General features: G+C 36.5%; 59 protein-coding genes, 1 pseudogene and 3 riboswitches (1 of these 63 running past the window's edge). Of the genes and pseudogenes, 40 read left to right on the plus strand and 20 right to left on the minus strand.

Features of this window, described 5'->3' with window-relative positions:
• The coding region (locus ACE38V_RS14740; RefSeq protein ID WP_375842512.1) for an IS3 family transposase at positions 1-81 on the plus strand (81 nt) is incomplete at its 5' end.
• 109 nt (positions 82-190) lie between these two features.
• Complete coding sequence (locus tag ACE38V_RS14745) at positions 191-592, plus strand: YugN-like family protein (protein ID WP_375842316.1); 402 nt, start codon at positions 191-193, stop codon at positions 590-592.
• A gap of 17 nt (positions 593-609) precedes the next feature.
• Here the strand turns inward: ACE38V_RS14745 and ACE38V_RS14750 are convergent, their stop codons facing one another.
• Complete coding sequence (locus tag ACE38V_RS14750) at positions 610-1,620, minus strand: potassium channel family protein (protein WP_375842318.1); 1,011 nt, start codon at positions 1,618-1,620, stop codon at positions 610-612.
• Positions 1,621-1,732: 112 nt separating this feature from the next.
• On the minus strand, positions 1,733-2,452 hold the full coding sequence (locus ACE38V_RS14755; protein WP_375842320.1) for a polysaccharide deacetylase family protein: 720 nt from the start codon (positions 2,450-2,452) through the stop codon (positions 1,733-1,735).
• Positions 2,453-2,707: 255 nt separating this feature from the next.
• Between ACE38V_RS14755 and ACE38V_RS14760 the strand changes: the two genes are divergently transcribed.
• The 5 genes from ACE38V_RS14760 (at position 2,708) to ACE38V_RS14780 (ending at position 7,614) form a co-directional block, all read left to right on the plus strand.
• Positions 2,708-3,073: a hypothetical protein gene (locus ACE38V_RS14760; RefSeq protein ID WP_375842322.1), complete on the plus strand. Its 366-nt coding sequence runs from the start codon at positions 2,708-2,710 to the stop codon at positions 3,071-3,073.
• A 136-nt stretch (positions 3,074-3,209) separates the two neighbouring features.
• Entirely contained in the window at positions 3,210-3,485 is a 276-nt protein-coding gene (locus tag ACE38V_RS14765) for a YqhV family protein (protein ID WP_375842323.1), read from the plus strand.
• A 177-nt stretch (positions 3,486-3,662) separates the two neighbouring features.
• Positions 3,663-4,520 (plus strand): iron uptake system protein EfeO, encoded by an 858-nt coding sequence (gene efeO / locus ACE38V_RS14770; RefSeq protein ID WP_375842324.1) that lies wholly within the window; start codon positions 3,663-3,665, stop codon positions 4,518-4,520.
• Positions 4,521-4,556: 36 nt separating this feature from the next.
• Complete coding sequence (efeB, locus tag ACE38V_RS14775; RefSeq protein WP_375842514.1) at positions 4,557-5,813, plus strand: iron uptake transporter deferrochelatase/peroxidase subunit; 1,257 nt, start codon at positions 4,557-4,559, stop codon at positions 5,811-5,813.
• The gene (locus tag ACE38V_RS14780) at positions 5,782-7,614 is read left to right on the plus strand and encodes an FTR1 family iron permease (RefSeq protein WP_375842326.1); all 1,833 of its coding nucleotides are present in this window, start codon (positions 5,782-5,784) and stop codon (positions 7,612-7,614) included. Before efeB ends, ACE38V_RS14780 begins: the two co-directional genes overlap by 32 nt.
• A gap of 160 nt (positions 7,615-7,774) precedes the next feature.
• Here ACE38V_RS14780 and ACE38V_RS14785 read toward each other — a convergent pair whose 3' ends face one another.
• The 3 genes from ACE38V_RS14785 to ACE38V_RS14795 all read right to left on the minus strand — a co-directional run bounded on the left by ACE38V_RS14785 (position 7,775) and on the right by ACE38V_RS14795 (position 9,239).
• Positions 7,775-8,308: a YceI family protein gene (locus tag ACE38V_RS14785; RefSeq protein WP_375842328.1), complete on the minus strand. Its 534-nt coding sequence runs from the start codon at positions 8,306-8,308 to the stop codon at positions 7,775-7,777.
• Positions 8,309-8,592: 284 nt separating this feature from the next.
• Positions 8,593-8,991 (minus strand): hypothetical protein, encoded by a 399-nt coding sequence (locus ACE38V_RS14790; RefSeq protein WP_375842330.1) that lies wholly within the window; start codon positions 8,989-8,991, stop codon positions 8,593-8,595.
• 101 nt (positions 8,992-9,092) lie between these two features.
• On the minus strand, positions 9,093-9,239 hold the full coding sequence (locus ACE38V_RS14795; protein WP_375842331.1) for a hypothetical protein: 147 nt from the start codon (positions 9,237-9,239) through the stop codon (positions 9,093-9,095).
• 124 nt (positions 9,240-9,363) lie between these two features.
• Positions 9,364-9,506, plus strand: a riboswitch (cyclic di-AMP (ydaO/yuaA leader).
• A gap of 160 nt (positions 9,507-9,666) precedes the next feature.
• Between ACE38V_RS14795 and ACE38V_RS14800 the strand changes: the two genes are divergently transcribed.
• Both ACE38V_RS14800 and ACE38V_RS14805 read left to right on the plus strand, forming a co-directional pair.
• Positions 9,667-11,493, plus strand: coding sequence for an APC family permease (locus tag ACE38V_RS14800; RefSeq protein ID WP_375842333.1), 1,827 nt, complete (start codon positions 9,667-9,669; stop codon positions 11,491-11,493).
• A 245-nt stretch (positions 11,494-11,738) separates the two neighbouring features.
• Complete coding sequence (locus ACE38V_RS14805) at positions 11,739-13,316, plus strand: sensor domain-containing diguanylate cyclase (RefSeq protein WP_375842335.1); 1,578 nt, start codon at positions 11,739-11,741, stop codon at positions 13,314-13,316.
• A 78-nt stretch (positions 13,317-13,394) separates the two neighbouring features.
• On the opposite strand, the gene ACE38V_RS14810 is transcribed toward ACE38V_RS14805, so the two are convergent.
• Complete coding sequence (locus tag ACE38V_RS14810; RefSeq protein WP_375842337.1) at positions 13,395-15,047, minus strand: FAD-binding dehydrogenase; 1,653 nt, start codon at positions 15,045-15,047, stop codon at positions 13,395-13,397.
• A gap of 297 nt (positions 15,048-15,344) precedes the next feature.
• Between ACE38V_RS14810 and ACE38V_RS14815 the strand changes: the two genes are divergently transcribed.
• From ACE38V_RS14815 to nagE, 3 genes are all read left to right on the plus strand, one after another.
• Positions 15,345-15,524, plus strand: coding sequence for a hypothetical protein (locus ACE38V_RS14815; protein WP_375842339.1), 180 nt, complete (start codon positions 15,345-15,347; stop codon positions 15,522-15,524).
• 683 nt (positions 15,525-16,207) lie between these two features.
• Positions 16,208-16,696 carry a PTS sugar transporter subunit IIA gene (locus ACE38V_RS14820; RefSeq protein ID WP_375842341.1) on the plus strand — a complete coding sequence of 163 codons (489 nt, stop codon included), beginning with the start codon at positions 16,208-16,210 and terminating at the stop codon, positions 16,694-16,696.
• A gap of 313 nt (positions 16,697-17,009) precedes the next feature.
• On the plus strand, positions 17,010-18,461 hold the full coding sequence (gene nagE, locus ACE38V_RS14825) for an N-acetylglucosamine-specific PTS transporter subunit IIBC (protein ID WP_375842343.1): 1,452 nt from the start codon (positions 17,010-17,012) through the stop codon (positions 18,459-18,461).
• Between the two features lie 59 nt (positions 18,462-18,520).
• On the opposite strand, the gene ACE38V_RS14830 is transcribed toward nagE, so the two are convergent.
• From ACE38V_RS14830 to ACE38V_RS14840, 3 genes are all read right to left on the minus strand, one after another.
• Complete coding sequence (locus tag ACE38V_RS14830; protein ID WP_375842345.1) at positions 18,521-19,396, minus strand: sulfite exporter TauE/SafE family protein; 876 nt, start codon at positions 19,394-19,396, stop codon at positions 18,521-18,523.
• A gap of 604 nt (positions 19,397-20,000) precedes the next feature.
• Entirely contained in the window at positions 20,001-21,371 is a 1,371-nt protein-coding gene (locus ACE38V_RS14835; RefSeq protein ID WP_375842347.1) for an aldehyde dehydrogenase, read from the minus strand.
• A gap of 147 nt (positions 21,372-21,518) precedes the next feature.
• Positions 21,519-22,616, minus strand: coding sequence for an SDR family oxidoreductase (locus tag ACE38V_RS14840; RefSeq protein ID WP_375842349.1), 1,098 nt, complete (start codon positions 22,614-22,616; stop codon positions 21,519-21,521).
• Positions 22,617-22,833: 217 nt separating this feature from the next.
• Between ACE38V_RS14840 and ACE38V_RS14845 the strand changes: the two genes are divergently transcribed.
• Positions 22,834-23,040 (plus strand): zinc ribbon domain-containing protein, encoded by a 207-nt coding sequence (locus ACE38V_RS14845; protein WP_375842351.1) that lies wholly within the window; start codon positions 22,834-22,836, stop codon positions 23,038-23,040.
• Positions 23,041-23,500: 460 nt separating this feature from the next.
• On the opposite strand, the gene ACE38V_RS14850 is transcribed toward ACE38V_RS14845, so the two are convergent.
• The 3 genes from ACE38V_RS14850 to ACE38V_RS14860 all read right to left on the minus strand — a co-directional run bounded on the left by ACE38V_RS14850 (position 23,501) and on the right by ACE38V_RS14860 (position 25,232).
• Entirely contained in the window at positions 23,501-23,671 is a 171-nt protein-coding gene (locus ACE38V_RS14850) for a Spo0E family sporulation regulatory protein-aspartic acid phosphatase (RefSeq protein WP_375842352.1), read from the minus strand.
• A gap of 317 nt (positions 23,672-23,988) precedes the next feature.
• Positions 23,989-24,294, minus strand: coding sequence for a hypothetical protein (locus ACE38V_RS14855; protein WP_375842354.1), 306 nt, complete (start codon positions 24,292-24,294; stop codon positions 23,989-23,991).
• Positions 24,295-24,374: 80 nt separating this feature from the next.
• On the minus strand, positions 24,375-25,232 hold the full coding sequence (locus ACE38V_RS14860; protein ID WP_375842355.1) for a helix-turn-helix transcriptional regulator: 858 nt from the start codon (positions 25,230-25,232) through the stop codon (positions 24,375-24,377).
• A gap of 108 nt (positions 25,233-25,340) precedes the next feature.
• Here ACE38V_RS14860 and fabF point away from each other — a divergent pair, with 108 nt between their 5' ends.
• The 15 genes from fabF (at position 25,341) to ACE38V_RS14935 (ending at position 40,298) form a co-directional block, all read left to right on the plus strand.
• Positions 25,341-26,576, plus strand: coding sequence for a beta-ketoacyl-ACP synthase II (fabF, locus tag ACE38V_RS14865; RefSeq protein ID WP_375842357.1), 1,236 nt, complete (start codon positions 25,341-25,343; stop codon positions 26,574-26,576).
• Between the two features lie 314 nt (positions 26,577-26,890).
• A riboswitch (TPP riboswitch) is annotated at positions 26,891-27,002 on the plus strand.
• Between the two features lie 105 nt (positions 27,003-27,107).
• The gene (gene thiM / locus ACE38V_RS14870; RefSeq protein ID WP_375842359.1) at positions 27,108-27,914 is read left to right on the plus strand and encodes a hydroxyethylthiazole kinase; all 807 of its coding nucleotides are present in this window, start codon (positions 27,108-27,110) and stop codon (positions 27,912-27,914) included.
• Positions 27,915-27,937: 23 nt separating this feature from the next.
• Complete coding sequence (thiD, locus tag ACE38V_RS14875; protein WP_375842360.1) at positions 27,938-28,768, plus strand: bifunctional hydroxymethylpyrimidine kinase/phosphomethylpyrimidine kinase; 831 nt, start codon at positions 27,938-27,940, stop codon at positions 28,766-28,768.
• Positions 28,755-29,414 (plus strand): thiamine phosphate synthase, encoded by a 660-nt coding sequence (thiE, locus tag ACE38V_RS14880; RefSeq protein ID WP_375842362.1) that lies wholly within the window; start codon positions 28,755-28,757, stop codon positions 29,412-29,414. Before thiD ends, thiE begins: the two co-directional genes overlap by 14 nt.
• Positions 29,415-29,437: 23 nt before the next feature.
• Positions 29,438-29,550: riboswitch (TPP riboswitch) on the plus strand.
• A gap of 77 nt (positions 29,551-29,627) precedes the next feature.
• Positions 29,628-30,137: an energy coupling factor transporter S component ThiW gene (gene thiW / locus ACE38V_RS14885; protein ID WP_375842364.1), complete on the plus strand. Its 510-nt coding sequence runs from the start codon at positions 29,628-29,630 to the stop codon at positions 30,135-30,137.
• 22 nt (positions 30,138-30,159) lie between these two features.
• Positions 30,160-31,245 (plus strand): LuxE/PaaK family acyltransferase, encoded by a 1,086-nt coding sequence (locus tag ACE38V_RS14890; protein ID WP_375842366.1) that lies wholly within the window; start codon positions 30,160-30,162, stop codon positions 31,243-31,245.
• On the plus strand, positions 31,242-32,690 hold the full coding sequence (locus ACE38V_RS14895) for an acyl-CoA reductase (RefSeq protein WP_375842368.1): 1,449 nt from the start codon (positions 31,242-31,244) through the stop codon (positions 32,688-32,690). The genes ACE38V_RS14890 and ACE38V_RS14895 overlap by 4 nt, the downstream gene beginning before the upstream one ends.
• A gap of 10 nt (positions 32,691-32,700) precedes the next feature.
• Positions 32,701-33,444 carry an ABC transporter ATP-binding protein gene (locus ACE38V_RS14900; protein ID WP_375842370.1) on the plus strand — a complete coding sequence of 248 codons (744 nt, stop codon included), beginning with the start codon at positions 32,701-32,703 and terminating at the stop codon, positions 33,442-33,444.
• On the plus strand, positions 33,441-34,199 hold the full coding sequence (locus tag ACE38V_RS14905; RefSeq protein ID WP_375842372.1) for an ABC transporter permease: 759 nt from the start codon (positions 33,441-33,443) through the stop codon (positions 34,197-34,199). The genes ACE38V_RS14900 and ACE38V_RS14905 overlap by 4 nt, the downstream gene beginning before the upstream one ends.
• Positions 34,200-34,211: 12 nt before the next feature.
• Positions 34,212-35,213, plus strand: coding sequence for an ABC transporter substrate-binding protein (locus tag ACE38V_RS14910; RefSeq protein WP_375842373.1), 1,002 nt, complete (start codon positions 34,212-34,214; stop codon positions 35,211-35,213).
• 12 nt (positions 35,214-35,225) lie between these two features.
• Positions 35,226-35,996 carry a 3-oxoacyl-ACP reductase gene (locus ACE38V_RS14915; RefSeq protein ID WP_375842375.1) on the plus strand — a complete coding sequence of 257 codons (771 nt, stop codon included), beginning with the start codon at positions 35,226-35,228 and terminating at the stop codon, positions 35,994-35,996.
• 372 nt (positions 35,997-36,368) lie between these two features.
• Entirely contained in the window at positions 36,369-37,481 is a 1,113-nt protein-coding gene (locus ACE38V_RS14920) for an HD-GYP domain-containing protein (RefSeq protein ID WP_375842377.1), read from the plus strand.
• 133 nt (positions 37,482-37,614) lie between these two features.
• Complete coding sequence (locus tag ACE38V_RS14925; protein ID WP_375842378.1) at positions 37,615-37,863, plus strand: hypothetical protein; 249 nt, start codon at positions 37,615-37,617, stop codon at positions 37,861-37,863.
• A 123-nt stretch (positions 37,864-37,986) separates the two neighbouring features.
• The gene (locus ACE38V_RS14930) at positions 37,987-38,634 is read left to right on the plus strand and encodes a pentapeptide repeat-containing protein (protein WP_375842379.1); all 648 of its coding nucleotides are present in this window, start codon (positions 37,987-37,989) and stop codon (positions 38,632-38,634) included.
• A gap of 809 nt (positions 38,635-39,443) precedes the next feature.
• On the plus strand, positions 39,444-40,298 hold the full coding sequence (locus ACE38V_RS14935) for a pentapeptide repeat-containing protein (protein ID WP_375842381.1): 855 nt from the start codon (positions 39,444-39,446) through the stop codon (positions 40,296-40,298).
• A gap of 264 nt (positions 40,299-40,562) precedes the next feature.
• Here the strand turns inward: ACE38V_RS14935 and ACE38V_RS14940 are convergent, their stop codons facing one another.
• Entirely contained in the window at positions 40,563-41,702 is a 1,140-nt protein-coding gene (locus ACE38V_RS14940) for a C40 family peptidase (protein ID WP_375842382.1), read from the minus strand.
• Positions 41,703-42,391: 689 nt separating this feature from the next.
• Here ACE38V_RS14940 and ACE38V_RS14945 point away from each other — a divergent pair.
• Positions 42,392-42,826 (plus strand): DUF5391 family protein, encoded by a 435-nt coding sequence (locus ACE38V_RS14945; RefSeq protein WP_375842384.1) that lies wholly within the window; start codon positions 42,392-42,394, stop codon positions 42,824-42,826.
• 597 nt (positions 42,827-43,423) lie between these two features.
• Here the strand turns inward: ACE38V_RS14945 and ACE38V_RS14950 are convergent.
• From ACE38V_RS14950 to ACE38V_RS14960, 3 genes are read right to left on the minus strand one after another with little or no spacing between them, the layout of a single operon-like run.
• Entirely contained in the window at positions 43,424-44,155 is a 732-nt protein-coding gene (locus ACE38V_RS14950) for an ABC transporter permease (protein ID WP_375842386.1), read from the minus strand.
• Complete coding sequence (locus ACE38V_RS14955; protein ID WP_375842387.1) at positions 44,152-44,886, minus strand: ABC transporter ATP-binding protein; 735 nt, start codon at positions 44,884-44,886, stop codon at positions 44,152-44,154. The genes ACE38V_RS14950 and ACE38V_RS14955 overlap by 4 nt, the downstream gene beginning before the upstream one ends.
• Positions 44,887-45,318, minus strand: coding sequence for a helix-turn-helix domain-containing protein (locus tag ACE38V_RS14960; protein ID WP_375842389.1), 432 nt, complete (start codon positions 45,316-45,318; stop codon positions 44,887-44,889).
• Between the two features lie 233 nt (positions 45,319-45,551).
• Here ACE38V_RS14960 and ACE38V_RS14965 point away from each other — a divergent pair, with 233 nt between their 5' ends.
• From ACE38V_RS14965 to ACE38V_RS14990, 6 genes are all read left to right on the plus strand, one after another.
• Positions 45,552-46,106: a MarR family winged helix-turn-helix transcriptional regulator gene (locus tag ACE38V_RS14965; protein ID WP_375842390.1), complete on the plus strand. Its 555-nt coding sequence runs from the start codon at positions 45,552-45,554 to the stop codon at positions 46,104-46,106.
• Between the two features lie 4 nt (positions 46,107-46,110).
• The gene (locus tag ACE38V_RS14970) at positions 46,111-47,082 is read left to right on the plus strand and encodes an alpha/beta fold hydrolase (RefSeq protein ID WP_375842392.1); all 972 of its coding nucleotides are present in this window, start codon (positions 46,111-46,113) and stop codon (positions 47,080-47,082) included.
• A 598-nt stretch (positions 47,083-47,680) separates the two neighbouring features.
• Positions 47,681-48,094: a YjdF family protein gene (locus ACE38V_RS14975; RefSeq protein ID WP_375842394.1), complete on the plus strand. Its 414-nt coding sequence runs from the start codon at positions 47,681-47,683 to the stop codon at positions 48,092-48,094.
• Between the two features lie 76 nt (positions 48,095-48,170).
• Positions 48,171-48,746, plus strand: coding sequence for a histidine phosphatase family protein (locus ACE38V_RS14980; RefSeq protein ID WP_375842516.1), 576 nt, complete (start codon positions 48,171-48,173; stop codon positions 48,744-48,746).
• Between the two features lie 322 nt (positions 48,747-49,068).
• Positions 49,069-49,533 carry a DUF456 domain-containing protein gene (locus ACE38V_RS14985; RefSeq protein WP_375842396.1) on the plus strand — a complete coding sequence of 155 codons (465 nt, stop codon included), beginning with the start codon at positions 49,069-49,071 and terminating at the stop codon, positions 49,531-49,533.
• Positions 49,534-49,826: 293 nt separating this feature from the next.
• On the plus strand, positions 49,827-50,486 hold the full coding sequence (locus tag ACE38V_RS14990; protein WP_375842518.1) for a hypothetical protein: 660 nt from the start codon (positions 49,827-49,829) through the stop codon (positions 50,484-50,486).
• A 57-nt stretch (positions 50,487-50,543) separates the two neighbouring features.
• Here the strand turns inward: ACE38V_RS14990 and ACE38V_RS14995 are convergent, their stop codons facing one another.
• Positions 50,544-51,086 carry a flavodoxin family protein gene (locus ACE38V_RS14995; RefSeq protein WP_375842397.1) on the minus strand — a complete coding sequence of 181 codons (543 nt, stop codon included), beginning with the start codon at positions 51,084-51,086 and terminating at the stop codon, positions 50,544-50,546.
• Positions 51,087-51,215: 129 nt separating this feature from the next.
• Here ACE38V_RS14995 and ACE38V_RS15000 point away from each other — a divergent pair, with 129 nt between their 5' ends.
• The 4 genes and pseudogenes from ACE38V_RS15000 (at position 51,216) to ACE38V_RS15015 (ending at position 54,136) form a co-directional block, all read left to right on the plus strand.
• Complete coding sequence (locus ACE38V_RS15000) at positions 51,216-52,109, plus strand: LysR family transcriptional regulator (protein ID WP_375842398.1); 894 nt, start codon at positions 51,216-51,218, stop codon at positions 52,107-52,109.
• Between the two features lie 14 nt (positions 52,110-52,123).
• Positions 52,124-52,873, plus strand: coding sequence for a YdcF family protein (locus ACE38V_RS15005; protein ID WP_375842399.1), 750 nt, complete (start codon positions 52,124-52,126; stop codon positions 52,871-52,873).
• 41 nt (positions 52,874-52,914) lie between these two features.
• Positions 52,915-53,538 carry an NUDIX hydrolase gene (locus tag ACE38V_RS15010; RefSeq protein WP_375842401.1) on the plus strand — a complete coding sequence of 208 codons (624 nt, stop codon included), beginning with the start codon at positions 52,915-52,917 and terminating at the stop codon, positions 53,536-53,538.
• 122 nt (positions 53,539-53,660) lie between these two features.
• Positions 53,661-54,136: pseudogene (locus ACE38V_RS15015) on the plus strand (GNAT family N-acetyltransferase).
• A gap of 359 nt (positions 54,137-54,495) precedes the next feature.
• On the opposite strand, the gene ACE38V_RS15020 reads toward ACE38V_RS15015, so the two are convergent.
• Positions 54,496-54,645: a hypothetical protein gene (locus tag ACE38V_RS15020; RefSeq protein WP_375842404.1), complete on the minus strand. Its 150-nt coding sequence runs from the start codon at positions 54,643-54,645 to the stop codon at positions 54,496-54,498.
• A gap of 106 nt (positions 54,646-54,751) precedes the next feature.
• On the opposite strand from ACE38V_RS15020, the gene ACE38V_RS15025 reads away from it, so the two are divergent.
• Positions 54,752-55,507, plus strand: coding sequence for a YqjF family protein (locus tag ACE38V_RS15025; RefSeq protein ID WP_375842406.1), 756 nt, complete (start codon positions 54,752-54,754; stop codon positions 55,505-55,507).
• Between the two features lie 139 nt (positions 55,508-55,646).
• Here ACE38V_RS15025 and ACE38V_RS15030 read toward each other — a convergent pair whose 3' ends face one another.
• On the minus strand, positions 55,647-56,189 hold the full coding sequence (locus ACE38V_RS15030; RefSeq protein ID WP_375842408.1) for a 4Fe-4S dicluster domain-containing protein: 543 nt from the start codon (positions 56,187-56,189) through the stop codon (positions 55,647-55,649).
• 49 nt (positions 56,190-56,238) lie between these two features.
• Positions 56,239-57,494, minus strand: the 3' portion of a protein-coding gene (locus ACE38V_RS15035; RefSeq protein WP_375842520.1) for a molybdopterin-dependent oxidoreductase. The gene runs 751 nt beyond the window's last position; only the last 1,256 of its 2,007 coding nucleotides appear in the window; its start codon lies beyond the right edge, outside the window; its stop codon occupies positions 56,239-56,241.

The raw sequence follows: 57,494 nt of genomic DNA on the forward strand, positions 1-57,494 counted from the left end.
ATACATTTTTATAATCATAATCGTTTACAAGGACGACTAAACGGCCTTAGTCCCCTAGAGTACAGGACTAAAGCCGCTTAGTGTGCTTTATTTATTTCCACTGTCTACTTGACAGGGGGCAGTTCATTATTTGGACTAACACTCTTTTTTTCGGAGAAACTAAGAGAAGGATGAGAAAGGAGTAGAATAAATGATTGAGATTCCTTCCAAAATTGAAGGGAAGCAATATGACTTATTTAAACTGGAACAGCTCTTGAAGCCTTTAGGTTATTCAATTGGGGGGAATTGGGATTATGATCATGGTTATTTTGATTACAAAATTGAAAATCAAAATGGCTATCAATTTTTCCGGTTACCATTTCAATCGATAGATGGACAATTGGATTCGCGAAATTGTACAGTTCAGTTATCTAGACCTTATTTGTTGACGCATCGATATGAGGATGGAAACGATGATGAAGCCACTTCAGGGAATACTTCTGCAACCTTTAATCAATTTGCTGAACCAAAAGTGAAAGATGCTGCAGTACCAGAAAAATATGTGGATATCGGCAAAGCTCTTGTGTTTGAGCTTGAATCTATTCTTGACTAATTACTTGAGTATTTTTTTTATACATGAAGAGCACTTGATTTTTTTCCAACAACTAGCAACTGGTCGCCTTCATTTACAACATAATTGTGGGGTGGATTAATGAGTGTTTCTTCCCCCTTTCTGATACCGATAAATAAGGTTCCTTCCTTTAGCAGCTGGGAACTTATGTCTAAAATTGTTTGTCCTTTATAAGAGTGACTAGAAAAAAGGGTCAGTTGGCTATCCTGTAATTGATTCAGTAAGAGCAGTAGCGAAGAATGACCAACCTCGGCTAAGGATAGGCAGTTTGACATCACATAGCTTGTTAGCACATTCGATTGAATAATTTCATCGGCACCGGCTCTTTTGGCATTTGCAACATAATCAGAGGTTAAGATTTCAACGATACAGATGACATCTGGATTCAAACCTTTAATGGCAATTAAGGTGAGGATGGTATTCATGTCTGCATGCTGTTCATCCTTATTTTGATCTGCCGTCAGGATGACTTTTTCTGCTGTAAAAATATTCGCCTTTATCAAAACATCATCTAAATGGGATAATCCTCTAATAAAATGAATTTGTTTATGGGGAATGGGATTGGTTTCCAAGGTTTGGTCAATTAATATCACGGAATGGGAATCAGATTTTAATAATGCATGAATCAGTTCCTTGGATCGCTCATTCCAGCCTACGATAATAAAATGCCCTTTTCCCTTATAGACCATCTTTCCATCCATATATTCATTCTGTTTCGAAACGGCAGTAGTGGACAGGGCAACAAAATAGGAAGAGAGGACACCTGCTCCCAAAAAAATTAAAATCATTCCTGCGAATTTGCCAATCATGGTCTGAGGAACAAAATCGCCATATCCAACAGTGGAAGCGGTAATAATCGCCCACCAAATTCCATCGAATATTGTTGGGAATACAGACGGTTCAAGGAAGGAAATAATTGTTCCAAATAAAATAACAATCATTATCACAAGAAATAATATTCGGAAAATTAAGGGCAATCGTAAAAAGCTTGTATAAAAATGGTGTGACATCATCTTTTCACCTCTAATTGAAATCCTTACCATTATGGACGAGAAAGGTGAAAAAAAAACTGAATCATCCTTCTTAAGGATCATTCAGTCTCGGATTTATTTTAGAAAAGCATCATAATCTCTTATCATTCCAGAAATTCATCTCAAAATGATGCTTTGGATCATAGGCTTTAAATGTGTATCCCTTTTTTCGAAGATAATCAATCATTTCCGGTAATTTTTGGACAGTCCCTTTTTTACAATGAAAGAGAATGACAATTGGACCTGATTTTCCTTTTAAACCTGATTTCACATTAGAAACAATTTTGGCTGGATTTTTGGTATCATACTTCCAATCCTCTGAATCGATATTCCAATCCCACATTTTAAAATGTTTTTTGACCAATTCATTTCGAAATGATTGTTTCATATATGGTTTGCTTCCATAAGGGACCCTTGTTAAATGGCTATCCAATTTCGTAATTTTCTTCAAGGTAAGCCTTGTCTTTTCCATTTCTTTTGCCACGTTTGCGGGATTTCCGTAATATAATTTCTTTGCATTATGGGTTACGCTATGTAATCCAAGAGAGTGCCCTTCTCTAAACATACGTTGGGTCGTTTTTGGGTAGTGACGGATCTGCGGTTCAATTAGGAAAAAAGTCGCTTTAATATTTTTCTTTTTTAGGATATCCAAAATCTTTTGTGACTCAAGATTGGGACCATCATCAAAGGTTAAGTATACGACTTTTTTGGAATTGGTGTAGGCTTTTGTATTAGCGTGTGAAAAACTAGCGAAAGGTAAACATAGAAGAATCATGATTGTTAATCCGAAAGCCGTTAGTCTCTTTGCCATTTTTTTCTCTCCCGTAATCTCTTATTCTGTTAATTTAAGTTTAATATAGCAAATGGGGGAAATAAACCTAATTCCTGAAACTTTTGTCATATAGTGATGAATAAGAAGTGGAACTAACTAAGCTATGAATAAATTAATTTCAGAAAATGCTAAAGCGAAAAGAAGGGTATGAAATTTGAAGGTTTTTTTCTTCAAATGTATGAATTCCTTAATTCCCTCCAATAATAGTTAATAAAAGGGAGGAGGTATCTCGATATGAGGGAAGAAATCTGTTTAATGAATGTTTCGCAAATCACGGATGCCAGGGCAAAGACCATTAAATCACTGAATTATTATCTCCAGGATGATCATGATAATTGTGTCAAAGCGCTTTGTGAGGCATTAGCCGGAATAAACCAATTTGAAGCATCAATGGGATTTGAATTTAATCATAGTGATATGTTTTTGATTATTGCGGATTTAAAGCATTCGATGCTTGAAGCACTCCAATACCTCTATAATAATGATTATCATCATTATGAAAAATTTATTACTGAATTTGTGGGGAAAGCGATTCAATATGAAGGGACATTACTCAAAAACGTGATAGGCAATTATAAGGATGATGAGTTTATTTCATAGATACTTTTATATGTAGGCTTACCCTATGTGGATGAGGGTAGGCCATTTTTGATTATAAGATTATTTTCTAAACTTGTCCTTCAATGCGGATTTCCTGCATATACTGTTGTAGAAATAACGGTTCTGGGGGAGTGTTATGTTTGCATTATTTGAAAAAGCTGTTTTAGGGATGGCTTCACTAAGAATCCTTTCGGGGAGTATCGAAATATTGGCTGCCATCATCATGCTTAAATTCAATACAGTTGAAAAAGCACTAATCGTGAATAGTTCATTAGCCCTTGTTGGTCCAATGATTCTAATTGCAACCACAACCATAGGTTTATTTGGCATCGCTGATAAAATTTCCTTTCTTAAAATGTTTTGGGTATTACTGGGGGTAGGCTTTATTTTATATGGGATTCGAAGTCAATAAAAAAGCCTTTTGCTTCTCGATTGGATTGAGAAGTTTTTTTTGTGTAATGAAGCAGATTGTTTGTTAATATTTGAATTTTTAAAATTTTTTTCAAAATAATCATTGAAAATGATTATCATTAGCGATATGATGGTAATTGAAAATTATTATCAATAAGATGTTGGCGGGGGATTACATATGAAAAAAGTTTTAGCCACAGCAATACTTACGATTAGTTCTAGTATTCTATTATTTGGGTGCTCGGATACGAGTGAAAAATCTTCAACAGATAGTGGCAATGATCAAGCATCTGCAAAAAAAGAAGCGATTCACTTAGATGAAGTAAGTAACGATTATCGTGAATACGCTTTATCTGAAGTAGATGAATTCGTGAAGGAAACTGAGAATTTTACCAATGCCATTAAAGATGGGAATCTTGATTTAGCAAAAAAATTGTATGCTCCAGCCCGTATGCATTATGAACGTTCGGAACCGATTGCTGAAGTATTTGGAGATTTGGATCCAAAGATTGACGCCCGTGAAGGGGATGTTCCAGAAAAGGAATGGACAGGATATCACCGAATTGAACAGGAATTGTGGGTGGATAAAACAACGAAAGGCTCTGTTAAGTATGCTGAGCAATTAATGAAGGATGCAACTTTACTTCGAGCAAAAGTGGAAACAGTTGAAGTTACACCAGATTTATTAATTACTGGCGCAGTTGATCTTTTAAATGAAGTATCTACATCAAAGGTAACAGGAGAAGAGGATCGATATTCTCATACGGATTTATATGATTTTGTGGCAAATGTCCAAGGAGCAGAAAAAATCTATCAATTATTAAAACCAGCGTTGAAGGAAAAGGACGAGCAATTATCAGCTGAAGTCCAAGCACAGTTTGATAAAGTCTTTCAATTATTGGATAAACAAAAGCAAGGCGATGGATATAAGCTTTATACAGATTTAACAAAGGATGAAGTGAAACAATTAAGTCAGGCAATTGATGCTTTAGCAGAACCACTTTCTCAAATTGGAATTGTAGTGGAGGAATCATAATTGAAAACGGAGTTCGATAACCATTCAGAACAATCGATGACCTATAAAACATATTCCAGAAGAGATATGTTAAAAATGGCTGGAGTTGGTGGAGTGGGTGTTATTCTTGGTGCATCAGGAATGGGCGGTATTCTTTCAGCTGCAGAGAATCATACATCTAAGATAAAAAATACGGGAATTGTTCCATTCTATGGAAAGTACCAGTCAGGAATTATAACGCCAGCACAAGATCATATCAATTGTGTTGCCATGGATATCACAACAAAGCAAAGGAGTGAGTTAGTTCAATTATTTCAGGATTGGACGAAAGCTTCAGCGTTTATGACGAAAGGAAAACCAGTTGGCGAGCTATCGACAAATGGGTTATTACCTCCTAAAGATACAGGAGAAGCAGCTGGATTAATCCCTTCTAACTTAACGATTACCTTTGGTGTAGGACCAAGCTTATTTATGAAAGAAGGGAAGGATCGTTTCGGTTTAAAGGGAAAGCAACCAAAAGAATTGGTGGATTTACCGAAGTTCCCACTTGATGCTTTAAAGGAAGAATGGACCGGCGGCGATTTATGTATCCAAGCCTGTGCAGATGATGCACAGATTGCTTTTCATGCCGTCAGAAATTTAGTGAGAATTGCGCGGGGAAAGGCCATTATTCGTTGGACACAGACAGGATTTCAGCGTTCCAAGCAGGCAGATCCCCAAAACTCAACACCCAGAAATCTTTTCGGATTTAAAGATGGAACCATCAATCCGAATTTGAACAATCAAAAGGAATTGGATCAGCATATTTGGATTCAACAGGGAGATGGCCCCGACTGGCTAGTTAACGGAAGTTATATGGTCATTAGAAGAATTCAAATGCATATTGAGGTTTGGGATCGTTCAACACTACAGGATCAAGAAGCTACCTTTGGCCGCTATCGAGATAGCGGAGCTTCACTTGGACAGGACAAAGAATTTGATCCCGTTGATTTACAGAAAAAGGACAAACAAGGAAATCATTATATTCCTGAAACAGCTCATGTTCGGCTTGCTCATGGCAATGGTAAAGAAATGATACTGCGAAGAGGCTACTCCTATGCTGATGGGCTGGATTTAACAACCGGCAGTTTTGATGCTGGACTTTTATTTATAGCCTTTCAAAGATCCCCAAGCAAGCAATTTATTCCGATTCAAGAGCGGCTTGCTAAAAATGATAAATTGAATGAATATACCGTACATCGCGGCAGTGCCATTTTTGCTTGCCTACCAGGAGCAAAATCGAATGGGTATATTGGAGAAGCCTTATTTGCTTAATAGTTTTTTGCTTGGAAAAGGGGAGATGAAATTGAATCCTTTAAAACGAAAATGGTTTGTTTTTGTTTTAATTCTTTTCATGTTATTGAATGGTTCCATGATATATGCTGCAAAGGTCAACGCAGAGGAGAACCATGATGAGTTATTTTTCTATATTGGGGATAGCTTGATGAAGGCGAAAGAGAGTGACTGGAGGACAGTGGAACAGAACCTTACTCTTTTTGAAAAAGAGTGGACTTCCATTAAAAAAACAGGAAAGTCAGCGACTTTTGTTGACAAACGATTAGATTCAGCCAAAAGCTCTTTAGCTGATAAGGATGTTAAAGCTGTGAATCAGGCGTTATCCTCTCTATCAACTGCTTTTGTTCAATATGATCAGGAGCAAAACCCAGTTGATAAGGAAAAGGAAAAAGAAAAGGTGAAATTACTTTTACCTAATTTAAAAGATTTGAAGAGTACGATTGAAAAAGAAAATTATGATAAGGCGATTACTTTGTATCGCCGGTTTAATAGCAAGTGGACATCAGCAGAAAAAATAGTACGGACAGAAAGCGTTGCTTCCTATGGAGAAATTGAAACATATATGGCGTTTATTCGTATTGCCATTACTGAAGAGCCAGCTGATCAAACAAAGGCTTTAAGCAATGTGGAAAAGCTTGACACGGCAATCAATGAATTCTTATCTGGAAAATCCGCTCAAAAAGTGAATGAAAAGCATTCTCTTCGTGATATATCTGATTTATTGAATAAGAGTCAAATGGCGATGGGGAAAAAGGAACTTGGTCAAGCAGGCGACTATTTAAATAAGCTATTAATGATTTGGCCAATCGTGGAAGGCGATGTTCAAACGAAGGATAGCAAACTTTATAGTGATATAGAAACAAAGGTGCCAACTGCTATCAGTCTTATTAATTCTCAAAATGGTGACATTCAAAAGGCTACAGAGATCGTGAAGGAATTGAATTCAAGGCTGACCCCATTATTGGAACAGGGCAATTATACAATCTGGGATGCTGCCCTCATTCTTTTACGCGAAGGATTGGAAGCATTGCTTGTTGTAGCGACCCTGATATCCTTTTTAAAGAAGACGGGTCACAGTCATCAGCAAAAATGGATATGGATGGGAGTTGGATTGGGCTTAGTGGCAAGTGCCATATTAGCCATTTTTATCAATCTTCTGTTTTCTCAGCTATCTGCCGCTTCAAGCAGGGAGTATATTGAAGGGATAACAGGTGTGATTGCTGTTGTGATGATGCTCACCATGGGGGCGTGGCTCCATAATAAGTCCAATGTTAAGAACTGGAACAACTATATCAATAAGCAAATCGGGCAGGCGATTGCAAAAGGAAGCTTGTTTTCCTTTGCTTTCATCAGTTTCTTATCCATTTTTAGAGAAGGGGCGGAAACGATTATTTTTTATGCAGGAATGGCAGCGAAAATTAGCATCAGCTCTTTATTTCTGGGGATTTCCCTTGCATCCGTAATTTTAGTGATTATTGGGTTTTTCATTATTCGTTATAGTGTGAGAATGCCGATTCGGTTATTCTTCTTAACTGCAACTATTTTAATTTATTGCCTTACCTTCAAAATACTAGGAATAAGTATACATGCTTTACAGATTGCCAATGTGGTATCGACCCACAGTTTATATCCTTTTCCGTTTATTGAGATAATTGGACTTTATCCGACGCTCGAAACATTTTTACCACAACTTGGTTTATTGTTTATTATTTTATTGATTAGCCTCATGATGAAAAGGAAAGAGAAGACAAATCAAGTAGCAGTCCCAGCAGGAAAATAGGGTGAAAATAAAAGGGAACGAAAAGCTTAAGCTTCGTTCCCTTTTGCACTTTTAAATTATTATTTATTTTTTCAAGGATAAGAGTTATAGAAAAATAGCTAAATAAATTAATCAAAGGCTGATTTCCAATCTAGTCAAAAAGGAATCAGCCATCTATTTATTATTCAGCTTTAGCAGCTTGAATTTGCAGATCGATTTTTACTTTATCGCCAACAAGTACTCCGCCAGTTTCAAGGGCTGCATTCCATGTAAGACCATAATCACTGCGTTTGATGGCTCCAACGGCACTGAAACCAACCTTTTCATTGCCCCATGGGTCTTTTCCCTGGCCTTCGAAGGTTACCGTAAAGGTTTCTTGCTTTGTTACTCCATGAAGGTTTAAGTTACCTGTAACGGCATATTCATCGTCATCTTTTCTTGTAATACTAGTTGCTGTAAAGGTTAATTTAGGATTATTTTCTACATCAAAGAAATCCCCAGAACGTAGATGATTGTCACGATCCTCATTGCGCGTATCAACGCTTGCAAGATCAACCGTAAATTCAATGTTGGCTGATGTTAAATCAGTTGGATCTGCATCAATGGCAGCATCAAATTGGTGAAAAGTCCCCTTTACATTGGCAATCATCATATGCTTAATTGAAAAGTCCACGCTGCTATGTGCTGGATCTACTGCCCATTTTGTTTTTGTCATAATAAAATCTCCTCCACTTTGTTTTTATTTTCTACTAATATCTCAATTTCAAGATAACTTAATTCAAGATAAATTATAGGTTAACACTATTGAGATGTCAATAAATAAATTTCAGTTTAAGGAGAAATAAAAATAAAGTGAAAATCAATTGGTTGATAAAAGGTTATCTTAGAGGAAAATGCAAGGGGAAAATTCTGAAGGGAGTATTTCTGTACTTTTGTTTTATGAAGAAAAAGTATGCCAGTCCGATTAAAAAGACTGGCGTTTCAATCCAATAATGAAGCTCATTTTAACATTTTCACTGTTATGGCAGGAGAAGTTATTGTACTAATACAGCCCTCAAGATCGCCTTGGTTAATGAGCCCAAGGTTTAAAGCAGATTTGATTTTGACATCATCTGGTTTCTTGACAACCTGTATTAAATCATTCATTTGCAGTTCTTCTAATTTTTTAATCGTTAACTCGTCATTATATTTTTCTGTCTTACGGATTTGTCTTTGCAGCTTGTAAGCGTTGACAGAAAGCTCTCCTTTTTGATTGGGACCTATCAAATGATCAAAGTAATGATGGAAAAATTCCTTTAATTGATTTAATTCAAATTCAATCTCTTTTTTCTTTTTACTCAATTCATAATATTGAATGAGCATATCTTCCGTAATGAGCAAATCTTCATTTGGTTTCAATCATACTCCCTCCACTTACTATGATAGTTCATCATATTTGCGGAGTAAGGGAAATATACCAATGAAGTGGACAAAATACATAGTTAGATGGAAAAAATTTTTTAATTTGTTGGTTTATCCCATTTGTTTTTTTTGCTACTTTTTTTGTCATCCGTATCTGTTTCTTTTTTCCCGAATTCGAAGCTGATTTCGTTTGCAATTTCATTTAAAGATTTTTCTGAAAATAAGGGCTTCTTCTTTTTAGTCATATGATTCTCCTATAAAAATTTTTAAAAGGGTATTATGTACAAATTGCCGATAAATAAACATAAAAATTTTTCATCGGAAGTATTTACAACTCTAACACATAGGAGTATGATAATCTTCAGTTTCATATTCATGTCGCTTAATCCGTTGGAACGGGGGATCCAAATTTGTGTATTTCAGTACACTTGGGGTGAATCCTAATTATTAGGTAGGGCTACTCTTTCAGTCCGAATCCGACAGCTAACTCCGTAAGCGTTTATAGAGGAAGGTGAAGCTGCGTGACAACATACACATTGTCCACAGGCTATTTACTGCGCCTTGTGGGCTTTTTTTGTTGAACAAATCTTTTTATTGATATCCACCTTATTGGTCTAGAATTGCATAGGGCAAGAAGGGAATATTAATATTAAAAAGTTTCGGGGTGCAATGATGTTTTCAAGCTTAAAAAGATTTTTAATAGGTCGGCCATTGAAATCAGAGGAATTAGGTGAGCAGAAGCTTAGCAAAACGAAAGCTTTAGCCATTCTTTCCTCTGATGCCTTATCATCCGTTGCTTATGGGCCAGAACAAATTTTAATTGTACTGGTGACAATAAGTGCAGCTGCCTTTTGGTATTCCATTCCAATTGCAGTAGCTGTATTAGTGCTACTTGTCGCATTAATATTGTCATATCGTCAAATTATTTATGCTTATCCTCATGGCGGAGGGGCATATGTCGTATCAAAAGAAAATTTAGGTAAAAATCCTGGGCTAATCGCAGGCGGGTCCTTGTTAGTAGATTATATTCTTACGGTAGCGGTTAGTGTGTCCGCCGGAACAGATGCCATTACATCGGCATTTCCCGTCTTGCATGAACATAATGTCCTTATAGCTTGTGTCCTTGTTACGTTTATTACGATATTAAATTTAAGAGGAATTACAGAGTCGGCCTCGATTTTGGCTTATCCAGTGTATCTGTTTGTTTTAGCTCTGTTTATACTCATTGGAGTAGGGCTATTTAAGATTATAACTGGTCAGGTTTCACCAGAGCTGCATTCACCAATTGGTACTCCAGTCGCGGGCATTTCATTATTTTTATTATTAAGAGCATTTGCTTCAGGTAGCTCAGCTTTAACGGGTGTTGAGGCGATATCGAATGCGATTCCCAATTTTAAAGAGCCTAGACCAAGAAATGCAGCGAGAACCTTGATGGCTATGGGACTTTTATTAGCGATGTTATTTACGGGCATTGTCTTTTTAGCCTATTATTATGGCATTGTCCCAAAAGAGACAGAAACGGTCGTTTCTCAAATTGCGGCAAATACCTTTGGAAGGAATTTCATGTATTTCTTTATCCAAGGAACAACGGCCATGATTTTGGTGCTTGCTGCTAATACTGGATACTCAGCTTTCCCGCAGCTTGCCTACAATCTTGCAAAGGATAAATACGTTGCGAGAATGTTCACAATGAGGGGGGACCGTTTAGGCTATTCGAATGGAATTATTTTTCTTGGAATTACTTCTATCCTTTTAATTATACTATTTAAAGGACAAACAGAACAATTGATTCCTTTGTATGCTGTTGGGGTATTTATTCCATTTACATTGTCTCAAACAGGTATGCTGGTTAAATGGATACGAGAAAAACCTGCAGGATGGGGATTGAAGCTAACCATTAATTTCGTAGGTGCCTTTATTAGCTTCTTAGTTATGATGACATTCTTTATAACTAAATTTGCTCAAGTGTGGCCGGTATTAATTTTTCTACCCATTCTTGTCTTTATTTTTCATAAAATCAAAAAGCATTATGATTCCGTTGGGGAACAGCTTAGAGTCTACAATCAGGAACCTGTACTTCCTGTAGAGGGAAATGTCATCATTGTTCCGGTTGCAGGAATCACGCATGTAGTCGAAAATACCTTGAATTATGCAAAGTCCTTATCCGTAGATCAAATTTTTGCTGTTTATGTTTCCTTTGATCGGGAAGATGAGAAAAGATTTGAGGAGAAATGGAAAAATTGGCAGCCTGATATTCGTTTAGTTACCTTACATTCTTATTATCGCAGTGTCATCCAGCCTTTAACCAAATTTATTGATACTGTCGAACACAAGGCAAGGGAATCTAATTATCGTGTAACCGTATTGATTCCGCAGTTTATTCCTAAAAAGAACTGGCACAATGTTCTTCATAATCAGTCCAGTATTTTAATTCGGACTTATCTTCTATATAAAAGGAATGTCATTGTTTCAACTGTTCCTTTTCATCTTAAAAAGTAATCTCAATCGAGAGCAACGTTCTTTCAACGATGCTCTCTTTTTATGACCTAATAATATTTATGTTACTTTAAAAAGAAATTTGTTCCTGATAATAACTTTTGAAGAAGATGAATCTTTTTCAGAATTTTGCGTTAAAAATATAGAATTTTAAAGTTTGATATTGTACGATGGAGACATTGTTCGACATAAAATTGATAATTCCATCAGCTTAGAGTATTTGGGATGGGTAGGAGAGTAATCAAATCATGCATGAAAAAAGAGGGATAAAATTCCAAATTGCCATAAGCTTATTGGTTATTTTGACCGTCATTAGCACGATTCTTGTTAGTTGGTTTACAGCAAGAAGTGCGCTTAAAGAAGCACTTGCTAAGGAGTATATGGATAGCAATTATGAATATGCAAAAAAGCTTTCTATAAGTACGACGGATTTGCTGGAGGATATGGAACAGAATCTGAATGCAGTTGGCCGAATTGCAGGCTTTCAGGAATTTACTAATAAAGATTTAGATAATTGGAAATTTGCCAATAGTGATTATTTCAATTCTATATTTATTACTGATCCTCATGGTGTCATTCAATTGATCAGCCCAATGCTTGTTCAATTTAACGGGAAGCAAGTAAGGGCCGGAATGAAGATACGATCCACCACTATCAAAAAAGCATTGAAAATCAAAAAACCATTCATTTCTCAGCCGTACAGGGCTACATCGGGTCAGCTGATTATCCTAATTTCGACTCCTATTTTTGATGAGCAGGGGAACTATAAGGGGATAATTGGTGGAACGATTTACTTGGAAAGTGAGAATATTCTCAAAAGGATATTAAATAATCATGTTTATGGGAATGGATCTTATGTATATGTAGTGGATCATAGCGGACGGATTATCTTTCATCCAAATCCAGAAAGAATTCATGAGCTTGTCTCTGATAATAAAGTGGTTCAACAATTAATGAAAGGAAAGAGCGGAGCTACCGAGGTTGTTTATTCGGATGGGAAAAAGTACTTTTCAGGCTATGCCATTGAAAAAAAGCTGGGACTGGGGATTGTGACGCAAACCCCTGTGGATGTTATAAAGGTTCCTTTACAGGATTTGCTAAAGAAAATGACAGCTCAACTACTCCCACTTTTATTAATTATCTTACTTGTTGCAGGATTTCTTGCTAATAATCTTTCAAGACCGCTTAATACGTTAGCAAAATATTCAGAGGATGCAATTAATCAAAAAAAAATGGTTTCGCTACAGGCACTTCATACGGATTCAAATATTTATGAGGTAAGACAGCTTTACCATCAATTTAAAAACCATATGGAAATTCTCAACAGTCAAATTCAACTAGATGGATTGACAGGAATAGCTAATCGAAAAACGTTTGATGTAGTGTTAGAGGACTGGAATGAACAGGGGATTAATTTCTCCATTATTTTTCTTGATATTGATCATTTTAAAAAGGTAAATGATCAGTATGGTCATTTAGTTGGAGATGAAGTATTAAAATACTTGGCGGTGATGATGAAAGATGTCTCAAGAGATGAGGATTTATGTTTTCGCTATGGTGGCGAGGAATTTGGAATATTAATAAGAGAGATGAATGAAAAGCAAGCCTTTCAGATTGCTGAACGGCTACGCCTGAGTGTAGCGGAAACACCGAGCCCAACAGGTAATGCGATTACTATTTCATTAGGAATATCTACGCGTCAGCGAGAAGATTTCCATCCAAAGGCGGTTATTGAAAAAGCCGATGCAGCTCTTTATGCATCAAAGGCGAATGGCAGAAATCAAACCACAATTTATCAAGATTCAATGAAAAATAAAGCCTTATAAGGATTAGGTAGGAGCCATCATGAATGATTCGTGATGGCCCAAGCTCAATAAAAAATATGAATTGAATTAAATAGGAATTCATAATTCTTTTATAAGTGCACGTCCTGCTTGTCTTCCTGTGAAGATACAACCACCTAAGAAGGTACCTTCTAGCGAACGATAGCCATGAACTCCTCCTCCTCCAAAACCTGAAACTTCACCAGCTGCAAAAAGACCTGGAATGGGATTTCTAGATGAATCCAGTACGTGACAAGATAAATCCGTTTGCAGTCCACCGAGCGTTTTTCGACTAACAATATTTAAACGAACAGCGATTAATGGACCATTATGGGGATCAAGGAATTTATGGGGTTTTGCTACTCTTATGAGTTTATCGCCAATATAGTTTCGTGCCCCACGCAAAGCCGTAATTTGAAGGTCTTTTGTAAATGTATTTTCTATTTCTCTATCTCTAGCTATGAGTAGTTGTTCCATTTCTTTTGCATCCAATAAATTTTCACCCGTTAATTTATTCATACCAGCAACAAGCTCAGAGAGGTTTGAAGCAATGACGAAATCTTCGCCCTTTTCCATAAAGGCTTTAACGGGTCCAGGTGGCCCTGGTAAGATCCGGGATAGGACCTTTTTGATGCTTTTTCCTGTAATATCAGGGTTTTGTTCACTGCCGGAAAGGGCAAATTCTTTTTCAATGACTTTTTGCGTTAAAATAAACCAAGAGTATTCATACCCTGTATCTTGAATGGCTTTAAGAGTACCCAATGTATCAAATCCAGGGAAATTAGGTGTTGGAAAGCGCTTACCTTTTGCGTCTATCCAAAGGGAGGTAGGTCCGGGAAGAATACGAATTCCATGCATGGGCCAGATTGGGTCCCAGTTTTTAATTCCTTCCGTGTAGTGCCACATGCGATCACGATTGACAATTCTTCCTCCTGCTCTTTCTGTAATCGCAAGCATTCTGCCATCAACATGGGCAGGAACACCAGAAATCATATTTCTTGGGGGCCTCCCGAGCCTTTCGGGCCAATTCTGTCGAATTAATTCATGATTTCCACCAATTCCACCGCTTGTAACCAATACGGCATGAGAGTAAAATTCAAATTCTCCACTAACCTCACGTGTACTTGCTTCACCACGTGCTGCAGAGCTAGGAACAAGCGTAGCCCCTCTAACCCCGACAACGGCTCTATTTTCCGTTATTAATTCATCCACACGATGACGTGGGCGATAATCTACTAAGCCGTGCGATCTCGCTTTTTGGACTTTACTCTCAAATGGCCTAACTAAACCGGGACCTGTTCCCCAAACAATATGAAATCGTGGAACGGAATTTCCATGTCCATCAGCAAGATACCCACCTCTCTCCGCCCATCCGACAATTGGGAAAAAGCGGATGCCTTGTTTAGCTAGCCACTTTCTTTTCTCCCCAGCAGCAAAATCAATATAAGCTTCAGCCCATTTTAATCCCCAATAATCCTCATCTTCTTCACGATCAAAGCCAGCAGTTCCAAGCCAATCCTGCCATGCTAGATCACGTGAATCTTTAATTCCAAGCCGCCTTTGTTCAGGAGAATCAACGAGAAATAATCCCCCAAAAGACCACCAAGCTTGTCCACCAAGGGATGACTCAGGCTCTTGATCAAGCAATAACACCTTTTTCCTCGCTGCTGCAAGTTCTGTTGTTGCCACCAATCCTGCAAGTCCAGCCCCAACTACAATCACATCAAATTTCATGCAAGCATCCTCCTCATACAAAAAATCTAGCTATTAATCATTTAAATGTCATTTCAGTATATGATTCTGCTGAACCATTCATGAAATCTTCTTCTTTATATTATTTTCGCAATATTTAAATTTATTTAATTATATAGGAATGTTAAAAATCGTGTAAAGTGTCTTTTAGAACGAAGCGAGATGAGAATGAGGTTAAAGGGAAATATATAGGAATAAAATTTTCGTTCAGTGTGTAACGATTATCACTGCAGGATTCCTGTTAATTTTTTATAGTTAAAATGAGGGAGGTGAATGTAGATGAAAGTAAGTTATCCGATTAAAGATTCAGCTGTTGATATTAAAATGATTAAAGAGGCCCTAAAACCATTTGGTGGACGCTGCGCTAAAATAATCGAAGGAACACTTGAATATCAAGTAAAAGAAGAGAATGAAAATGCTGCACTTGAAAATTTAAAGGAAAAGGGAATTATTGAGTAAAAGTCAGGTTGTTGACCTGACTTTTGCTTTTCTTACAGGATTCGAAGAATTAGTGAGCATAATTATGCTGTGAATATGCTTAAAAGACCAATCTTTAATAATAATTGAGCTAAAAGGTTAATGGCAGCTTATACAACAACATCGACTTGAATTTCTGTTTAGGTAACCGTAATGGCATGAGAGCCACGAATAAATAATCCTTGAATTTCAGTTGTTTCATTTAGAGTGTTTTAGATTAAAGGAATAACTGTGTTAAAGAAAAAACTACAGGAAATATTGTTATTTTGAAATAATTTATATTTTGAAATAGCAAGATTTTAAAACGATGGGCAAAGTAGCAAGTTGAAGAATTTTCCTAATTTTATTAAAATTGTTACCGCTTTCATATTGTCAATTCAAAAGTTTGATGGTATGCTATTTTATAAAAGATATATGGATCACATGTAACTGATACGATCAGGCATGGTGGTAAAATTGAAGGTTATTAGAGCCTTTCATTATACCCCCATGCCTTTTTTGATTATTTTCTTATAAACCTCCTTCACTTTTCTGAGTAAAACTTTTTTTAAAACTTACAAATAATATGAAGAAATTTAACAAATAATTCAAATAATAGAAAGTAGGTCCATGATGTTTATTTGGGTTTAGAATTTAACCATAGCAATAATTTAGGAGTGATAAAAATGGTTTTTCACATCTTTAAAAAACCAAAATTAGAGGTATATGCACCATTCGAGGGAGAAATAATTCCACTCGAAGAGGTTCCAGATCCTGTATTTAGTCAAAAAATGATGGGGAAAGGAATTGCGATGATTCCAAAAAATGGGCAAATTTTTGCGCCAGTAGAAGGGAAAATTATTCAGGTCGCAATTACAAAGCATGCAGTTGGCATTCTTGCAAATGACGGCTCTGAAATTCTAATTCATATTGGTTTAGAGACGGTGAATTTAAAAGGAGAAGGCTTTCATGTAAAGGTTCAAGAGGGAGAAAGGGTAACAGTAGGGCAGCTTTTGATGGAAGTGGATTTGGAATATATTCAAACGCATGCCAAAAGCATCATTACCCCAATCGTCATCACGAATAGCGTGGATAGTGGTAAAAAATATGTTGCGACGGATGAAAAGAGAGGTTTAGTGGGTAAGACAGTAATTTTGACAGCTTCCGGTAAGTAACAGTGCTTGGTAATTCCATGGAGGTTGTTATTTAGAATAATTGATAATCTATCAAATAAATAATTGAAAGGGGGGATGCAATTGAATTAAAAGATGAAAAAGGATAATCCGGTTTGTCTGTTCGTGGAATTAGCTTTTAGGAAAGTTAAAGGATGTATAGTGTCTTTTTGGTTCACTGGTCTTATATTTCATATCTGTTTTAAGATGGCTTACTTCCTAACACGAAAACTTCTTAGTCAAAAGCAATCGTTCCTTCGTTATGAACTGAATATGCATGTTTGAATTTTTACATTTTTTAATGGGAGGAATTACCATGAAAAAGTATTTCCAAAGATTAGGCCGTTCTTTGATGCTTCCGGTAGCAGTATTACCAGCAGCAGCTATCCTGCTCGGTATTGGTTATTGGATTGACACAGGTTTGGGGGCTGGAAATCCACTTGCTGCTTTCTTAACCAAAGCTGGTGGCTCATTAATAGATAATATTCCAATTCTCTTTGCTGTTGGTGTAGCGTTAGGAATGGCAAAAGATAAAGATGGATCCTCTGCACTAAGCGGATTAGTTGCCTATTTAGTTATTACAACTTTGCTATCAACTGCTACAGTTGCGATGTTTCAAGGAATTGATCCAACAAAGGTTGACCCTGCATTTGGGAAAATCGGTAATGCCTTTGTAGGGATGCTTTCCGGTTTAGTGGCAGCTTCGATGTACAATCGATTTAGCCATGTTCAATTACCGGATGCATTTGCTTTTTTTAGTGGAAAACGTCTTGTTCCAATTATGTCAGCTGTCTCTATGATCGTAGTATCTGCCATTCTTTATTTCTTATGGCCAGTGCTTTATACTGGATTAGTATCTTTTGGGGAAGGCATCAGTAAATTAGGTGCTGCAGGTGCAGGTTTGTATGGTTTCTTCAACCGACTATTAATTCCAACTGGATTGCACCACGCATTAAACTCAGTATTCTGGTTTGACGTAGCTGGCATCAATGATATTGGTAATTTCTGGTCAGGTAAAGGGGTTAAAGGAACCACTGGTATGTATCAAGCTGGCTTCTTCCCAGTTATGATGTTTGGTTTACCAGCAGCTTGTCTTGCTATGTATCATACGGCAAAGGATAAGAATAAAAAACAAGTGGCATCCTTAATGCTTGCAGCTGGTTTTGCAGCGTTCTTAACTGGGGTAACTGAACCAATTGAATTTTCTTTCATGTTCGTAGCTCCTATGCTTTATGTTGTTCATGCTGTTTTAACAGGTATCTCTTTAGCAGTTGCTGCTTTTTTCCACTGGACAGCAGGATTCGGTTTTAGCGCTGGTTTTATTGACTTCTTCTTGAGTTCAAGACTTCCTTTAGCGAATATGCCTTATATGCTAATCGTTCAAGGTTTAGTATTTGCGGTTATTTACTACTTCGTATTCCGTTTCTTAATTACGAAATTTAACTTAATGACCCCTGGTCGAGAAGATGATGAGGCAGATACGGATGGAGAAGCTGCAAATGTAAGTATGGATAAAAGTGGAAAATTTGCAAACTTGGCAGCACAAATTTATGCTGGCCTTGGCGGAGATGCCAATGTTACCTCTGTTGACAACTGTATTACTCGTTTGCGGATTGAGGTAAAAGATATGAATGCTGTTGACCAAAATAAGATTAAGGCTACTGGTGTTCCTGGTATCAATATTGTGGGACCAACAAGCATTCAAGTCATTGTTGGAACGCAAGTTCAATTTGTCGCAGATGAAATAGAGAAAATCCGTAAAAAATAATCAAATTTAACGGTAAAAAACACAATGTTTATCATCATGAATAAACATTGTGTTTTTTTTCATACCATGGTTTTAATATTTTCTTTTTTTAATTTCCAGCTTACTTTGCCTATTGCTATTGCCCAAAGACCGATAATCACGAAATAGGTGAAGATGGTAACGGAAGGGGAAACATCCAATAAACTGAGCAATGTTCGGATATTTGTGAAGATAATAATTCCTCCTACTAAGGTTCCAAGAAGATTTGTAGGAATAATTTTGACTAGCCATGCGGCAATTGGGGCAGCAATCAATCCACCAATCATTAAAGCAAAGACCCACTGAAGATTAATTTGCGTCCATCCTAATGTTAAAAGAAAACCTAAAGTAGAGGACACAGCGATAGCAAATTCACTCGTATCAACGGAACCAATGACTTTTCTTGGTTCCATTTCATTATTGGTTAACAGAACCGGTGTTGCAATAGGGCCCCATCCACCACCTCCCGTCGCATCAAAGAAGCCAGCAATAAAGCCAAGGGGGAGAAAAGCTTTTTTTGACATTTTTTTCTTTATTTTCATTGTAGGATTAAATTTGAATAGAAAACGGTAGATGACATAAAACCCTAATAATAATAGAAAAAAAGAGACATATGGTTTAATTATATCTCCTGGAATGCTTCCTATAAAGCATGCACCAAGAAAGGCACCAATCGAACCGGGTATGATTAATCGGTAGACGACTTGTTTATCCACATTTCCAAAGCGAATGTGGGAGACTCCTGATGCAGCAGTTGTGATTACTTCTGCCATATGAACTGATGCAGAAGCTACCGCTGGGGCAATTCCAAATAATAGTAATAATGAGGTAGATGTTACCCCATAGGCCATGCCTAAAGAACCGTCTACTAATTGTGCTGCTAATCCGATTAGAGCAAGAACAATTAATCTTTTCATGGGAAAAAACACTCCTTTTCAACCAATTTCTGAGTAGATTAGAAAATAGAAAAGTCCTAATACGTGGCTTATCGTGGACCACTAATCTAATCAAGTTTCTAACTTACAATATGAAATAGCCAAAAATTGGGTTCTTTAACTAGATAAAAATGGGCAAATGTTGAAATGTTCTTTTGGTGGGAATGTATATAAAACGCTGCTTTTTTGGAATATCATTTTAATCTTTTGTCGAAGCCATCTGATTTAGACTTGATTGCAGTGAAATTATTTTAGTTGTCCGAATAGGCTCTTCATTCGGATTTAATGGTCTTGTAATTTATTCAAAAAGAAGCGAGAACCAGATTATTCGCAAAAAAAACATTTACTCGCGAAAATGAGGTATCTATTCTTTCCTTCGATCCGGCTTCCATTTCCTTTTAATTCCTAAAAACTTTCTGAATAGACATTTGATTCCTTCATAAATGCCTTTCAATTCATACATGGATGTCTGAATGAGCCACTAATTTATATATTCTAATAGCAAAAAAAATGAAAAGGGTCTTTAAAAAAATAAAAGACCTATTCCAATCTTGGAACAGATCTTTTGAATAAAATTCTTAAACCACTATTTCAAAAACATTTTAATTTTCTTCAAACCATTTTTTACATTTGGATATCTAAATGGAATATCAAATAAGGTGGTTTGTTTTAATACGCTTTTTCTATGGGAAAAGGTGTCAAAGCTTCCCTTTCCATGATATGCGCCTATTCCACTGTTTCCAACACCTCCAAAAGGTAAATAGGGTGAGGCAAAATGATATACGGTGTCATTAATACAGCCTCCACCGAAGGAAACATCATTCAATACTTTCTGTTGGATGTCAGCATTCTCAGAGAAAAGATAAAGAGACAACGGATGGGGATGATGATGGATTCCTTCTAGCATAAAAGATAAATCCTGGTACTCCAGTACAGGGAGTATCGGTCCAAATATTTCATCCTCCATGATGGCATCCTGCCAGGTTATATTGGTAAGAACGGTTGGCTCAATCGTTAATGTTTCATATTTTGTCCTTCCGCCAACAATTATTTCTCCATCATGCAAGAAAGAAGACAGACGATTGAAATGTTTTTCGCTTACAATGCGGGTAAAAGCATCATTTTCTAGCGGATCCACTCCATATAGCTCTTTAATGGCATCCTTCAAATGATGGAAAAACTCCTCTTTAATATCTTGATGGAGGTATAAATAATCAGGTGCAATGCAGGTTTGACCAGCATTTGTGAATTTTCCCCAGGCAATTCGTTTGGAGGCGAGTTTAATATTAGCATCCTTATGCACGATGCAAGGACTTTTCCCACCTAATTCAAGTGTTACAGGTGTTAAATTTTTTGCCGCTGCTTCCATTATGGTTTTTCCAACCGGAACACTTCCTGTGAAAAAGATATAATCCACTTTTTCCTGTAGAAGAGCTTGACTAGTCTCCACACCACCCAATACGACAGCAATATATTCCTCAGAATAGGTTTCATGAATAAGGCGAGCTAAAATCTCAGATGTTCGCGGAGTAAGTTCAGATGGTTTGATTATCGCGCAATTGCCTGCAGAAATTGCCCCAATCAAAGGAGCAATCGCTAATTGAAAAGGATAGTTCCACGGTGCAATAATTAAAGACACTCCATATGGTTCTGAATAGATATAACCAGAAGAACCAATGTGAGTCATCGGTGTTTTCGCTTTTTTCGGCTTCATCCATGCACGAATGTGACTTAGAGTAAAACGAATTTCTTCGAGAACGACACCAATCTCAGTTGAATAAGCATCAAATTCGGATTTATTTAAATCAGATTTTAAGGAAGCCAAAAGATCCTCTTCATGATCTTTAATCATTGTCCTTAAGCGCTGCAATGCATCAATACGAAAGGATATATTCTTTGTTGTATTAGTACGAAAAAAATGTCTTTGCTTTTTAACTAGATTCTGATAATTAACCATTTGATCCCTCCTTTTTGATTGTAATTTTGCTATTTTATTGACTATATACAATTAGAGGTTGCTAGGTGATAAAAAATAGATACTATCCTAAAAAACAGGCATTTTATACTGAATGAGATGATTTTTTAGGGGGAATCAAGCATTTATTTATTGAATCTTCACCTGCTTTTCACTGTCATTTTTGTGTTGCTTAAAAAAAAGGACCATCGCAGGGATTACATCTTTGAAATTAGGACAAGTGATTCCGGAACCTTTTAAATCCTTTTGAGTCTGGCTGCAATCGTACTCGGCCATGCATGTGAAATAATCAAGTGCTTCCTTTTCAACTCTTAACCATTTTCGAATAGCAGAAAAAGAAAGAAACCATTTTGCCAGTCCAAGTGGTATGACTCCAAACGGCTCTCTTCCAAGATACTCCTTCATCAGCATATGGTAAACCTCTTTGCATCGATATGGATTCGGATCAGTAAGCTGATAGGTTTTTCCTATTCCAATATCTGCATGTCCAAGATAAATCGTTGCTGCAAAAATGTAATCAACCGGGACAAAATTTCCTTCAGCCTTTCCTGCGCCTAAATAAGGGATAATAGGCAAAAACTTAAGCTTATCAAAAAAATTCAAAATAAAATAGAGGCCATCAAATTTAATCGTATCACCCGTTTGCGAATTCCCAACAACTATGCCAGGTCGGATAATGGTGGTAGGAACCTTGCTTATGATTTGACGAACTAAAACTTCCGCTTCAAATTTTGTTCTTTCATAATAGTTTTTAAAACTTTGGTGCTTATCTAACTCTGATTCTAATATTCTCCCTTCTCGAGTGCCGGCAATATATGAGGTGCTAAAATATACATAGCGTTGAACATTATGTAAGGTTAGAAGCCAATCGTTGACATTTTTAGTTCCATTTATGTTTACCTTAATTGCCAACTCCTCTGGTACGGCGAGATCATAAATAGCTGCAAGATGAAAGACATGAGTAATTTCCCCTTTTAATTCATCAAGTATCGCAGCATCCATTCCTAAATCAGGGAGGGTTATATCTCCTGGGATAATAGTAAATTGCTCTAACAACAGACTTTCATCTAATGCAATTTTTCTTAGTGTCTCTTCTGCCTTTTGCAAAAATTGAGGCTGCACCAGTAAATAAAATTGATTGATTTCATCCTTTTCTGTCATAATTTTTTTAATTAAAGAAGTAGCAATAAATCCCGGAAAACCGGTAAAGAAATAAGTATTGGCCATGTGCTAACGACTCCTTGAATCAATGTATTGGAATAAAGGTAAAAGACCATCTATTCCATATATATGTAATCATTCTATGATAGTCAAGAGAAATATTTGTATTTTTTGTAAAATTAAGAAAATAATTAGTGAATTGCAAATATATGAAACCTCTTTAATGAATAATCATATATAAGGGAAAAAGGATTCTAAATTTACGATACGAGGAGTGGAATAGATGAATGAAAAAGGTTGTATTAAATGTGGAAGTAAAGATGCCAGAACAAAGGAGGTTGCGATGACGGGAACAGGGTTATCGAAAATGTTTGATCTTCAGAATAATCATTTTACAGTGGTATATTGCCGGAATTGTGGGTACTCAGAGTTTTATATGAAAAATTCAAGCAATACATCTAATCTATTGGATTTATTTTTTGGAGGATGAGAGATGGGTTCATGACATTCATTATGCTATAAGGAGTTTAATAAAATCAGAGAGCGAGGAAGCGGAAATCCTTACTCCACGTTTCTTATGGTTTTGGTTTCGGGCGAAACTTTCGTATGATTTCTTCTCTCTCAATCGATAAGGAGAAATCATCATCAATATGATGACAAAGGAAAAAAGGAAGGCTACTGCGATTATGTGATTTTAGACAAAAAAACCCAAAACGATTATTTTGGGAAAGGATTCTGCTAAGTGCAAAAGTATTAATTTTTTTGAAGGAACTAACGAATCTTCAAATTATATAAATTCATTCTATTTCTTATCAATCGGACTATGTTCTGATGTGTGACTCATCTATGATGGAATCGCCCTTCTATTGATCACCAAAGGATTGATGATGATAAAACTTTTAGAAAGGGAAGGAGAATTAAGAACTGTTTTAGGAAGATAAACTAGAATATTAATTGATAAGCAATTGATATTTATAGATTAGACAATCGAGTTCTTGGCTCATTTGAATAGTTTTTTCATTATTTAAGCCGTGTTTTAGACCAAATTCAATCATATTTTTCCTTAATATAGCAATTTTTTCTTCTAGTTGTTGGATGGTTGTAACAAGAAATGTTTGCATGTATAGTTCACCCTTTAATAAAAAAGTAGGTAAAACTATTATAATTGGAAAAAACTTAATTTTTTCGGAGAAATATTACAATTTATTGAACGTTTTCAAGGTGTATAGAAGGATAAGAAATCGATAGTTGCTTTTCCTGTAAATGAGCGGAAATCCATCTATTCTCCTTGTTTAGTAAATTGTGTATTTGCCGAGACGAAAAAAAGTAATCCGATTGTGTATAAATGGTGTGGCGTAAATTGTGATAGTGGTACTCTTGTAAATACAGCAGATAAACCTAAACATTAAAAATTAAGGTTTGAACTCTTGAAGAAATTCTATGGTTCTCCAATTCCCATTGCTAATAATAATAGATAAGCGCAACACAAAACAAATCCGTTTGCGATAAAGCCAATTATGCCGATGCTACGTATACTACGTCGTTTTGACATAATCGAGGAAATAATAGCAAGTAAAATGCCAATAATTGAGAAGATGCTATAAATGGTGACAACGAAATCAATATCAACATTTGGTCCTCTTTGTACATAGAACATAATGATACTGATTATCACAAGTACTATAGATGTAATACCTAAAATATATCCTACTTTCTCTTTATTTAAAAACATAATAATCTCCACCCCTGTTGTTCAATTAATATTCAATATATCCTAAAATTTCCCATATAACAAGTGGTTTTAAAGTAAAACATATTCCATTATCAATCAAAATGAAGACCTGAATGATGTTCAAGTAAATTTTTCAGTTTTGCCTCTGTTGTTGTGCCATCAACGGGTGTGTAAATACTGCATCTAAGGTCATTGTTTCCATGTACCTGCATAGAAGTAAGGTCAAATACCATTTTTCCAGCCTTTGCGTGGCGAAATTCGATGAGGATTTCAGGTGCTGAGCTCACTTCACTTTCCTCCCACAGTTTATGAAACTCTGGGTACTTTATCCCCATATTTTCGATAAATTGAAAGTACCATTTATCAGCGACGTATTGACCATAATAGGTACGAAAAATCGCGATAAAGCCCTTGACGAAATGCTCCCAATTTACGGCTAAGCTCTTAAATTCCTTGCGAGAAAATAATAAATATATGAGATTTCTTTGTTCCTTTGGGATGAGTTCAAAATCCAAAAAAACATGGGCTGACGCTTGGTTCCAGCCAACAATATGACAATGCCGATCCGTTATGATGGTTGGGCAATATTGGAGTTCCTGAAGAATTTTATTTAATGATGGGCTTATGGTAGTTTCTGTTTCCGAAGCGAAGGAGAATTTATTCCCTTCATCGAAGGCTAATGCAGTAAGATAAGCCTTTTCATCTTTGGTTAATTGCAAGGCTTCTGAAATAGCATCTAATACGGAAATGGAGACTTTGATATCTCTCCCCTGCTCAAGCCATGTATACCAAGTCGTACTCACTCCAGCTAGTTGGGCAACCTCTTCTCTGCGAAGTCCAGGTGTTCTTCTTCGAATGCCTTCTGGTAATCCCACCATATGTGGCTGAATTTTGGAACGCTTTAATTTTAAAAAATCTGATAATGCCTGAAGCCTTGTTTCAGGATTCATGGTCAGCACCTCCTTATCATAGTACTCATTATACTAGGATAAACAACAACTTGTAATAGGATAACTAAGAGATAAAATAGAAATTAGAAAAAATTTGGAGGGGTTTGAATGAAGAGAGTCGTCATAACTGGAATGGGGGTTATTTCACCTCTGGGAAATGATATTGATACATTTTGGAACCATTTAGTTGAAGGAAAATCAGGGATAACAGCCATTGATACCTTTGATGTTCATGATATGAAAACGAAAATAGCTGGTCTTGTTCGTGATTTTGATCCTGAAGAGCGACTTGGAACTAAGGAAGCTAGGCGATTGGATCGTTTTAGTCAGTTTGCCTTAGCAGCAGCTGAAGAAGCTTTGAACCATGCCCAAATTGAATTAAATAAAATAGATCTGGAAAGATTCGGAGTCTATGTGGGTTCTGGAATAGGTGGAATACAGACATTGATTGAAAATGTTTATACATTAGAACAACGTGGACCTGGTAGAGTCAGTCCGAGTTTAGTTCCCATGATGATTACAAACGCGGCAGCTGCTCAAATCAGTATCAAATATGGTGCCCTTGGTCCATCGCTTTCTCCTGTGACAGCTTGTTCTATTGGAAATACAGCAATTGGCGAAGCATTTCATACAATCCGCAATGATGATGCAGATATTATGATTGCAGGCGGTTCTGAAGCGGCTGTAACCAGAATATCTTTAGCGAGCTTTGGAAATGTCAAAGCGATTTCAACAAGAAATGAGAATCCAACTGCAGCTAGTAGGCCATTTGATGAAAGTCGGGATGGCTTTGTTATGAGTGAAGGAGCAGGAATTCTCGTGTTAGAATCACTTGAACATGCTATTAAAAGAAATGCACCTATTTATGCTGAGGTAATTGGATATGGAGCCAGCTCTGATGCTTATAATATGGTGGCTTCTCATCCAGAAGGAAGAGGGGCTTTGACAGCGATGAAAAAGGCATTAGCAAAGGCAGCTTTATCTACAGATGAGATAGATGTCATTAGTGCACATGCAACAAGTACTGGGGTTGGGGATATCTCAGAAACTTTAGCAATCAAGCAGTTATTTGGAGAAAGAGCCTATCAAATCCCCATTACCGCCAACAAATCAATGCTTGGCCATATGCTTGGCGCTGCAGGTGGAGTAGAAGCTATTGCGCTTGTTAAGAGTTTAGAAACAGGAGTTATTCCACCAACTATTAATTTAGAGAAACCTGATTCAGAGTGTGACTTAGATTATGTGTCAGATGGGGCACGTAAGACAACATTAAATATTGGCCTATCCAATTCCTTTGGCTTTGGAGGGCATAATTCAGCTATTGTGTTGAAAAAGTATATATAAATGAAAGAAATTCTCAAAAAAACAGATCTCTATTTTCATACAACGAAACTACTATTTTCGGTTTAATTACGAAAATATTCTCTGCATGGGAAATATATTAATTTAATAGAAAACGAATGAGTAAAATGTTCATCCTGACTTTTATGGTACAACTACCTTGTTAAGGGAATGGACGATGAGTTTTCTGAGGAGAAGATGGATATCGGAAGCTATGCTTTCATATAGTTTATGGGTAATCATACTTAATGGAATTAAACAAAAATCCTTTACTTCTACAAATCATTCCACTATTATAAATATAAATTAAATAACATTTTATCTACTAGGGGTGCCTATATTATTAGGCTGAGAGAAAAACGCTAAGTTTTTTAACCCTTTGGACCTGATCTGGACAATACCAGCGTAGGAAAGTAGCCAAGTGGGAATCACTTATTTTTGACTATTTAATGCCAGGTCCTTATTGGATCTGGCATTTTTGCGTTTTAAGGAGTATCTCACTTTTTATGAAAAGAAATTGGAGGGAATGAAGAGATGGAGAGAGAAGATTTAGGATCTATTGTGCAAAGGGTGCGAGAACTCAAGCCGCTTGTCCATAATATTACCAATGTGGTCGTTACAAATTTTACTGCAAATGGGTTACTTTCCCTTGGGGCTTCTCCTGTTATGGCTTATGCTCCAGAAGAAGCAGCGGATATGGCGAAAATAGCTAGTTCAGTAGTTTTGAATATTGGGACGCTCAATCGAGAGGTGGTTAACTCTATGATTCTCGCAGGAAAGGCAGCAAAAGAGTGCGGGATTCCGGTGATCTTAGATCCAGTTGGGGCTGGTGCCACTTCTTTTCGGACCGAGATGGCAAGAAAAATAATAAGTGAAGTGAAACTAACCATCTTACGAGGAAATGCTGCAGAGATTGCTCACGTTTATGGAGAAAATTGGGAGATCAAGGGTGTGGATGCCGGAGAACAAAAGGGAGATATTGTTGGATTGGCTAAGGCGACAGCACGAAGCTTGAAAACAACTGTCGTTATAACAGGAAAAGAGGATGTGATAACAGATGGAGAAACGACCTATCTAGTGACTAATGGACATCCGCTTTTAACAAAAGTGACAGGAACGGGATGCCTCTTAAGCTCTGTTATTGGGGCGTTTTCTGGAGTCGAGAAGGATTCCATATTAGCTGCCTTATCGGCACTAGTTTTCTATGGAATTGCTGCTGAAAAGGCTGCAGAAAAGATTGCAAATCAGGGACCAGGGAGCTTTCAAATTGAATTTATTAACCAACTGGCACTTGTTTCTCCTGAAGATGTGGAGCAATTTGGTTCATATAAAAGGATTTAATTAGTGGAAAGGGCGAGCGGATAATGAGGAAAGCATTAACAATAGCAGGATCAGATAGCGGAGGCGGTGCAGGGATTCAAGCCGATTTAAAAACTTTTCAAGAGCTGGAGGTGTATGGGATGAGTACTATTACTGCTGTAACGGCCCAAAACACCTTAGGGGTTCAAGCCGTTTATCCGTTAAGCCATGAAGCTGTCAATCAGCAAATAGAATCTATTGGAGAGGACATGGGAACAGATGCCTTAAAAACAGGAATGCTCTTTAATGCAGAGATCATTCAAGCCGTTTCAAATAAAATAGAGCAATATCATTGGGAGAAAGTGGTGGTCGACCCGGTCATGATCGCAAAAGGAGGGGCATCGCTCCTGCAACGAGAAGCAGTGACGGCATTAAAGCAATATTTGTTGCCACTTGCATACGTAATTACTCCTAACATTCCAGAGGCAGAGGTTTTAACGAATATGTCGATCCATACATATGAAGAAAAATTAACTGCGGCAAAAAAACTGCATGCTTTGGGAGCAAAAAATGTCGTGATAAAAGGTGGTCATGAAGAAAATCAAGAGAAAGCGGAGGACCTATTGTTTGATGGGCAAGATGTCATGACATTTACGAGTAAAAGAATGCGAACCAAAAATACCCATGGCACAGGTTGTACCTTTTCAGCAGCGATTACGGCAGAGTTAGCCAAAGGGGCAAACGTTCATAAAGCAGTGGCAACAGCGAAGGACTTTATACAAGCAGCCATTGAGGATCAGCTGTTTATTGGTCAGGGGCATGGTCCAACGAATCATTGGGCTTACCGAAAAAAGCAGCATCATCAAAGGGTGGTAATGAATCATGAGGTTAAATGATGAGTTTGAGCTAAGAGAGGCATTAAAGGTTTATTTGATATTAGGAAGTCCTAATTGTAAGCATCGTCCTGCAGAGGTTTTAAAGGCGGCGATTGAAGGAGGAATTACCTTTTTCCAATACAGGGAAAAAGGAATTGGAGCTTTCACGGGAAGTAAAAAATACCAGCTTGCAAAAGAGCTACAGCAAATCTGTCGAGAACACCATATTCCATTTATTGTGAATGATGATATTGAATTGGCGATAGCACTTGGTGCAGACGGGGTTCATATCGGGCAAGAGGATGAATCCATTGAGTCTGTAAGAAAGAGGGTTGGTAATAAAATCATTGGCGTATCTGTTCATAGCTTTGAAGAAGCCATCAAGGCAATCGAAGGGGGAGCTGATTATTTTGGAATGGGACCGATTTTTCCAACTAAAACGAAGGCGGATGCAAAGACTCCAAAGGGAACCACTTTAATTGAGCAATTTCGCAATTGGGGAATAACGATTCCAATTGTGGGAATTGGTGGAATTACGGAAAATAATGCAGGGGCTGTAATAAAGGCAGGGGCTGATGGGGTTTCTGTCATCACGGCCATTAGCGAGGCCCATTCTCCAAAGGAAGTGGCTAAAGCTATAAGGAAAAACGTCGAAGCCGATTTATGATTTTAGAGATTTGAAAATTTAAATATGAGCACTGGGGGAGCCAGGGGAAAACTTGGCTGAGAATAGTTCATTTAGATCTTAAACCCTTGCACCTGATCTGGTTCGTACCAGCGTAGGAAAGTGAATTTATCCGATTCATTTTATCATGTCGATTGGTCATGCATGTTAATCAGGTCATCCCTTCAGTGCGAGTAAAGCAATGGGGATTTTTTTATGAGGAAAACTTACAAAATGACAGTAACCGCAATGTTCATTGCTATAGGTACATTGTCAAGTAATCTCTTTTATATACCGATTGGATTTACAAAAGTATTTCCAGTTCAGCATTTTATCAATGTATTGTCAGCCGTTTTATTAGGACCTTATTATGCGGTGAGCCAAGCCTTATGTATCTCAATTTTGAGAAATCTGATGGGGACGGGTTCTATTTTTGCTTTTCCAGGAAGTATGGTTGGGGCATTGCTTGCGTCCCTTTTATATAAGAGAACCCAAAAACTGTTTATGGCGTTTTGTGGTGAGGTATTTGGAACAGGAATTCTTGGGGCCATGCTTTCTTATCCCATTTCTGTTTTATTACTTGGTCAAAAAGCAGCTTTATTTGGCTTTATTCCGTTATTTATTTTTAGTTCGATTGTTGGTGCTTTTTTGGGAGCGATGATTCTTTCCATCTTTGTAAAGAAAAAGGTAGCCATTTTTCAGCCAAAAGGAAAACCCGTGAAATGACGAATTGAAAGGAGTATGAATCATGCAGCAGGAGAAATTAATCAATCAATTAGAGGTGATTTTGAAGGCTGAATCCATTTCGGATGAGGCTTTTAATCAAGTGGCATTACATATATTTGCTTATCAGTATTCCAACAATCTTCCCTTTCGAAAATTTTGTGTTCAAAAAGGAAAAACCATTAGAACAGTGAAATCGTGGAAGGACATTCCGTCTGTTCCGATTCAGGCCTTTAAAGAGGTACCGCTTACCTGTACGCCAAAAGAGGAGTCCGAGCGATATTTTATGACAAGTGGAACAACAAGCGGTGTAAAAGGGAAACATTATCATCCCACTTTACAAATCTGGGATCTTTCGATGAAAACCAATTTTAAAAAATGCCTTATGAAAGGGATTGAAAGGATTCGCATGGGAATATTATTTCCTTCAGAAGCGGAATTGCCCAATTCCTCACTAGCTCGTTATCTGGCTCTTGCTAAGGATGAGTTTGGGACAAAGGATAGCCAATATTTAATGGACGAAAATGGCATTAAGTTTGATCTGCTTGTAAAGGAATTAGAGAATGCGGAGCGTACAGGTGAGCCTTATTCTTTATTAGGGGCAACTTTTAGCTTTGTTCATTTATTTGCTGAATTTGATAAACGCAAGCTTCAATTTCAATTACCTGCTGGAAGCAGAATTTTAGATACTGGCGGGTTTAAAAACCAGTCAAAGGAATTAGAGCTTGCTGAATTTTATCATGAATTAACAAGATTCTTGGGTGTCTCAAGAAAAGATTGTATCAACATGTACGGAATGACGGAATTAAGCTCACAATTATATGATTCTGGAAATGAACAGGTCCCTGCAGTCAAATTTGGCCCGCATTGGCTGCGAACAAGAATCATTCATCCTTTGACTGGAGAAGAAATGTCAGAAGGAGAGAAAGGGGTCATTGTTCATTGTGACTTGGCTAACTTTAACTCTGTGACGACGATTATGACGGAGGATTTAGGAGTGAAGGTCAAAGATGGTTTTCATCTTTTAGGGAGAGTACAAGGAACAGAGGCTAAGGGCTGTTCGATAACGGCTGAGGAATTTATTCATGCGTCCATTGGGCAAAAAATATGAGAGAAAGAATAGGATATCTTCCGAACATCGGGGAAGAAAGCTTTGAGTTGAAAATTCTGTCCTTTGAGGGAAGATTGGGAAAGGTTGAATTTGAGATTCCTCTTCTATCTCAAAGGCAGTTGGAGAAGGTCATTGCCACAGTCAAAAAAGCGAGTGCCACCGTATTAAAATCAATGACTGTTACAGAAATCATTTCCATCATTGATCGTGCAATTGAGACTATGCTTGATCGAAATTCACCATATAGAAGGATGGCGGAAGAATTACTGCCAATTGTGACAGGATATGACGCTGAAATGATTCGGCTCGGGCTAACAAGATTTTTGAAAAAGTTTCGTAAACCTGAGCTTCAGCGTTTTGTTATTGAGGACTTTGATAACCCGCTTGTTTTAGATGATTTTCAGCCCCGCATTAAGGGTGGATATTCAAAAGCGATGGGCCCCGATTTGATTTTCCATGTTTGGGCAGGAAATGTTCCAGCCCTTCCATTATGGAGTTTGATTTCTGGACTACTTGTGAAGGGGGGGAATATAGGAAAGGTTTCGAGCTCTGAGCCCTTATTTGCGGGTTGGTTTGCGCAAATATTGGTTGATATATGCCCGCGATTGGCGGATACTTTGGCCATTGTTTGGTGGAAGGGCGGAGATGAAGAACGAGAAAAGGTGATTTTGCCCTCTTCAGATGTGGTGGTTGGTTACGGAGGGAATCACTCATTAGAATCCTTGCGTAAAAGGGCTCCTCACACTACCCGTTTCCTAGCTTTTGGACATAAGATCAGCTTTGGAGTCATAGGGAATTCGACATTAGATACACGGAAAGTATGGAAATTAGCTCATCAGGCTGCATTCGATATGATCCAATTCGACCAGCAGGGCTGCTATTCACCGCAAATCTATTATGTTCAAAAAGGCGGCAAGATTGCACCTTCGGAATTTGCTAAATATCTGGCACACGAGCTTGAAAGCTTTGAGAAACGATTTCCAAGAAGGGGGTTATCTTTTGAGGAAGTGATGGAGGTAAATGAGTGGAGAAATCAAGAAGAAATCTCAATCTATTCAAACAATAATAAAGAATTGTTGTCGGCACATGATGGTCGCTGGATGGTGGTGTATGAAGAAGATGCCCCATTCTCTCCGACTTGTTTAAATCGGGTCGTTAAGGTGATAACCTTTGATGATATCGATGACATTGCGGCAAGCATTCAACCATACCACAGCTTTTTGCAGACAGTGGGAATAGCAGCGACGCCAAATGAACTATTTCAATGGGCACAAGAGTTAGGAAAAGCTGGTGTAACTAGAGTTACTGCAATAGGTGAAATGACTTCCCCTGAATCAGGCTGGCATCATGATGGCCGTTTTAATCTACTGGATCTCGTGCAAATGGTGGATATTGAATCATCAGCCAAACTGCTTGCAGATGATTTGGCTTCATATCACGAATAGGAGGAGAAACATGAGCTTTTTGTCCTTACAGGATGTTTCATTTAGCTATGATCAAAATCATCTAATTGTTGATGAAATTAATTTTGAACTTGAAAAGGGGAAATTTCATAGTTTACTAGGAAAAAGCGGCTGTGGAAAAACAACACTATTAAAACTTGCTGCAGGTTTACTAGTTCCCAACAAAGGAACCATTCAGCTTCAGAGGGAAAGAATGAAGCCTTCTAACCATATTGGTTTTGTTTTTCAATCCCCCACTTTATTAGAATGGAAAACCGTCTTGGAAAATGTGCTTCTACCCGTCTCTCTTAAAAGAAAAGTGATGAAGGAAGATAGAGAAAAGGCAGAGTCCCTCTTAGAAGGAATGGGATTAGCTTCTACTATGCAGAAATATCCAATGATGCTTTCAGGTGGCCAGCAAAGTCGAGTATCCATTGCAAGAGCACTCATTCAAACTCCTTCGTTGCTATTTTTAGATGAGCCTTTTGCGGCATTAGATGCAATTACGAGGGAGGAGCTTCAAGAGGATTTACGGAGAATATGTGATCAAAATCAAATGACCGTATTGTTTGTGACTCATGATATTTCGGAAGCCGTTTATTTATCGGACCGATTAGCAGTGATGGAGGCAGGGAGAATCATTTTAGATTTAGCCATCAACATGCAAGACAGACGAAACCCTAAAATCAGATACACTCAAAACTTTAATGAGATGTGCTTAAAAATTCGCAACGTCATAAGTGGGGAAAATAGATGAAAAAGACCTCTTTATTCTCTTGTTTCTTATTCGTCATCATTCTTTTTATATGGGAGGAGATGGCAAGGGGGATATCTGAGCTTGTCCTTCCTGCACCATCAACCATCATCACAACCCTTTATGATGGATTAAAAAGCGGCTATTATATGCCACATATTATTCACACCAGCCTTGAGATTGGAATTGGTCTGCTGATTGGAAGCATTTTAGGAATTATCATAGGCGTTTGGATGGGGGAGGCGGCCATAGTCCGCAAGATCCTTTCTCCATATGTCATTGCCAGTCAGGCCGTACCAAAGCTTGCATTAGCCCCATTATTTATCCTTTGGTTTGGATTTGGGATCCAATCAAAGATTGTCATTACGGCGTTAATCTGTTTTTTCCCATTGATGGAAAATACAGTTACGGCTATCCAATACACGGATTCGCAAAAAATTGAACTATTTCGGGTCCTTGGTGCTAGCCGCTGGCAAATGCTTTTTCACTTAAAAATTCCATCAGGTTTGCCCAGTATCATGGCTGGATTTCGTGTTGCTGCGATTCTCGCGGTTGTTGGAGCTGTGGTTGGCGAATTTATTGGTGGCAGTGAGGGTTTAGGTGCCATGATTATCGCCTCCCAAGGGATGATGGATACACCGATGATGTTTTCCATTTTAATTTTAGTGACGATGTTAGGGATTATTATTTATCAGTTTGTTTATTTAATAGAGAAAAGATTATTTCGATATAAGCGAGATCATCATAAAAGAAAGTAGGGAGTAAATGCAATGAAATATAAAGGAATTTTGCCTATAGCTGTTATACTCTTATTGTTTTTAGCATCATGTTCATCTAAGAATGTTTCTCAACAAAAGGAGCTCAAAAAGGTAATAGTGGCAAACTGGAGCCAGCCAATATCTGAGCAAACGAATCTGTTAGTTGATGAGAAAAAGCATTTTTTCCAGGATAGGGGACTTACGATTGATTTGATTCCAGGAGAAGGTGGAGGAGATGCAATCAAGAATATTCTCTCTGGGAAGGCGGATATTGCCTTTACCGATCCTGGGTCCGTGTATTTCGCCATGAATCAAGGGGCAAAATTAAAGATTATCTATAATATTTATCCACAAAATGTCTTTAATATTGTTTCGTTAAAAAAGAATCATATCACGAGACCGGAGGACTTAAAGGGAAAAAGAATTGGGGTATACAGTCTTACTAGTGGGACAAGACAAAATCTGCTTGTGCTTCTCAATCAAGTAGGACTTTCAGAAAAAGATGTCAAAATCGTTGAAACAGGTCTTTTGAATTTTGCTCCACTCATGCAGGGGCAGGTGGATGCAACTGCTGCAACCGATACGGGTCTTGTGACAGCAAGGGAAAAAGGATTAGGAATGGTCAATGTACTTAATGTAAAAGACTATTTAAATCTTCCAAGTGATGTCTTTGTCGTGACCGAAAAAACCTATAATGAGAAAAAGAAACTACTTAAGAAATTTATCGAAGCTTACCAAAAAAGTGCTGAATGGATGATCCAACAGCCTGAGGAAGCAGCAAAGCTTGCGAAGCAATATGCTATTGATGGAAAGGATGAAAAACGGAATTTAGAAATCATTCAAATTCGGAATGAATCAAGTATTTCAGATGTAACGAAGAAAGAAGGATTAGGAGCACTTGATTCTTTGCTTTTACAAAAGGGTGCTGACACGTATATGGAATTAGGTTTAATTCAAAAGAAGATTAATATGAAGAATGCAGTAACAGATGAATTTCTGCCAACACCAAATTAGGGGGTGGAATCTTTGGGGAAATTTAATCAAAAAAAAGTTCTTGTGACAGGCTCAAGCAGAGGAATTGGTGCAGCAATTGCCAAAGGATTCGCAAGTGAAGGAGCCATGGTCATTGTGAACTATCTTCAAAATGAAGAGGCTGCAGATAGGGTTGTAACCGATTGTATCAATCTTGGGGGAGATGCATGGGCGATTCAATGTGATGTTACGAAGGAATTAGAGGTTGATAGACTAATAGAGGAAATAGAGCTTGAGGCTGGCTCATTAGATGTTGTGGTCAATAATGCCTTTAAACCATATTTGTTTAACCCGGAAAAGCGAAAAAGGTTTACGGAGCTCACATGGAAGGATTATCAAGAGCAAATCGACGGGGCATTAAGATCGACCTATTATATTTGTCAAAGGGTCACATCATTAATGAATAAACAAATGAGTGGGAGCATTGTGAATATCGCAACCAATCTAGTCGAAAATCCAATCATTCCATACCATGATTATACAACAGCAAAATCTGCGTTAATTGGCTTTAGCCGTAACCTTGCTATGGAATTAGGTCCACTTGGGATTCGGGTGAATTGTGTTGCTCCTGGGTTAGTGTATCCAACTGATGCGAGCAGGGAAACAAAAGAAGAGGTGAAAGAATTGATTATCTCACAAACTCCGCTAAGAAGAATTGCTCAACCGGAGGATATTGTAGGTCCGGTTCTTTTCCTGGCCTCAGACTGGAGTCAGTTTATTACCGGTCAGACCTTGATTGTTGATGGTGGTCTTGTTATGCGTTAGTACTATGTTGTTAATTGAACAATTTCAGATCAATTCCTGATTATGATGGGTTCCATTCGCTAACAGGTTAAAATCGGGCTTCACATGTTTTGGAATTACAAGAAGAAGCTACAACTCTTGAAGAGACAGTAGAAAAAGGATATGAAAACCTAGTATATACAGTAGAGAATAGATGTAGAATTAAAAAAGTTAGAGGTAGGACGGGTTTCGAAAAGCATTATGAGAAACTCGTCCTGTTTTGTTTTATAGGATGGAAATTATATGAATAATATGAAAGTTTAGTAGAGATATTTTTACTAGGAAAAATATAGTATGATGAATTTATCTATACAAGGATTTGTGGCTTATTAGGTTAAGAGGTGAAATAATGTTATGAGATTAGTAAAGCTAGATCAATGCCCAGCTGGTGTGAAACTGGGAAAATCGATTTATAATGAAAATGGGGCTGTACTATTGGCACAAGGGACATATTTAACCAATAGTTTAATAGAAAGATTGAAGCAATTTCATATATTTACCATACATATTGAAGATGAATTATCGGAAGGGATTGAAATTGTTGAATCAATTCCAGAAGAATTACGGATAGAAGCTCAAAATGTCATAACAGAAGGTTTAAATGCAATTATTGAATTAAATACTAATTCCTCCAATTTCCAAGGGATGATGAAGTCAGGAAGAGCCGTAAGAAGTATGCAAAAAGTCTTTCGAGATTTATTAAATAGCTTAAATGAGAATCAAACTGCCTTAAATTTATTGGCAACAACAAAGGTCTACGAAAATTATGTCTACACACACAGTCTTAACGTTTCAATTTATGCTTGCCAATTAGCCATTGAGAATGGCCTACCAATACCCAAAATTGAAGAAATTGGTTTAGCAGCAATGCTTCATGATCTAGGAAAACTGCATATTCCAAGGGAAATAATTAACAAACCTGGGAAACTAACAGATGAAGAATATGCTTTGATAAAGACCCATTGTGAGATTGGATTTGATCTTGTCAAACAGGTTCATGAGATTCCGATACCGGTTTCTCATGGGGCATTACAACATCATGAAAGAATCGATGGTGCTGGTTATCCAAGGGGTTTAAAGGGCGAAGAGATTCATAAATATGCCAGAATCATCAGTGTGGCTGATGTGTTTGATGCAGTTACAAGTACCCGATCCTATCGGCAGGCTTTGTTACCGCACCAAGGAATTGAAGTGTTATTTGGGGGATATGAGACTCAATTTGAGGGCAAACAAGTTCAGTTATTTAAAGAGTGTATAGCCATCTATCCTCCTGGATTAACGGTAAAATTAAATGATGGTCGTACTGCGATAGTAACTAAATATAATTTTAATGCGGTTGGGCGTCCTGAAATAAGGATTATCAAGGACGAGGAAAATCAAGACATCCAGCCGTATGAGATCAATTTAGGAGATCCCAAACATTTAATACTAGAAATAGTTGAAGCTGATGCACTTTTGAATGTTTAATTAAGGGAGAGCGGGTCTTGGCTTTCTCTCCTCTCTTATATTTTTCATATCAGATAATAGTCTAAATTCTACTTGAGAATATATGTTCCCCTGTGATAAACTATTAGTAAAAAAATACCAAGGGGTGACTAATATGGATAAAGTATCCTTTATTGCGTACGAGTTATACCATTCTACTAATGATGCAAACAATCGTAAAATGGCCCTGGAGCTTTTAAGAGGAGAGACGACTATAAAGGAAATTTCAAAAGATAAGGTACTTAAAGGCAGTGTGAATGCTGCACAGGAGAAGTATAAACGATTTGATTTTTTTTCACATTCCAATGAATATGCAGAAATTGTTTCTTTTATAGAAGAACATTTCTACTCAGCACCTATGTAAAAACCTCAATGAACCCTCATCATTTTATTCTATTTTTCAATATATAATTTGTTTATTTCATGAATATTTATGTTATTTTAGGAGGAAGAACAAAATTAACTTTTAATGCAAAGGTGAATAATCATGGCTCACAATATGAAAATAGACAAACCTAAGATCCCTCAAAACCTACTCCCAGCAAATTTTCAAGATATTTATTATGTAGAGGATCTCTATCTGAATAAATGCATCATAGCCAATTGTGTAATTGATCGGGAAAAAATCGAAAAAATTCAATTCTCAGAAGTCGTTTTCCAAAATGTTACCTTCAGTGATGTTTGCTTTAAAAATATTGAATTAATAGATGCTATTTTTGAACATTGCGATTTATCCAATGCCGATTTAATGGAAGCCATTATGAGAAGGGTTGAATTTAAAGATTCGAAAATCCTTGGTGTTAACTTGGCAGAAGCCAATTTAGGAAGTGTCCTATTTGATGAGTGTAACTTAAACCTAAGTTCTTTTGGATATAGCAGCATGAAGCAAGTGAAATTCAATCAATGTTCCTTACGGAGTGCCGATTTTTATGAATGCCACTTTAATAAAGTAGACTTCGATCAGTGTGACCTTAATGATGTGAATTTTTCCCGAACACCACTACGCGGGATTGATCTAAGCAATTCACAATTTGAAAGAATGAATGTTGAATTGGAAAATTTGGCGGGCTGTGAGGTTTCACCTGAACAAGCTATTGGCTTTGCAGCATTGATAGGATTGAAGATTAAAGAATAGAAAACCATCAAGTGAATGGATGAATAATGGAAAAACCTACATTAATCGTGATGCTTTCTTGATCCAAATGATACGATGCCCATTTTAAAATATAAAAGCGCTAATGTGTTTGCAACGATTATAGAAACAATTGAGCACTGCCGTTAAGGCTTAGTATGTTATATGACGAGGAGATAAGGATAAAAATTCCTTATCTCTTTTTGTTACAGAAAAGAAGTCCGTGATTCTAAAGTTTTATTAAAATTTATATAAAAGCAACCGAATCATATTTCTGAAATTAGGAAATATGGCCAAGACCTGATAAGTCAAGCGAGTCTTTAAAGGAAGCTTGCGAAGGTACTTTGATTGGAGAATCAGAATATTTTTCAATCTCTTTAGCTTGGGGTTTAATTGATCAACAGCATGAATATTATCCACCCTCTAAATAATATTGGTGAATGAGAATCAATCTACTTTTTTGGGGAACAATTCATGGCCTTTGTGAAATCGAATAAATTCATTTTAACTTAGAGACATCTTATAAAATACCTGTAACTTTATATTCATATCCTAAAGAAGCTATGGAGGTTACATAGTAAATATTTATTTATCATTCTATCGTAAAATAAGATGAGTTCAAAGGATTTAGTAAAATATTATTTACAATTCACTTCGGTAAATGGAGAGGTTTAAACGTAATCGGGGTTATGTGATTACATAAGAGAAAGGTGGAAGACAGCCTATTAAAAAAATAGTTGATTAGATTTTTCTTTTGATGATATGCTTGCATGAAAGGTTAGGTTTATTTTTTAATAAAGGATAGTGTACTCATGACCAATTTATTAATGGATAAAGAAAATGGTAAACCTCTGTATCAGGCAGAATGTGAAAAGTGTTTTGGATTGTGCTGTGTAGCCTTGCCTTATGCAAAATCTGCTGACTTTGCATTTGATAAAGACGGAGGGACTCCATGTCGAAATCTACAATCTAATTATCAATGTCAGATTCATCAAAATCTCAGAGAAAAGGGATTTCGCGGATGTGCAGTCTATGAATGCTTTGGAGCGGGACAAAAGGTTTCTCAGATAACTTATAGAGGAAAGGATTGGCGAGAGGATCCAGAGCTAGCAGGAGAAATATTCGAAGTATTTCCGGTTATGCAGCAGCTACATGAAATGCTCTATTATTTACATGAAGCTTTACATCGTAATGAAACTCATACAATTTCTGAAGAATTATATAAAACTCTTAAAGAAATAGAGGAGCTTACGGCGTTGGGACCAAATGAAATAAGGAACCTAAATGTTCCAACTCATCGCGAAGGTGTGAATAAGCTATTTCTTGTAACAAGTGAGAAGATTCGTTCTAGAGTATCGAATAAGTCAAAAGTAGCTGACAAAATTAGCCAGATGCGAGAATTAATTGGTGCAAATTTACGAAGATCGGATCTTAGAGGAGTTAATTTAAGAGGGGCTTTACTGATTGCAGCTGATCTTAGAGAATCTGATTTGCGAATGGCAGATTTCATTGGCGCCGATTTACGGGATGCTGATTTGAGTGGTGCCAATCTTTCAGGAGCCATTTTTCTCACACAAGCACAAGTAAATTCGGCTAAGGGCGATGAGGCAACAATCTTACCCACAAGGTTATCAACCCCAATTCATTGGCTAACAAGGAATCAATAAGTAATTTATGAAATAGGTGACCCCAAAATAATTGGGTCACCTATTTCATTTGTTATTTTAAAAAAAGTAGATTGGAAAAAACTATCATTAAATACAATTAATAGGGGGAATGAAATGTCCTCCCTTTTTTTTAAAATAAGAAAAGGGCGAAGCCTTCTTCAAGCATCACCCATAATAGTATTTTGCGATATTCTTAATTATATTCTCTGGAGATTGTATTCATTGTTTTTCTCTAGTTGAGTTTGCCTCAATAATGCCATGTTCTTAATGTAATACCCTAGCTGCACTAGAAAAGGAAGACGGATTATAACTGGCAATTCTCACAACATCACCCGTATGCGGTGCATGGATAAATTGGCCGCCGCCAATATAAATGCCTACATGATAAGCTGGATTTCCCATAAAGACCAAATCGCCCGGTTGAACTTGACTCGGAGAAATTCTCGTTCCAACATTTTGCTGAGCCGAAGATACCCGCGGAAGACTAATGCCAATAGAACGATAGACATAGGAAGTGAATCCCGAACAGTCAAAACCTTTTGGTGTGGTTCCTCCCCAAACGTAAGGAACACCCAAATATTGTTTTGCAACTGCAATAAGCTTATTCGCTGTCGATAAGTCGGTTTGTTTGTTTACGTTAGATGATAGTGTTGATTGGGAACTGTTGTCCACGAACGATTGCTGTACTTTTTGGACTACTTGAGTTTGTGACTGAGATGATTGGGCTGATGTTGCCTGCTGCACCTGCTGCACCTGCTGCAGAGCCAATTGGTTCTGTTGGTCTTTCAATTTAGTTTTCGCGTTGGCTAATTCTTTTGTTACTTCTTGTTTATCTGCTTCAATCTGTTTTTGTTGAGATACTAATTCACTTTGACTCTTCTGTAAATTTTCGATACCGTTATGTAATTTTTCCTCGGAATCTTTTAACGCTTGTTCCTTTTCTTTTAAACTATTCAATAAGTCTATGTCACTTTGAATGAATTCTGAAATAGCGGTAGAACGAGTTAAAAATTCGGATAGGTTATTAGATGAAAACAAAAACTCAACATAGGTAATAACTGGCTGTTGTCCTTGTGATTGAATGCTTCTTAGTCGCTCAGCATAGACCTTTTTGTGGGCATCTAAGTCTTTTTTGGCTTCTTCAATTTCAACTTTTGTTTGTGCAATTTTCCCTTGTTGCTCTTTAATATGTATGTTTAGTTTTTGGCTTTTATCCATTGCCATGCTAATTCGGTTATCTAATTGTTCAATCTTCATTTCAAAGTTACTGATTTGTTCCTGTGTTGTACCGATTTGTTTATTTGATACGGATGAATCTACCGGACTTGCAAAAACAGGAGTTGCCATTATCATAGCAGCTAAAACGGAAGATGAAGCCGTATATAAAAATGATTTCGCTCTCATGAATAAATCTCCTTTTACGCCTATAATAAATTCGTACTATCAATTATTACTAGTGTATATTCCAAATGGTAGATAGACAATGGATCTGCCGGTAATGTAATGAAATTGTTGGTGATGTAATAATTTTGTAATATTTTGTAGAAACCTCTGAGATTATAGTGCCTGACACCATCTAATGCTGTTGGTTTATGTCGAAAAGCCATATGGAATGAACAAAAAAAGGAGTCAGCTTCTAATGATGAATCTGACTCTATCAATTTAGATAGTGAATGGTTACTTTTGCAGTTGAACCAATGATGCCGCCCCGATGACTCCAGCATCATTATCTAACTGGGTCAGCTTATACATCTGTTTTAACGCTTGAGATTAATTGTTCTTTTTCCAACCATTCAATGTTCTCTAATTTTTCTTTTTCATTTAATTCTTCATATTAATTCATCATGAACATTGTGGAAAACTGGTGTTCAAAAATATCATCTGCAGTTTGATTGTTGGCATGATTTTCTCATTCATTTGTTAATCAAATAATTCTCTAAGAGGAACCTATGTAAGGAATTTAACTGGGTGCGTCATTCTAATACATAATAAGTAGAATTCATTATAGAATATTGGAATATAATTGTAAGTATCAGAATATTGAAATATAATTGCGAGTATCATACATAATTTTTTTATAAGGGAGGAGAGAAATGAAGATAAGTAAACCATTTAAAAGTGTTTTGGTTGTTACGATCATTTCTTGTTTATTATTTTGTAGTACGTTAATGGTAATATCACTCTCTCCACTGTCTGATATGGGGAAACATGCGAATCAATTTAATTCAGTGGGAATGTGGTTATCCGTCGGTATTATTTTTGTTAGTTACTTAATTCCATTAGTTATATATTCTTTAGGTGTGGAATGGATTAAATATCTGATGGCGATATTTTGTTTTTTGGGCTTATTAATAAGTATAGGAATAACCGTATTTATAGTTGCAGTAGATCATTTTGAAAAGGACATTTTTTCTGACCCAACGTTAATTGCAAGTGTGATTTGTGTGGGATTATTATTTATGACGAATTTGATTTGGTTTTTTGTAACATTTCTTCCTTCATCAAAAGATATTAAATTGGAGAATTAATAAAAGAAAGTTATGAACTCTAATTTTTGAGTGAAAAGTAAATAGCATTAATATGCAAACCAAATTAGTAAACCAACTAATCGAAGCTCCTTGTTATTCCTTTAAAGTGGTATTTGCGCCCCTAATTGCCTTTTTAAGTGGAACATTTCCCAAAGCCATTATTCAGTTGATCATGATTGTTGTTTTTGTTTTGGATGTCGTATTTTAAAGGAATATCCATGATTCGAGGAAATTCTGATAACTTTTTTAAAGTGAGTTATTCTAGACTTTATGAAATAGAAACAAACATAGTTAATTGTTGGTTCTTAGGCTTTGATTTTTATACTGAAGTGATCAACTCTTGAAAAATATCATAATTATGGAAATAGTTTGTGGTTCTTGCCTATAGGATTTACAGTTTTTTTATTTAAGTTATTATCTTACTTAAAGAATATCCGTAAAAGAAAGGCAGCTATTGCCGCCTTTCCTCACTTTTGGTGCAACTCGATTCCACCATTAGTCAAATTCTTTAATGCCGCTGGTAAGAATATTTTCTGTCAGAGGCACTCCAATTCATCCAGACTCTCACAGACGGATTTGATCATTTTGGAAATAATGTCAGTCTGCCTTCATTTTCTTTTTAAAAATAACAATCGCAAGTACCGATAATAAGATGGCGTAAGCAAGCACCCACCATATATGAGGAAAAATGTCACTGTATTGACCATTAAGGGCTGCTTTCCCCATATCGACTGCATGTACAAATGGTAATAAATAAGCAATATCTTTGAACAGACCTCCGACAAGGTTTAAGTCAAACCAGATGCCCGACAGCCAAGCAGATAAATTTGTTAGAAGCGCCCCGCAAACACCGGCTGCTGCTTTTTCACTTAACAATGATCCGCATATTAGTCCAAGACTAACAAAAATAAGGGCAGGCGGGATCAGTAAAGCAATGGATATTAACATTGAACTAGAAATGGATAATCCTAAAATAATCGCAACAATATAACATATGATACCTTGCGCGATTGACATCACAACTAAAGGTAAACTATAACCGACAATGAAGTCTTTTGATGTCATAGGCGTGGTGAAAAGCCTTGTTAAGAAAGAATTTACTCTGTCATTCGATATAACTTGTGCTGCAAAAAGGGCCATGAAAGATAGCCCAAACACTGCGATTCCTGGTGTTAATTTCGTAATATTAAAAAGATCGACTGGGATACTTCGGTTTATCGCTGATAAAAGAAGTAACAAAACAATTGGAAATCCAAGTCCAAAAAAGATTGATAGCGGATCTCGTACAATTTCCTTTGTCGTTCGGTTCGCAAATAAAAGTATTCTCATTGTACGTCCCCTTCCGTTACAAAATAAACGAAAGCATCCTCAAAGCTTGTTGTATTAGAAATTTCGATAAGCTCTTGGGCTGAACCAATTGCTTTCATTTGCCCATTCTTCATAATACAAATACGATCAGAGAGTGCCTCAGCTTCTTCTAAGTAATGCGTCGTTAAAATAATCGTTGTTTTTTCTTTTAACTTTTCAATTAGCGCCCATAACTCGCGGCGTCCTAATATATCGAGCCCAAGTGTTGGCTCGTCCAAAAATAAGATCTGCGGTTCACTGATTAAAGCCATGGCAATGCTAAGTTTACGTTGCCAACCACCTGACAACGTTTTGCTTCGCTGATTTTCATACGGCTGTAGTGAAAACTGGGCAATCATTTCATCCGCTCTTATTTTTCCATTTGCTTTTTTTAAACCTTGGACACCAGCCATTAGTTCCAAATTTTCACGTACGGTTAGATTTGGCGCAATGGCTGTTTCTTGTGGAGATACGGCAATAATGGTATGAACTTGTTCTGGGTATTTTGTTATGCTATTTCCTAACAATGTAGCTTCCCCGTTTGTTGGCTTTGTTAAGCAGGAAAGCATTTTGATAAGCGTTGTCTTACCTGCACCATTCACACCAAGCAGACCAAACAATTCGCCTTCTTGAATCGAAAAAGAGACGTTATCCACAACGGTCTTTGCACCGTATTTTTTTGTTAGAGAGTCGATTGCAATAGCGATAGTCATTTATACACCCTCTTGATCTAATGTCGTTTTGACCAAATTGAAGAAGCTACTCATCATACGTTCTGGAACAAGGGCCAGCCCCCGTTCATCATCACCAACGATAATAAGTTTTTCCCCCGCTTCTAACTTAAATACCTCACGAGCTTTCTTTGGAATAACAATTTGCCCACGTTCACCTATTGTTGCCACTCCGAAGAAGTGTTTGCCTTTCGGTGGAATACCAAACTCGCTTTGTGCATCCTCATAATTAACTAAATTATCTAAAGTCACATTGTAAAGTTTTGCAAGCTCCATACAATGCTGAATATCAGGGGCAGATTCACCTTTTTCCCATTTGGCAATTACTTGACGCGATACATTTAAGTGCTCAGCCACTTCTTCTTGAGTAAGCTGGTAACGCGTGCGCAAACTTTTTAAATTCATATTTATCATACTTTTCATACCTCCTGCTTAGATTATCGAATAGAAAATTGAAAAAGTCTATCAACGCTGGTTAACATGAGTGTTAAGATTCGTTACGTATAGTCTTATCATAAGAAATTTGGACCAAAAATAACAAAAAAAGAAAGATATGATCTAAACGAAAAATAGACAGTACATTGACCAATCAAAGGTGATCTAATATTATTAATTTAGACATTATACTGTCTAAAAGGGGGATGCTTATGGATAAATACAGAGAGCTGTTTTTAATGCAGCAAATATACGGAACATTATTTTCTCTTGCCAATAAGATTCAGGTAAAAGGCGATAAATACTTAGAGCGCTTAACGTCAAGACAGTATATGGCAATGATGGCAATTGCTTATTTACCTGAAGATGAAACAACCTTGAATAATATTGCAAGAAAGTTAGGGACCACAAAACAGAGTGTAAAGCAGTTGATAACAATCATAGAGGATAGGGGTTACATTAACATAGTACCCAGCCAAAAGGATAAGCGTGCAGTTAATGTAAAGATTACGGAGTTTGGAAAACAGGTCTTCCTGGAAGTCACTGAAAAAGGAATATTCTTCCTGGCAGAACTTTTTGAAAATTTCTCAACAGAAGAACTGGAAACAGTGTGGGGCCTATTAAAGAAACTATACCGTTTTGACGGTGAGGAACAAGATGGTTTTGAAGAGAGTAACTTGGAAATGGATGAAAATCAAAATGACGTACAAATGAGAGTATTAAAGGAATTTGAAAGGCGAAGAAATTTAACGAAAATGGAGAATTGAAATTATGAAGAATAAATCTGGAAGGTTAATTTATTTGAAAGAATATATATCTATTAATGGTATCAATCAATTTTTGTTTCACTTGGGAACAAGCTATGATAATCCAGTTATGTTGTTTTTGCATGGAGGACCCGGCTCAGCCGAATCTTTATTCACACGGGCATTTCAGGAAAAATGGGAGGAGATTTATACGGTTGTTCATTGGGATCAGCGTGGAACTGGGAAAACACTGACTAAAAATCCTGATAAGCTCCCAACTATTGATTTAATGCTAAAGGATTTGTTTGAAGTTATCCAATATCTGAAGAAAAAATATAACAAGCAAAAAATAGTTATACTAGGTCATTCATGGGGAAGTGTATTGGGTTCTGTGTTTATCAGAAAGTATCCCGAAGAGGTAGCCTATTATATAGGTGCAGCGCAGGTTGTCAGTATGCTTGAAAATGAGCAGGTTGGTTACAACAAAGTTAAAGAACTGATTGAACAAGCAGGTGATAAAAAATCTATGAAAGAACTTGAGTCCATAGGTGAATATCCCGGCAACAAAATAGTTTTTAACAGAGAATTTTTGAAAAAATGTAATGGGGTTAGGAAGCTTCAAGGAAAATATAAATTAGGTATGAAGATAGATTTAGAAATTTGGATAACTGTATTCAAAAGTCCGATTTTCAGGTTGTCGGATATTATCGCATTTATGAAGGCTTTTAAAACAAATGAAAAGATTCATAATTTCCTAGGTGACTTCAACCTGTACAATGAATCGGCAGTATATAAAGTGCCAATATATTATATCTTAGGTGGAAATGATTGGCAGGCACCATATGTTATTGCTCAAAAATATTTTGAACAGATAAATGCCCCATATAAAAATATTTACGTCATTCCCAATGCAGGGCATATGACAATGATGGAACAGCCTGACCTGTTTTTTAATGCATTATTAGAAGTAAATAATATAGAAGAAAAGAATCAATGATAATCTTCATTTTATGCAAAAGGCAGTCATTACATAAAACAATCTAAGACATACATCAATGAAGTCTCCATTGTAGGGCTTGTTGATCATTTGATTACAGCTTTCAGGAAACAATTCAAAATTACAAAAGATTGTGAAAAGATTTACTTAAAGTAAACTAGCTAATCGAGGCTCCTTGTTATTCCATTAAAGGAAGCATTTGCTGTACAACAATTAAAAGGGGGAAACATATAATACATGACTAATATGTTTCCCCCTTTATTTTTTATGAATTTCTACGATTTAGGTCTTAATCATAGAACAATGATCATTATTTTTTATAAAACTATTCGAGGTAGGAAGAAAAGGTAACTGGATTTAGTGAAAAAACGAATCATTCTATCAAATTGTATAACCTGTATATATGGCTTAATTATAGCGTATTTTCAAAAATATAAATATCACGATATATTTACTAAACAATACATCTTTGTATAATAAATATAGAATGAAAAAACACGATTCGGTTGGCAGTCCGAATACAGCAGACTTTGCTGTCAGTAGCCTTCCCCTCCTCGGGATGTCCATCATTCTAAATTTTTATAGAGGAGGGCCTACAATGAAACTAACCATTTATTATGATGGCCAATTTTTTGTAGGGGTCATTGAAGTTGTATCTGGAAATACTCTGAAAGCCTATCGATATGTTTTTGGTGCTGAACCAAATGATCAAGAAGTCTTGGTGTTTGTTCATAGGGATTTGCAGCGATTTATGGAAATGCATGACCAAGAAGGGATTGCTATCCCAGGTGAACCATTGAAGAAGGTAAATCCTAAAAGACTTCAAAGAATCGTTTCAAAGGAAATGAAGCGGCAAAAAATTTCTACTAAAGCACAAAAAGCGATAAGTAAGGAATACGAACAACGAAAGAAGCAGAACAAGAGTCAGAATAAGCACCTTAAAGATGAGCTTAAGAAGTTTAAAAGAGAGCAGAAAATCCGAAAGGCGAAAATTAAACATCGGGGTAAGTAGGATACACTTAAGAACTGGCTTTTTTTCAAGCCAGTTCTATTCTTAAGTAGATTTACTTTAGTATGGGGTGAGTACAATTACGAATGTTTGTATAGTAAGACATGGGGAAACAGATTGGAATGTGCTAGGAAAAATCCAAGGGAAAACGGATATCGCTTTAAATCAAAATGGAATTCGGCAATCAGAGGAATGCAGGGAATTTTTAAAATTATCGCAGTGGGATCTCATGATTACAAGCCCATTGAAACGAGCAAAGCAAACAGCCATGATTATCAATGAAGAGTTAAATCTTCCATTGTTTGAGATGGAAGAGTTCATGGAGCGATCCTTTGGAGATGCTGAAGGGAAAACGCTAGCTGAGAGGCAGGCTTTATATCCAGATGGAGAATATCCCAATCAAGAAGAACGGAACAAGTTCCATCATCGCGTTATGACGGGACTAACGAAAATTCATCAAAGATTTCAAGATAGTCAAGTTTTGCTTATTGCACATGGCGCAGTGATTAATGCCATTTTAGCGAACCTGTCAAATGAAGAAATTGGTTTTGAAGAAACTAGGTTAGTTAATGCTTGTATTAACAATATTTTCTATCATGAGGAACAATGGATGATTAACAATTTTAATCAGACCTCTCATCTTTCTCGGGTATAGGTTAAATTTTTTCGCATTCTTTGATGCTATTATGAAGAGAAAAAATGTTGAAATGCGGCACCAAGTTTATTTAATTAGTTATTTCTTTTTGCTAATTAGAGATGTGTTTCAAAAATTAATTTTGGCCCTTTAAATAAATGTGATCTTTTGATCGTAATTATCCTTAAATAATAATGTTAGCTTTTATTGATTAGAATAAGGATAGGCTTCTTCTATTTATATCAAAATGTGTCATACAATAAAACACATTCTGCCATAATGATTCGAGTAAGGAAACAAAAAGAAAAAGGAGACGGTTTAAATTCTTAATATTATATTTTGGGTGATTATCATTGCCTGTTTCATCTTAAGCTTTGTAGGACTCGTCTATCCCATTATTCCATCGGTTTTCATGATTTGGATAGGAGTTGCGATTTTTCATTTTGGAATCAATTCAAATGAACTTTCATGGATTTCTTTTACCATGCTTCTATTATTAACGATCTTATTATTTGTTGCGGATTATCTGGCGAATCTGCATTTTGTCGATAAAGCTGGAGGGTCCAAATGGGGGATGAGAGCAGCTACGATAGGGTTAATTGTTGGTAGTTTTATTATTCCTCCATTTGGCGTCATCATTATCCCATTTGTTCTAGTGCTGCTGGCTGAAATGATTCAGAAGAAGCCATTTATTGAATCCTTTAAAGTGGCCTTTGCAACCCTTATTGCTTTTTTAAGTGGAACATTTGCCAAAGCCATCATTCAGTTAATCATGATTGTTGTTTTTGTTTTGGATGTCATCTTTTAGGAATGTTCATGATTCGGGAAAATTCTGATCACATTTTTCAGCGTGGGTCGTACTAAGTATTTTTAGAAGAGCATTTTCATAAATGATAAGAATTTTGTAGGATATTTTTTCATTCTTTTTAGAAAATGGATAGTCAAAATAAGGTGAATGGTCAGTTATATAGATTATTCACCTTTTTATTTCTCAAATTCCGGAAAATCATAAAACAGTAATATGGAAAATTGTGTTAAGGTTAAATTAATAAACTTGAACTGTACATAGAAATAGAAAACAAGGGGGGGAGAAAGTTGTTTGTGTATATGTACTTAATCGGATTATTAATTGGCCTTGGTGTATATGGGTTAACTTATCTTTTTGCTAAAAATGTAGCCAATAAAAAAAGAGTTTTAACTGTCGTTATTATTTCAGCACTCCTATTTTTTGTGAGTATAACGATTATTGGAGGATTTGAAGGAATGCCTTTTGGTGTGTTAAGCTTGGGGATTTTTACAATTGCTCTTTTGCTCGCTTTCTTTGGCAAAAGTACTTTGTGGAAAAAGCTGGTCTACACCATTGTTCTTTTGTTTGTTGGTAGTTACTGTGTATTCATGTATTTGAATCAGGTTGATTACTGGGTCATTAAAAAAATGAATTATGCATCTGGTAATGATATTGAATATTATTATGAAAAACTTCAGGAGGAAACGAAAATAAAGGGGTATAAAACTTTTACTATATCAGAAGGTAATCAAGCAGTAGTGCTGTCCTTAGGAGAAAAAATGGCTGGTAATAATATAGAGGTTTTGGATGTTAAGGAAGAATACGGAACAACAGTTTTCAAAATAAGAACCTTCTATAATCAATCATCTGAAAAAAATCCAACGGTTATGATTGGGCTGGATCGGTTACAGCCAGAAATTAATATTATTGATACGGATGGTACTTTTTATGAAAAGGTACCAAAAACCGAATAGGTCATTATAATGTAGGGTCTGCTTGAATGGATCAAGCAGGCCCAAAATCTTTGCCAATTAACCTTTTAATATATGATTCATCTGAGCAGCTGAAAATAAGGCTTCTTTGTCCAGTAATATATCTCCCGGCTTATTTCCTCTTCCAAGAATATATCCGTCAAAATTCATTTTCATAAAGTCAAAAATATATTGAAATTGCTGGATAAGAGGCAGCCCTTTTATCGCTGGATCATCTCCACCAACAGCCAATACAAAGGCTTTTTTTGCAGCCATTTTTTCTTTAAAATCAGGATACTTTGGATCTCTTAAGGATTGTGACCAACGATCGATGAAATTTTTCATCGTTCCGGACATGCTATACCAATAAATGGGAGTTGAAAACAATAGAATATTATGAGGAAGGATTCGGTCAATGATGGCATTATAATCATCCTGTCTGTCCTGAAAACCTTGTTCTGTATGGCGCATATCCATAATTGCTTCAATGTTATAATCTCTTAAGAAGATTTTTTCCGTTTTAATTCCTTGAATGGCATGTTCGGTTAGTATTTCTGAATTGCTATTTTTACGAGTTCCCCCATAGATAACGGCAATTGACATTTTCGCTTCACCTTCGTTTTTTATTATTTGTTCCTTGATTGCTTCTATTTTATAATGAAAATATAAATCGATAAAGGCGATTATTTCGATTTTATCAATCGAAATTTGTGATTATAAGAGGCGGGAAAATTGGAAACGAAGCAATTGCAAACTTTCATTAGCGCGGCGGAAAGTCTAAATTTTACTCAGACAGCGAAGAAATTAAATTTTGCTCAATCAAGTGTAACGGCCCAAATCAAAGCACTTGAAAAAGAGGTGGGGCAACCATTATTCGAGCGTCTAGGAAAAAGATTAGTGTTAACAGAAGCAGGAAATCAGTTTAAACAATATGCAGAAAAAATGCTTCAATTATGTGAAGAGGCAATGATGGCGGTAAATGGAGAAGAGGAATTGGCGGGAACTTTGACCATTGGGGCACAAGAGAGTCAGTGTACCTATCGGCTTCCACCGATTCTGAAGAAATTTAAGGAGCAATTTCCACATGTAAAGCTTGTTTTTAAACCAGCTCATTCAGATGAAATGGCAAGAAAACAATTGATGGATGGAGTCCTAGATGTCGCTTTTATTATGGATGTAAGGAAAGATGAGGGTTCATTAAGAATGGAGCAGCTGATTAAGGAGGAGTTGCTCTTGGTAGCTGCATCTAATCATGTAGCTTCAGTGAATTCTTCCAATGATTTAGAGCATGAAACCCTTTTACTAACAGAAACTGGGTGCTCATACCGAAATATCTTTGAGGATTTGATTTTGTCTGCTGGAGTTTATCCTGTAGATAAAATTGAATTTGCGAGCATTGAGGCGATTAAACAATGTGTGATCGCAGATCTTGGCATTGCATTGTTGCCTAAAATGGTCGTGGAGAAGGATATTCAAGAGGGGAAAATGAAGGAATTGTCTTGGAGGCCAGTAACAGACCCTTTATTTACGCAAATTGCCTGGCATAAGGATAAATGGATAACTGCACCTTTAGAGGCATTTATTGATCTAACACGACAGACATTTTCAGTGAAAAATTCAATTTAACATGGAGGATGTAGATGAAAAAAACAATCAGGGTATTGTTTGCAGTACTTGGGGCTTTAAGTATCATTTATGCTACCGTATCATTGGGGAAAAGTCGATTAAATACGGGAGTTCTTGCTTTTTTCGTAGTGGGTGGTCTCTTTGTGATAGCTGCCGCCTTTTATCCAGCGATTTTTCAGTTTTTTCATAAAAGGAAGAAGCTTAAAATAACCGTGTTGACTCTTATTTCAATTGGATTGATCTGTTCAGTTGTCTTAGAGTCTTTTATTCTATTTGGAATAAAGGATCAGCATCCTAAGCAGGTTGATGCTATTGTTGTTTTGGGGGCAGGGGTACGAGAAGGAACACCTTCACCAGTTTTGAAGTTAAGATTAAAAAAGACGGTAGAGGTACATCGAAAATATAAAAATGCGATGATTTATGTAACCGGTGGATTAGATACAGGTGAAGAAAAAACAGAAGCGAAAGTAATGAAGGAATATCTTGTGGAACATGGAGTCAAATCAAACTTGATTGTAATGGAAGATAAGGCTACTAGTACTGAAGAGAACTTTAAATTCACCAAAAAAATGATGTCTCCTATTCAGCGGAAAATAATGGTTGTGACAAGTGATTTTCATATGTATCGAGCAAAGTATTATGCGAAGAAGGTTGGTTTTGATCCATACAGTGCTAGCTCGGGGATTCAATTGAGCATTGTTCCCTTAACACATATTAGAGAAATATTGGCAATTGGTTATATGCTGGCGAGAGATGGTTTGTAGAGTTTGATTAGGATAAAATAGCAGAAAAAGGATGGAAAAATATGGAGTTCGAACAAATAAAAATCTTTGATGAACATGGACATGAAATAGGTATAGAGGGCCGTGAGGATGTTCATCAAAAAGGAGACTGGCATGAGACCTTTCATTGTTGGATAGTGGGTAAGGCAGGCGGTGTAGATTATATTTATTTTCAAATCCGAAGTGAGCAGAAAAAAGATTATCCGAATTTGTTAGATATTACGGCTGCGGGGCATATTTTGGCTCATGAATCTGTCATTGACGGAATTCGTGAAATAAAAGAAGAATTAGGGCTTGATGTTTCCTTTTCGGAGTTAGAATCTTTAGGAATGATAAAGGACTGTATTCTCACCAACCAATTAATTGATAAGGAATTTTGTCATGTCTATTTATACCACCTGAAAGAAAGAATAGGAAAACTTACCCTTCAAAAAGACGAGGTTTCTGGGATTGTAAAAGGTAAGTTCAAGGATTTTTTCTATCTCTGTTTTGGGGATAAAGAGGAAATGATGGTGGAGGGGTTTCAAATAAATGAAAATGAAAAAGAAGAGGCGATCAAAAAACTTGTTGGCATAAAGGATTTTGTTCCACACGAGGATACATACTTAGAGAGTGTAGTGACTAGGATTAATGAGAGATTAAGATGAATCTTATTTTTTTTTGAAAAAAACAGTCATTAGTTTGATATTATTTTGAGGCTTTTGTTTGTTTTTTCACAAGTGAAAAAGGGATATTTAATGAGACATTAAATGTAAAGGGGAAAGTATGAATGGAAATCTTTCCAATAAGCAGTTTACCAAAGGAAAAAATCATTCATTTTTTCGACAACATTGGGGAAGTCCGGAAATGGTGATTTCAAGTGGAATCTATGATTGTAGCAAATTAGAGGGCTTTGCCGTGGTTACTCATAATGAATTGCTTGGTTTAATTACGTACATCATGAAAGAGAAAGAATGTGAAATTATTTCTTTAGATAGTACGGTGGAAGGTAAGGGGATCGGGTCATTACTTGTAAAAAACGTCGAAGAATTGGCGATTAAACAAAATTGTAAGAGGATCAGACTAATTACAACAAACGATAATTTATCAGCATTAAGATTTTATCAAAAAAGGGGATATTTATTGTATGAAGTATTAAGGAATGCTGTTGAAAAGGCAAGAAAGATTAAACCTGAGATTCCCTTATTTGGAAATGATGGAATTCCATTAAGGGATGAGATTGTATTGGAAAAACAATTGAACTAAATGGTGACGTAGCGATAATCAGAAATTCCTGATAATTGCACATTTAGAATAAATTTTGATGATATACAAAATAATACGTTGGAAGGATTAGCTTATTAAAGAAAAGTGAAATGTTGGTTCTTTCTATTTGGATTGCAACAATTTTGGATATCATTTCCATTCTTTCTCTGTTTTTTCTAATGCGACACTTGTTCATTATTGAAATTGCCATCTACTTTCTCTTTTCTTCTAGTATATATTATCCCAGTTGGCACAATGTTTTAAACTTTTATTTAATAGAAAATATTCAACAAAAAATTTATGAAAAGGTTGTTTCAATATTAATAAATAGGCTGCTAAATGGGCAGCCTTAGAATTTTTTAATGCATATTCTTCTCTTCATCCTTTCCAATTGGTACATGCTTTGGACGTTTTAGCTGAGATTGTTCACCAGGATTATTAGGCCCTGTCAGATCATTCCGTTGATCAAGAATTCTCCCAGTATATTCAACTGGCTGATTCTTTGTCATTTTTATCACCTCCATTAAATAGGATGGTTGAAAATATATTACAAATAGCAGGTAATTATTCCATATTTTCATTTACGGACTTTGCATATGAGAAAGGGGTATAAATATGGAGGGAAATGTGAAAATCAATAAATGGGACGCAGGTCATCGACTTTGGCCCCTCCCTAATTTCCCGTGGGTGATGAAACAGACATGGAACGATCTTTTATTTGCTCATTTTCCGGTAAAAATAGAGAAACTGCGAAATTTCATTCCTGATGTACTGCCTATTGATACTTATCAAGGAGTAGCCTGGATTGGGATTGTTTCATTTCAAATGGGAGAGATTAGCCTAAGATGGCTGCCTCCTCTACCTGGTGCCAAAAAATTTCCGCAACTTAATGTACGAACATATATAACAATGGATGGAAAACCTGGCGTTTACTTTTTTAGTTTGGATGCAGCAAATAAGCTAGTAGCTAGAGTTGTAAAAACGCTTCTTCCTTTGCCATACTGGCATGCCTGCATGAAGACAGAGTATCTAGGAGAGTCTATTCATTTTGAAAGTAAAAGAGAGGTGGATAAGACGTTCGAATGGAACTGTAATTACCGTCCTTCTTCAAAAGTTTATCTTGCAAAAAAAGGATCCTTTGATGAATGGATGGCAGAACGTTATTGCTTTTATGCAGTTAATAAAAAGGGAACAGCGTTGCGATGTGATATTTTGCATCATCGTTGGCCGTTGCAGCACGCTGAGGTAGAAATTCATCAAAACACTATGCTGTTATCTCACGGAATTCAGGTGGAAGCAGCAGAACCACTTTTCCATTTTTCAAAAGGCATGGAGGTTCGCATCTGGCCATTGTTTACAGCTTTAAACTGAATATTGATGTAAGATGTTCTTCAGGTTAATCGAATCGGCACAACGTGAAAACATGTAAATAGTGTGGGAAGTCTTAAACTATCCGGAATAAAGCCGGATAGTTGCAAGAGATATATGTTCATCTAATTATGAGGGGCAATCACTTATTAATAAAATGTCTTTCCTTGGATTTTACCGGATAAAAGGCGATAGAAGGATGGGTAATCCGTATATCGGGAAAATCATCAATGGTTTGGACCGTATTTGGATCAAAAAATTGCTCTAAGTTTGCGATTCTTAAACCACCTGTCGAACAAGCTTCAACACAGGCCGGAGGTTCCCCTTTATCTTGGCGTGGATAGCACATTTGGCATTTTGTGACTTTGTGCGTTTCAAAATTATATTGAGGTGCTTCGAAGGGACAGGCGGATACACATATTCCACAGCCATTACAAAGAAGTGAATCGATTAAGACAATGCCATCATGTCGTTTTGTAAAGGCATGCTCTGGACAAACTCTAAAGCATTCAGGACTGCTGCAATGATTACATGAAATAGATAAGAAATACCCTGGTGATACTTCAGTTACTCTTCTCCAAAGGACATTTCCACTTGTCTTATTCTCATTTCGGCAGGCAATCTCACAGGCTTTACAGCCAATACAGGCTTCCGCATCGAAGATAAATCCTAATTGTGTACTCATTTCGCCACCTCTTTTCTTTAAGTAATTTTTATTTCTAATAGATATACTATTAAATTTTCGTTATATCAACATAGCTATCATAGAAAGGACCACTCTTTATATCGTGTTTGTCAACAAAATAGCCAATTAATTGATTAATTGAATTTTTCCCAGTTTGTTTTACAAGAATGACATTCCTCGGAAGGAAAGGATTGATTTTTACAGAAGCTATTATGGAGCCGAATTGATTGAAAATCTTGACCCTCATCCCTTCGTGGATATTCTTATTCTTAGCCACAATATCTGTCAATTCCACAATGGTTTCTTCAGGCTCTGGATATAACCAAGTTACTTCTGAAAATTGAGAGTGAATTTTTAAAAGCGATTGCGGTGAAAGAAGCTGATAAGGATATTGCCGATTCTCCTCACGATCTAGATTGGATACATTAATGGATAAAAGGTCAATTTCATTTAGATCTAAAAAGGTGAATTTTTGATTTTCATTGTTTATCTGTGCATTTTGCATTTTTCTCTGCTTTGGTCCTTTTATTAAATCTTGATAGGAACCAATGTTGTAAAGGGATTTAATTTCTTCTGATATTTCTGAATTTATCCAATCAGTTGGCTTTAAGTCAGAAGGAAAGCTTGAAAAATCAGGTGATAACTCATTCAGCTTTCTAGTTAACTCTCGAGCAATGTGCAGGTCGCTCTTTGCCTCAAAATAAGGCGGAATGGTCTTCTGGTTAATGGACAGCCAATGATGCCAATAGCTTACATTAAGGTCTTCCTCTTCAAAATGACTTGCTGCTGGCAAAATGATATCTGAATATTTTCCTGTTTCCGTCATATATAAATCGACAGTGACAATTAATTCTAATTGGCGAAATAAATTTTTCCATTCTTTAATGTGTTGATCCTGTGATAATGGACTGCGAGAAGCAATCCACAAAAATTTTAATGGAGGATCTGAAAGATTTTTGGCTTCTAAAGCAAAGTTTAAACTATTAATTGAACGTGATTTTCGAATGATGGGGTGTTTTTTCTCAGGAAAATTTAATAAAGTTAATGGAAATGCATTTAAATCATCATTTGCATAATACACACCACCATTTTCTAAATGGAGATTTCCAGATATGGCACTTAGGGATGCGATCGCTTTGATGCTAAGTCCGCCAAATTCATTTCGTTGGATTCCGAATCCATTCCATGTAGCAAGAGGTTTCATTGTTGCATAAAGATTGGCAAGCTTTTCAAGGACATCTATTGAAATACCGGTCTTTTCACAAATCGTATTTAAATCAATTCGGTTTTGCAGAAAGTTTTTAT

It is taken from the genome of Cytobacillus sp. Hz8, from assembly GCF_042263505.1.
In the GTDB taxonomy this organism is placed as follows: Bacteria; Bacillota; Bacilli; order Bacillales; family Cytobacillaceae; genus Bacillus_BE.

What these genes read in the sequence shown, in the direction of transcription:
- ACE38V_RS14830 (WP_375842345.1), bottom strand. Translation starts at nt 19,396, where the DNA reads ATGAAAAGATTAATTGTTCTTGCTCTAATCGGATTAGCAGCACAATTA.
- ACE38V_RS14925 (WP_375842378.1), top strand. Translation starts at nt 37,615, where the DNA reads ATGGATAAAGTATCCTTTATTGCGTACGAGTTATACCATTCTACTAAT.
- ACE38V_RS14795 (WP_375842331.1), bottom strand. Translation starts at nt 9,239, where the DNA reads ATGACTAAAAAGAAGAAGCCCTTATTTTCAGAAAAATCTTTAAATGAA.
- thiD (WP_375842360.1), top strand. Translation starts at nt 27,938, where the DNA reads ATGAGGAAAGCATTAACAATAGCAGGATCAGATAGCGGAGGCGGTGCA.
- ACE38V_RS14765 (WP_375842323.1), top strand. Translation starts at nt 3,210, where the DNA reads ATGTTTGCATTATTTGAAAAAGCTGTTTTAGGGATGGCTTCACTAAGA.
- ACE38V_RS14930 (WP_375842379.1), top strand. Translation starts at nt 37,987, where the DNA reads ATGGCTCACAATATGAAAATAGACAAACCTAAGATCCCTCAAAACCTA.
- efeB (WP_375842514.1), top strand. Translation starts at nt 4,557, where the DNA reads ATGACCTATAAAACATATTCCAGAAGAGATATGTTAAAAATGGCTGGA.
- efeO (WP_375842324.1), top strand. Translation starts at nt 3,663, where the DNA reads ATGAAAAAAGTTTTAGCCACAGCAATACTTACGATTAGTTCTAGTATT.
- fabF (WP_375842357.1), top strand. Translation starts at nt 25,341, where the DNA reads ATGAAGAGAGTCGTCATAACTGGAATGGGGGTTATTTCACCTCTGGGA.
- ACE38V_RS14910 (WP_375842373.1), top strand. Translation starts at nt 34,212, where the DNA reads ATGAAATATAAAGGAATTTTGCCTATAGCTGTTATACTCTTATTGTTT.
- ACE38V_RS14760 (WP_375842322.1), top strand. Translation starts at nt 2,708, where the DNA reads ATGAGGGAAGAAATCTGTTTAATGAATGTTTCGCAAATCACGGATGCC.
- ACE38V_RS15005 (WP_375842399.1), top strand. Translation starts at nt 52,124, where the DNA reads ATGAAAAAAACAATCAGGGTATTGTTTGCAGTACTTGGGGCTTTAAGT.
- ACE38V_RS14960 (WP_375842389.1), bottom strand. Translation starts at nt 45,318, where the DNA reads ATGATAAATATGAATTTAAAAAGTTTGCGCACGCGTTACCAGCTTACT.
- ACE38V_RS14965 (WP_375842390.1), top strand. Translation starts at nt 45,552, where the DNA reads ATGGATAAATACAGAGAGCTGTTTTTAATGCAGCAAATATACGGAACA.
- ACE38V_RS14895 (WP_375842368.1), top strand. Translation starts at nt 31,242, where the DNA reads ATGAGAGAAAGAATAGGATATCTTCCGAACATCGGGGAAGAAAGCTTT.
- ACE38V_RS14850 (WP_375842352.1), bottom strand. Translation starts at nt 23,671, where the DNA reads ATGCAAACATTTCTTGTTACAACCATCCAACAACTAGAAGAAAAAATT.
- ACE38V_RS14970 (WP_375842392.1), top strand. Translation starts at nt 46,111, where the DNA reads ATGAAGAATAAATCTGGAAGGTTAATTTATTTGAAAGAATATATATCT.
- ACE38V_RS14995 (WP_375842397.1), bottom strand. Translation starts at nt 51,086, where the DNA reads ATGTCAATTGCCGTTATCTATGGGGGAACTCGTAAAAATAGCAATTCA.
- ACE38V_RS14975 (WP_375842394.1), top strand. Translation starts at nt 47,681, where the DNA reads ATGAAACTAACCATTTATTATGATGGCCAATTTTTTGTAGGGGTCATT.
- ACE38V_RS14860 (WP_375842355.1), bottom strand. Translation starts at nt 25,232, where the DNA reads ATGAATCCTGAAACAAGGCTTCAGGCATTATCAGATTTTTTAAAATTA.
- ACE38V_RS14810 (WP_375842337.1), bottom strand. Translation starts at nt 15,047, where the DNA reads ATGAAATTTGATGTGATTGTAGTTGGGGCTGGACTTGCAGGATTGGTG.
- ACE38V_RS14815 (WP_375842339.1), top strand. Translation starts at nt 15,345, where the DNA reads ATGAAAGTAAGTTATCCGATTAAAGATTCAGCTGTTGATATTAAAATG.
- ACE38V_RS14955 (WP_375842387.1), bottom strand. Translation starts at nt 44,886, where the DNA reads ATGACTATCGCTATTGCAATCGACTCTCTAACAAAAAAATACGGTGCA.
- ACE38V_RS14835 (WP_375842347.1), bottom strand. Translation starts at nt 21,371, where the DNA reads ATGGTTAATTATCAGAATCTAGTTAAAAAGCAAAGACATTTTTTTCGT.
- ACE38V_RS14905 (WP_375842372.1), top strand. Translation starts at nt 33,441, where the DNA reads ATGAAAAAGACCTCTTTATTCTCTTGTTTCTTATTCGTCATCATTCTT.
- ACE38V_RS14945 (WP_375842384.1), top strand. Translation starts at nt 42,392, where the DNA reads ATGAAGATAAGTAAACCATTTAAAAGTGTTTTGGTTGTTACGATCATT.
- ACE38V_RS15025 (WP_375842406.1), top strand. Translation starts at nt 54,752, where the DNA reads ATGGAGGGAAATGTGAAAATCAATAAATGGGACGCAGGTCATCGACTT.
- thiE (WP_375842362.1), top strand. Translation starts at nt 28,755, where the DNA reads ATGAGGTTAAATGATGAGTTTGAGCTAAGAGAGGCATTAAAGGTTTAT.
- ACE38V_RS15030 (WP_375842408.1), bottom strand. Translation starts at nt 56,189, where the DNA reads ATGAGTACACAATTAGGATTTATCTTCGATGCGGAAGCCTGTATTGGC.
- nagE (WP_375842343.1), top strand. Translation starts at nt 17,010, where the DNA reads ATGAAAAAGTATTTCCAAAGATTAGGCCGTTCTTTGATGCTTCCGGTA.
- ACE38V_RS14940 (WP_375842382.1), bottom strand. Translation starts at nt 41,702, where the DNA reads ATGAGAGCGAAATCATTTTTATATACGGCTTCATCTTCCGTTTTAGCT.
- ACE38V_RS14820 (WP_375842341.1), top strand. Translation starts at nt 16,208, where the DNA reads ATGGTTTTTCACATCTTTAAAAAACCAAAATTAGAGGTATATGCACCA.
- ACE38V_RS14845 (WP_375842351.1), top strand. Translation starts at nt 22,834, where the DNA reads ATGAATGAAAAAGGTTGTATTAAATGTGGAAGTAAAGATGCCAGAACA.
- ACE38V_RS14755 (WP_375842320.1), bottom strand. Translation starts at nt 2,452, where the DNA reads ATGGCAAAGAGACTAACGGCTTTCGGATTAACAATCATGATTCTTCTA.
- ACE38V_RS14745 (WP_375842316.1), top strand. Translation starts at nt 191, where the DNA reads ATGATTGAGATTCCTTCCAAAATTGAAGGGAAGCAATATGACTTATTT.
- ACE38V_RS14900 (WP_375842370.1), top strand. Translation starts at nt 32,701, where the DNA reads ATGAGCTTTTTGTCCTTACAGGATGTTTCATTTAGCTATGATCAAAAT.
- ACE38V_RS14800 (WP_375842333.1), top strand. Translation starts at nt 9,667, where the DNA reads ATGTTTTCAAGCTTAAAAAGATTTTTAATAGGTCGGCCATTGAAATCA.
- ACE38V_RS15020 (WP_375842404.1), bottom strand. Translation starts at nt 54,645, where the DNA reads ATGACAAAGAATCAGCCAGTTGAATATACTGGGAGAATTCTTGATCAA.
- thiM (WP_375842359.1), top strand. Translation starts at nt 27,108, where the DNA reads ATGGAGAGAGAAGATTTAGGATCTATTGTGCAAAGGGTGCGAGAACTC.
- ACE38V_RS14840 (WP_375842349.1), bottom strand. Translation starts at nt 22,616, where the DNA reads ATGGCCAATACTTATTTCTTTACCGGTTTTCCGGGATTTATTGCTACT.
- ACE38V_RS14780 (WP_375842326.1), top strand. Translation starts at nt 5,782, where the DNA reads ATGGGTATATTGGAGAAGCCTTATTTGCTTAATAGTTTTTTGCTTGGA.
- thiW (WP_375842364.1), top strand. Translation starts at nt 29,628, where the DNA reads ATGAGGAAAACTTACAAAATGACAGTAACCGCAATGTTCATTGCTATA.
- ACE38V_RS14750 (WP_375842318.1), bottom strand. Translation starts at nt 1,620, where the DNA reads ATGTCACACCATTTTTATACAAGCTTTTTACGATTGCCCTTAATTTTC.
- ACE38V_RS14890 (WP_375842366.1), top strand. Translation starts at nt 30,160, where the DNA reads ATGCAGCAGGAGAAATTAATCAATCAATTAGAGGTGATTTTGAAGGCT.
- ACE38V_RS14785 (WP_375842328.1), bottom strand. Translation starts at nt 8,308, where the DNA reads ATGACAAAAACAAAATGGGCAGTAGATCCAGCACATAGCAGCGTGGAC.
- ACE38V_RS14805 (WP_375842335.1), top strand. Translation starts at nt 11,739, where the DNA reads ATGCATGAAAAAAGAGGGATAAAATTCCAAATTGCCATAAGCTTATTG.
- ACE38V_RS14935 (WP_375842381.1), top strand. Translation starts at nt 39,444, where the DNA reads ATGACCAATTTATTAATGGATAAAGAAAATGGTAAACCTCTGTATCAG.
- ACE38V_RS14950 (WP_375842386.1), bottom strand. Translation starts at nt 44,155, where the DNA reads ATGAGAATACTTTTATTTGCGAACCGAACGACAAAGGAAATTGTACGA.
- ACE38V_RS14920 (WP_375842377.1), top strand. Translation starts at nt 36,369, where the DNA reads ATGAGATTAGTAAAGCTAGATCAATGCCCAGCTGGTGTGAAACTGGGA.
- ACE38V_RS15010 (WP_375842401.1), top strand. Translation starts at nt 52,915, where the DNA reads ATGGAGTTCGAACAAATAAAAATCTTTGATGAACATGGACATGAAATA.